The organism is Mesorhizobium sp. M0051, from assembly GCF_040323235.1.
Classification (GTDB): Bacteria; Pseudomonadota; Alphaproteobacteria; order Rhizobiales; family Rhizobiaceae; genus Mesorhizobium.
On record NZ_JAMYUT010000009.1, the window covers coordinates 1 to 54,233 of the forward strand.

Annotated in this window: 53 protein-coding genes and 6 pseudogenes (1 of these 59 running past the window's edge); 32 read left to right on the plus strand and 27 right to left on the minus strand. The window is 63.3% G+C overall.

The genetic code is table 11. The features are described 5' to 3' along the window. Positions 1-225: 225 nt before the first annotated feature. Together NKJ90_RS11280 and NKJ90_RS11285 are read right to left on the minus strand one after the other, a co-directional pair. Positions 226-1,230 carry a cytochrome d ubiquinol oxidase subunit II gene (locus tag NKJ90_RS11280; RefSeq protein ID WP_352486105.1) on the minus strand — a complete coding sequence of 335 codons (1,005 nt, stop codon included), beginning with the start codon at positions 1,228-1,230 and terminating at the stop codon, positions 226-228. 108 nt (positions 1,231-1,338) lie between these two features. After that, on the minus strand, positions 1,339-2,700 hold the full coding sequence (locus NKJ90_RS11285; RefSeq protein ID WP_023762216.1) for a cytochrome ubiquinol oxidase subunit I: 1,362 nt from the start codon (positions 2,698-2,700) through the stop codon (positions 1,339-1,341). Between the two features lie 237 nt (positions 2,701-2,937). Between NKJ90_RS11285 and NKJ90_RS11290 the strand changes: the two genes are divergently transcribed. Further along, positions 2,938-3,864 carry an ABC transporter ATP-binding protein gene (locus NKJ90_RS11290; RefSeq protein ID WP_023762217.1) on the plus strand — a complete coding sequence of 309 codons (927 nt, stop codon included), beginning with the start codon at positions 2,938-2,940 and terminating at the stop codon, positions 3,862-3,864. Positions 3,865-3,878: 14 nt separating this feature from the next. After that, the gene (locus NKJ90_RS11295; RefSeq protein WP_031261086.1) at positions 3,879-4,640 is read left to right on the plus strand and encodes an ABC transporter permease; all 762 of its coding nucleotides are present in this window, start codon (positions 3,879-3,881) and stop codon (positions 4,638-4,640) included. Positions 4,641-4,671: 31 nt separating this feature from the next. On the opposite strand, the gene NKJ90_RS11300 is transcribed toward NKJ90_RS11295, so the two are convergent. Further along, positions 4,672-5,709, minus strand: a complete 1,038-nt coding sequence (locus NKJ90_RS11300; protein WP_352486106.1) for a phosphatidylglycerol lysyltransferase domain-containing protein — start codon at positions 5,707-5,709, stop codon at positions 4,672-4,674. A gap of 359 nt (positions 5,710-6,068) precedes the next feature. Here NKJ90_RS11300 and NKJ90_RS11305 point away from each other — a divergent pair, with 359 nt between their 5' ends. Then, complete coding sequence (locus NKJ90_RS11305) at positions 6,069-7,259, plus strand: flavin-containing monooxygenase (RefSeq protein WP_023762220.1); 1,191 nt, start codon at positions 6,069-6,071, stop codon at positions 7,257-7,259. 130 nt (positions 7,260-7,389) lie between these two features. On the opposite strand, the gene NKJ90_RS11310 is transcribed toward NKJ90_RS11305, so the two are convergent. Then, a complete protein-coding gene (locus NKJ90_RS11310) occupies positions 7,390-9,393 on the minus strand; it encodes a PhoX family protein (RefSeq protein ID WP_023762221.1) in 2,004 nt (667 codons plus the stop codon). Positions 9,394-9,688: 295 nt separating this feature from the next. Between NKJ90_RS11310 and NKJ90_RS11315 the strand changes: the two genes are divergently transcribed. Further along, complete coding sequence (locus NKJ90_RS11315; RefSeq protein WP_031261088.1) at positions 9,689-10,174, plus strand: hypothetical protein; 486 nt, start codon at positions 9,689-9,691, stop codon at positions 10,172-10,174. A 317-nt stretch (positions 10,175-10,491) separates the two neighbouring features. Continuing rightward, the gene (locus NKJ90_RS11320; RefSeq protein ID WP_031261090.1) at positions 10,492-10,980 is read left to right on the plus strand and encodes a hypothetical protein; all 489 of its coding nucleotides are present in this window, start codon (positions 10,492-10,494) and stop codon (positions 10,978-10,980) included. Positions 10,981-11,055: 75 nt separating this feature from the next. On the opposite strand, the gene NKJ90_RS11325 is transcribed toward NKJ90_RS11320, so the two are convergent. Both NKJ90_RS11325 and NKJ90_RS11330 read right to left on the minus strand, forming a co-directional pair. Beyond that, positions 11,056-11,712, minus strand: coding sequence for a LuxR C-terminal-related transcriptional regulator (locus tag NKJ90_RS11325; protein ID WP_023762224.1), 657 nt, complete (start codon positions 11,710-11,712; stop codon positions 11,056-11,058). Next, a complete protein-coding gene (locus NKJ90_RS11330) occupies positions 11,709-13,100 on the minus strand; it encodes a sensor histidine kinase (RefSeq protein ID WP_023762225.1) in 1,392 nt (463 codons plus the stop codon). Before NKJ90_RS11330 ends, NKJ90_RS11325 begins: the two co-directional genes overlap by 4 nt. 172 nt (positions 13,101-13,272) lie before the next feature. Here NKJ90_RS11330 and NKJ90_RS11335 point away from each other — a divergent pair. The 3 genes and pseudogenes from NKJ90_RS11335 to NKJ90_RS11345 all read left to right on the plus strand — a co-directional run bounded on the left by NKJ90_RS11335 (position 13,273) and on the right by NKJ90_RS11345 (position 14,954). Beyond that, positions 13,273-13,595: pseudogene (locus NKJ90_RS11335) on the plus strand (hypothetical protein). Between the two features lie 14 nt (positions 13,596-13,609). Then, positions 13,610-14,329 (plus strand): phosphatase PAP2 family protein, encoded by a 720-nt coding sequence (locus NKJ90_RS11340; protein WP_023762227.1) that lies wholly within the window; start codon positions 13,610-13,612, stop codon positions 14,327-14,329. Positions 14,330-14,720: 391 nt separating this feature from the next. Beyond that, on the plus strand, positions 14,721-14,954 hold the full coding sequence (locus NKJ90_RS11345; protein ID WP_023762229.1) for a hypothetical protein: 234 nt from the start codon (positions 14,721-14,723) through the stop codon (positions 14,952-14,954). 23 nt (positions 14,955-14,977) lie between these two features. On the opposite strand, the pseudogene NKJ90_RS11350 reads toward NKJ90_RS11345, so the two are convergent. Further along, a pseudogene (locus NKJ90_RS11350) lies at positions 14,978-15,061 on the minus strand (glutathione S-transferase family protein); the annotation flags it as partial. Positions 15,062-15,343: 282 nt separating this feature from the next. Between NKJ90_RS11350 and NKJ90_RS11355 the strand changes: the two are divergent. The 4 genes from NKJ90_RS11355 to NKJ90_RS11370 all read left to right on the plus strand — a co-directional run bounded on the left by NKJ90_RS11355 (position 15,344) and on the right by NKJ90_RS11370 (position 20,043). Beyond that, the gene (locus NKJ90_RS11355; protein WP_031261093.1) at positions 15,344-16,000 is read left to right on the plus strand and encodes a response regulator; all 657 of its coding nucleotides are present in this window, start codon (positions 15,344-15,346) and stop codon (positions 15,998-16,000) included. Further along, entirely contained in the window at positions 15,997-17,373 is a 1,377-nt protein-coding gene (locus NKJ90_RS11360) for a sensor histidine kinase (RefSeq protein ID WP_023762232.1), read from the plus strand. Before NKJ90_RS11355 ends, NKJ90_RS11360 begins: the two co-directional genes overlap by 4 nt. Before the next feature lie 167 nt (positions 17,374-17,540). After that, complete coding sequence (locus NKJ90_RS11365) at positions 17,541-18,515, plus strand: glycosyltransferase family 2 protein (RefSeq protein ID WP_084025686.1); 975 nt, start codon at positions 17,541-17,543, stop codon at positions 18,513-18,515. A gap of 40 nt (positions 18,516-18,555) precedes the next feature. Beyond that, on the plus strand, positions 18,556-20,043 hold the full coding sequence (locus NKJ90_RS11370; protein ID WP_023762234.1) for a lipopolysaccharide biosynthesis protein: 1,488 nt from the start codon (positions 18,556-18,558) through the stop codon (positions 20,041-20,043). Between the two features lie 277 nt (positions 20,044-20,320). Here NKJ90_RS11370 and NKJ90_RS11375 read toward each other — a convergent pair whose 3' ends face one another. Further along, entirely contained in the window at positions 20,321-21,181 is an 861-nt protein-coding gene (locus NKJ90_RS11375; RefSeq protein ID WP_023762235.1) for an SMP-30/gluconolactonase/LRE family protein, read from the minus strand. Between the two features lie 112 nt (positions 21,182-21,293). On the opposite strand from NKJ90_RS11375, the gene NKJ90_RS11380 reads away from it, so the two are divergent. Beyond that, on the plus strand, positions 21,294-22,094 hold the full coding sequence (locus NKJ90_RS11380) for a helix-turn-helix domain-containing protein (RefSeq protein ID WP_031261099.1): 801 nt from the start codon (positions 21,294-21,296) through the stop codon (positions 22,092-22,094). 23 nt (positions 22,095-22,117) lie between these two features. On the opposite strand, the pseudogene NKJ90_RS11385 reads toward NKJ90_RS11380, so the two are convergent. Then, positions 22,118-22,288: pseudogene (locus tag NKJ90_RS11385) on the minus strand (dienelactone hydrolase family protein); the annotation flags it as partial. A gap of 159 nt (positions 22,289-22,447) precedes the next feature. Here NKJ90_RS11385 and NKJ90_RS11390 point away from each other — a divergent pair. Next, positions 22,448-23,824 carry an adenylate/guanylate cyclase domain-containing protein gene (locus tag NKJ90_RS11390; protein WP_023762237.1) on the plus strand — a complete coding sequence of 459 codons (1,377 nt, stop codon included), beginning with the start codon at positions 22,448-22,450 and terminating at the stop codon, positions 23,822-23,824. 65 nt (positions 23,825-23,889) lie between these two features. On the opposite strand, the gene NKJ90_RS11395 is transcribed toward NKJ90_RS11390, so the two are convergent. From NKJ90_RS11395 to NKJ90_RS11405, 3 genes are read right to left on the minus strand one after another with little or no spacing between them, the layout of a single operon-like run. Beyond that, positions 23,890-24,717, minus strand: a complete 828-nt coding sequence (locus NKJ90_RS11395) for a YiiX/YebB-like N1pC/P60 family cysteine hydrolase (protein ID WP_023762238.1) — start codon at positions 24,715-24,717, stop codon at positions 23,890-23,892. A gap of 51 nt (positions 24,718-24,768) precedes the next feature. Continuing rightward, entirely contained in the window at positions 24,769-25,701 is a 933-nt protein-coding gene (locus NKJ90_RS11400; RefSeq protein ID WP_023762239.1) for a CHAD domain-containing protein, read from the minus strand. After that, positions 25,698-26,171, minus strand: a complete 474-nt coding sequence (locus NKJ90_RS11405; protein ID WP_023762240.1) for a CYTH domain-containing protein — start codon at positions 26,169-26,171, stop codon at positions 25,698-25,700. Before NKJ90_RS11405 ends, NKJ90_RS11400 begins: the two co-directional genes overlap by 4 nt. Before the next feature lie 105 nt (positions 26,172-26,276). Between NKJ90_RS11405 and NKJ90_RS11410 the strand changes: the two genes are divergently transcribed. Genes NKJ90_RS11410 through NKJ90_RS11425 form a run of 4 tightly spaced genes read left to right on the plus strand, consistent with a single transcriptional unit; the run spans position 26,277 to position 29,980 of the window. Continuing rightward, entirely contained in the window at positions 26,277-26,963 is a 687-nt protein-coding gene (locus tag NKJ90_RS11410; protein WP_023762241.1) for a CerR family C-terminal domain-containing protein, read from the plus strand. Positions 26,964-26,976: 13 nt separating this feature from the next. Then, positions 26,977-27,930 carry an HlyD family secretion protein gene (locus tag NKJ90_RS11415; RefSeq protein WP_023762242.1) on the plus strand — a complete coding sequence of 318 codons (954 nt, stop codon included), beginning with the start codon at positions 26,977-26,979 and terminating at the stop codon, positions 27,928-27,930. Beyond that, positions 27,927-28,847, plus strand: coding sequence for an ABC transporter ATP-binding protein (locus NKJ90_RS11420; protein ID WP_023762243.1), 921 nt, complete (start codon positions 27,927-27,929; stop codon positions 28,845-28,847). The genes NKJ90_RS11415 and NKJ90_RS11420 overlap by 4 nt, the downstream gene beginning before the upstream one ends. Continuing rightward, positions 28,844-29,980 (plus strand): ABC transporter permease, encoded by a 1,137-nt coding sequence (locus NKJ90_RS11425; RefSeq protein ID WP_023762244.1) that lies wholly within the window; start codon positions 28,844-28,846, stop codon positions 29,978-29,980. Before NKJ90_RS11420 ends, NKJ90_RS11425 begins: the two co-directional genes overlap by 4 nt. Positions 29,981-30,252: 272 nt before the next feature. On the opposite strand, the gene NKJ90_RS11430 is transcribed toward NKJ90_RS11425, so the two are convergent. Further along, positions 30,253-31,233 (minus strand): threonine/serine dehydratase family protein, encoded by a 981-nt coding sequence (locus tag NKJ90_RS11430; protein ID WP_023762245.1) that lies wholly within the window; start codon positions 31,231-31,233, stop codon positions 30,253-30,255. 241 nt (positions 31,234-31,474) lie between these two features. Further along, positions 31,475-31,798: a hypothetical protein gene (locus NKJ90_RS11435; RefSeq protein WP_031261100.1), complete on the minus strand. Its 324-nt coding sequence runs from the start codon at positions 31,796-31,798 to the stop codon at positions 31,475-31,477. Positions 31,799-31,964: 166 nt separating this feature from the next. Between NKJ90_RS11435 and mbfA the strand changes: the two genes are divergently transcribed. Further along, the gene (mbfA, locus tag NKJ90_RS11440) at positions 31,965-32,948 is read left to right on the plus strand and encodes an iron exporter MbfA (RefSeq protein WP_023762247.1); all 984 of its coding nucleotides are present in this window, start codon (positions 31,965-31,967) and stop codon (positions 32,946-32,948) included. Positions 32,949-32,989: 41 nt separating this feature from the next. Here mbfA and NKJ90_RS11445 read toward each other — a convergent pair whose 3' ends face one another. Together NKJ90_RS11445 and NKJ90_RS11450 are read right to left on the minus strand one after the other, a co-directional pair. Continuing rightward, positions 32,990-33,334, minus strand: a complete 345-nt coding sequence (locus NKJ90_RS11445) for an antibiotic biosynthesis monooxygenase family protein (protein WP_023762248.1) — start codon at positions 33,332-33,334, stop codon at positions 32,990-32,992. Then, positions 33,331-33,663 carry an NIPSNAP family protein gene (locus NKJ90_RS11450; protein ID WP_023762249.1) on the minus strand — a complete coding sequence of 111 codons (333 nt, stop codon included), beginning with the start codon at positions 33,661-33,663 and terminating at the stop codon, positions 33,331-33,333. Before NKJ90_RS11450 ends, NKJ90_RS11445 begins: the two co-directional genes overlap by 4 nt. A 350-nt stretch (positions 33,664-34,013) precedes the next feature. Here NKJ90_RS11450 and NKJ90_RS11455 point away from each other — a divergent pair, with 350 nt between their 5' ends. After that, a complete protein-coding gene (locus tag NKJ90_RS11455) occupies positions 34,014-34,688 on the plus strand; it encodes an ArsR/SmtB family transcription factor (RefSeq protein WP_023762251.1) in 675 nt (224 codons plus the stop codon). 196 nt (positions 34,689-34,884) lie between these two features. Here the strand turns inward: NKJ90_RS11455 and ligD are convergent, their stop codons facing one another. After that, complete coding sequence (gene ligD, locus NKJ90_RS11460; protein WP_352486107.1) at positions 34,885-37,413, minus strand: DNA ligase D; 2,529 nt, start codon at positions 37,411-37,413, stop codon at positions 34,885-34,887. A 227-nt stretch (positions 37,414-37,640) separates the two neighbouring features. On the opposite strand from ligD, the gene NKJ90_RS11465 reads away from it, so the two are divergent. The 4 genes and pseudogenes from NKJ90_RS11465 to NKJ90_RS11480 all read left to right on the plus strand — a co-directional run. Continuing rightward, the gene (locus tag NKJ90_RS11465) at positions 37,641-37,904 is read left to right on the plus strand and encodes a F0F1 ATP synthase subunit epsilon (RefSeq protein ID WP_031261101.1); all 264 of its coding nucleotides are present in this window, start codon (positions 37,641-37,643) and stop codon (positions 37,902-37,904) included. Positions 37,905-37,954: 50 nt separating this feature from the next. Further along, positions 37,955-38,095, plus strand: a complete 141-nt coding sequence (locus tag NKJ90_RS11470; RefSeq protein ID WP_023762254.1) for a hypothetical protein — start codon at positions 37,955-37,957, stop codon at positions 38,093-38,095. Between the two features lie 179 nt (positions 38,096-38,274). Further along, a pseudogene (locus NKJ90_RS11475) lies at positions 38,275-38,655 on the plus strand (thiol-disulfide oxidoreductase DCC family protein); the annotation flags it as partial. After that, a pseudogene (locus NKJ90_RS11480) lies at positions 38,571-38,768 on the plus strand (hypothetical protein); the annotation flags it as partial. The pseudogenes NKJ90_RS11475 and NKJ90_RS11480, both read left to right, overlap by 85 nt. Before the next feature lie 31 nt (positions 38,769-38,799). On the opposite strand, the gene NKJ90_RS11485 reads toward NKJ90_RS11480, so the two are convergent. From NKJ90_RS11485 to NKJ90_RS11495, 3 genes are all read right to left on the minus strand, one after another. Then, on the minus strand, positions 38,800-39,201 hold the full coding sequence (locus tag NKJ90_RS11485; protein ID WP_023762256.1) for a DUF1850 domain-containing protein: 402 nt from the start codon (positions 39,199-39,201) through the stop codon (positions 38,800-38,802). Beyond that, the gene (locus NKJ90_RS11490) at positions 39,198-41,318 is read right to left on the minus strand and encodes a TRAP transporter permease (protein WP_352486108.1); all 2,121 of its coding nucleotides are present in this window, start codon (positions 41,316-41,318) and stop codon (positions 39,198-39,200) included. The genes NKJ90_RS11485 and NKJ90_RS11490 overlap by 4 nt, the downstream gene beginning before the upstream one ends. A gap of 226 nt (positions 41,319-41,544) precedes the next feature. Beyond that, positions 41,545-42,504 (minus strand): TAXI family TRAP transporter solute-binding subunit, encoded by a 960-nt coding sequence (locus NKJ90_RS11495; RefSeq protein ID WP_023762593.1) that lies wholly within the window; start codon positions 42,502-42,504, stop codon positions 41,545-41,547. 258 nt (positions 42,505-42,762) lie between these two features. Between NKJ90_RS11495 and NKJ90_RS11500 the strand changes: the two genes are divergently transcribed. Beyond that, positions 42,763-43,131, plus strand: coding sequence for a YciI family protein (locus tag NKJ90_RS11500; protein ID WP_023762594.1), 369 nt, complete (start codon positions 42,763-42,765; stop codon positions 43,129-43,131). Between the two features lie 7 nt (positions 43,132-43,138). Then, complete coding sequence (locus NKJ90_RS11505; protein ID WP_023762595.1) at positions 43,139-44,383, plus strand: RNA polymerase sigma factor; 1,245 nt, start codon at positions 43,139-43,141, stop codon at positions 44,381-44,383. A 22-nt stretch (positions 44,384-44,405) separates the two neighbouring features. Here the strand turns inward: NKJ90_RS11505 and NKJ90_RS11510 are convergent, their stop codons facing one another. The 6 genes from NKJ90_RS11510 to hrcA form a co-directional block, all read right to left on the minus strand. Further along, positions 44,406-45,032 carry a glutathione S-transferase family protein gene (locus NKJ90_RS11510; protein ID WP_023762596.1) on the minus strand — a complete coding sequence of 209 codons (627 nt, stop codon included), beginning with the start codon at positions 45,030-45,032 and terminating at the stop codon, positions 44,406-44,408. Positions 45,033-45,164: 132 nt separating this feature from the next. Continuing rightward, positions 45,165-46,145, minus strand: a complete 981-nt coding sequence (cysK, locus tag NKJ90_RS11515) for a cysteine synthase A (protein ID WP_023762597.1) — start codon at positions 46,143-46,145, stop codon at positions 45,165-45,167. A 199-nt stretch (positions 46,146-46,344) separates the two neighbouring features. After that, entirely contained in the window at positions 46,345-46,962 is a 618-nt protein-coding gene (locus NKJ90_RS11520; RefSeq protein WP_023762598.1) for a LysE family translocator, read from the minus strand. 206 nt (positions 46,963-47,168) lie between these two features. Next, positions 47,169-48,518: a PQQ-dependent sugar dehydrogenase gene (locus tag NKJ90_RS11525; protein WP_352486109.1), complete on the minus strand. Its 1,350-nt coding sequence runs from the start codon at positions 48,516-48,518 to the stop codon at positions 47,169-47,171. Positions 48,519-48,633: 115 nt separating this feature from the next. Beyond that, entirely contained in the window at positions 48,634-48,831 is a 198-nt protein-coding gene (locus NKJ90_RS11530; protein ID WP_013892036.1) for a hypothetical protein, read from the minus strand. Between the two features lie 90 nt (positions 48,832-48,921). Further along, complete coding sequence (hrcA, locus tag NKJ90_RS11535; RefSeq protein WP_023762601.1) at positions 48,922-50,004, minus strand: heat-inducible transcriptional repressor HrcA; 1,083 nt, start codon at positions 50,002-50,004, stop codon at positions 48,922-48,924. Positions 50,005-50,184: 180 nt separating this feature from the next. Here hrcA and rph point away from each other — a divergent pair, with 180 nt between their 5' ends. The 5 genes and pseudogenes from rph to NKJ90_RS11560 form a co-directional block, all read left to right on the plus strand. Continuing rightward, on the plus strand, positions 50,185-50,901 hold the full coding sequence (gene rph / locus NKJ90_RS11540) for a ribonuclease PH (RefSeq protein WP_023762602.1): 717 nt from the start codon (positions 50,185-50,187) through the stop codon (positions 50,899-50,901). A 183-nt stretch (positions 50,902-51,084) separates the two neighbouring features. Beyond that, positions 51,085-51,495, plus strand: coding sequence for a VOC family protein (locus NKJ90_RS11545; RefSeq protein WP_023762603.1), 411 nt, complete (start codon positions 51,085-51,087; stop codon positions 51,493-51,495). Further along, positions 51,495-52,142, plus strand: coding sequence for an RdgB/HAM1 family non-canonical purine NTP pyrophosphatase (gene rdgB, locus NKJ90_RS11550; protein ID WP_023762604.1), 648 nt, complete (start codon positions 51,495-51,497; stop codon positions 52,140-52,142). The genes NKJ90_RS11545 and rdgB overlap by 1 nt, the downstream gene beginning before the upstream one ends. Continuing rightward, positions 52,139-53,302, plus strand: coding sequence for a radical SAM family heme chaperone HemW (gene hemW, locus NKJ90_RS11555; RefSeq protein WP_023762605.1), 1,164 nt, complete (start codon positions 52,139-52,141; stop codon positions 53,300-53,302). Before rdgB ends, hemW begins: the two co-directional genes overlap by 4 nt. Before the next feature lie 168 nt (positions 53,303-53,470). After that, positions 53,471-53,593 (plus strand): annotated as a pseudogene (locus NKJ90_RS11560) (EamA family transporter); the annotation flags it as partial. Positions 53,594-53,666: 73 nt separating this feature from the next. On the opposite strand, the gene NKJ90_RS11565 reads toward NKJ90_RS11560, so the two are convergent. Then, entirely contained in the window at positions 53,667-53,846 is a 180-nt protein-coding gene (locus tag NKJ90_RS11565) for a hypothetical protein (protein WP_023762607.1), read from the minus strand. A 131-nt stretch (positions 53,847-53,977) separates the two neighbouring features. On the opposite strand from NKJ90_RS11565, the gene rsmI reads away from it, so the two are divergent. Then, positions 53,978-54,233 carry the 5' end (the start) of a 16S rRNA (cytidine(1402)-2'-O)-methyltransferase gene (gene rsmI, locus NKJ90_RS11570; protein WP_031261250.1) on the plus strand. 674 nt of this gene lie beyond the right edge of the window, so only the first 256 of its 930 coding nucleotides appear in the window; the start codon lies at positions 53,978-53,980; the stop codon falls past the right edge of the window.

Below are 54,233 nucleotides of genomic sequence, written 5' to 3' on the forward strand. Positions count from 1 at the left end.
GGTCCTTTCAGAATCGATTTCCGCACACCACACAAGAGTCCCTTTGTACTCATGTGCGATTCCCCTGCCCTCAAGGGGGGAGATTGGCGGCTCCGGCGCTCTGCACATTCTTGCGACGTCAGAGATCGGCGAAGGCGACTAAACGCGTAATCTCCCCCCTTGAGGGCCCTTGAGGGGGAGATGGCCGGCAGGCCAGAGGGGGGGGCGCCTCGCGCCCCCGTCATCTCAATCATACGTCAAATCCGTCGCCTTGCCGCCGAACACGCGGTAGGCATAGAAGGAATAGAAGATGATGATCGGCAGCACGACCACGGTGCCGGCCAGGATGATGGCCAGACTTTCCGGTGCCGAGGCCGCTTGCCAGATGGTCAGGCGATCGGGCACCACGAAAGGATAGAACGACCAGGCCAGCCCGGCAAAGCCGAGCGCGAAGATCGCGGCCAGCGTCAGGAACGGCGTCAGCGAATGGCGGTCGTCGGGCTTCGGCAGGTGGAATGTCTGCCGCCACAGCCACAGAAACAGCAGCGCCGACAGGATCGGCAGCGGCGACAGATAGAGCATCGAGGGCCAGACGAACCATTTGTCGAAGATGCGCGGGCTGGCGAGGGGCGTTGCCAGCGAGATGGCGACCATGCCGAGCGCGGTCAGCACCAGCGTCGTGCGCAGCCAGCGCACCGCCTTCTTCTGCAACTCGCCCTCGGTCTTGTAGATCACCCAGGCCGCGCCCATCGCCGCGTAGGCCGCGGCCAGGCAGAAAGCCACCAGCACGCCAAACGCCATGCCGCCGAAGCCGACATCGAGGCCGAGCACGTAGACGCCCAGCATATAGCCCTGCGCCAGCGAAGCGATAATGGAACCCAGGAAGAAAATACGGTTCCAGCGGTGCTTGTGCTCGGTCGGCACCTTGGCGCGGAAATCGAAGGCGACGCCGCGCAGGATCAGCCCGACCAGAAGCACGAACACAGGAATGTAGAGCGCGGTCAGGATGACGCCATGCGCCTGCGGGAACGCGACCAGCAGCAGGCCGACGGCCAGCACCAGCCAGGTTTCGTTGGCATCCCAGAACGGGCCGATCGCCGCGATCATCGTGTCCTGCTCGGCATCCTGCGCCGCGGCGAACAGAATGCCGATGCCGAGATCGAAACCGTCGAGAATGACGTAGATCAGGATGGCGAGGCCCATCAGGCCAGCGAAGATGAGGGGGAGCGCGGTTGGCCAGTCGAAGGTCATTGATCTCTCGTCCTTCTCATTACGGCTTCTGTCCTTCGCTATGGCTGCGGGCGTTCGTCATTCGAAAAGCCAAATCGTTGGCTTTTCGTCCACTGCGCGGACCATTCCTCACTCCCCCGCGGCCGGCTGCGACATCGGCGCATTGAGCACGCCCGGCAGCGGCGAATTATCGCCATCCTTCGCCGCCTTCAGCGCCAGGTGCACCAGCACGCCGAGAAAAGCGATCAGCAACAGCACATAGAGGACAAGGTAGATGGCGAGCGTCAGGGCGACATGGCTGCCGGCCACCGGGCCGACCGCATCGGCGGTTTTCAGCACGCCGGTCACCAGCCAGGGCTGGCGGCCGATCTCGGTGGTGTACCAGCCGGCCAGCGTCGCCAGCCAGCCCGACAGTGCCATCGGCACCATCAGCAAAGCGAGCGGCTTCGGCAGGCTGTGCCGACGCTTGAGGAAAAAGGCGGCCGACCACGAGACGAGGAGCATCAGGATGCCGGTTCCGACCATGATGCGAAAGCCCCAGAACACCGGAAACACCGGCGGATGGTTTCCGGGATAGTCGTTGAGGCCCGGCACCACACCGCTGGTCGAGTGCCGCAGCACCAGGCTGGCGCCGTCGGGAATGGCGATCTCGAATTTGTTTTCGCGGGCCGCCTCGTCGGGGAGCGCAAAAAGGACCAGCGGCACGTTGGGGCCGGTGTTCCAGTTGGCTTCCATGGCGGCGATCTTCTGCGGCTGGTGCTCCAGCGTGTTCAACCCATGCTGGTCGCCGGCGAAGATCTGGATCGGGATCAGGATTGCCGCGGTGAAGACACCGGTGCGCAGCGCTTTCCACATCGATTCCGAGCGGTCGCCGTTGAGATAGCGCAGTGCCGACAGGCCCGATATCAGGAATGATACCGTCAGCCCGGAGGCGAGCAGCATATGGGTCAGCCGGTAGGGCATCGATGGGTTGAAGAGGATCGCCCACCAGTCGACGGCATGCGCCACGCCATCGCGGATCTCGAAGCCGGCCGGTGTCTGCATCCAGGAATTGAGCGCGATGATCCAGAAGGCCGAGACGGTGGTGCCGCCCGCCACCAGCACCGTCGCCAGCGTGTGGATGCGGTTGGAGACGCGGCGGAAGCCGAACAGCATGATGCCGAGGAAGGCCGCTTCGAGGAAGAAAGCGGTGAGGATTTCGTACGCCAGCAGCGGTCCGGCGATGTTGCCGACCGTTTTCATATAGCCCGGCCAGTTGGTGCCGAACTGGAAGCTCATGGTGACGCCCGACACGACGCCCATGGCGAACGACAGCGCGAACACCTTCACCCACGTGAAATAGGCGCGCATCCAAGCGGAATCATTCGTCGCGTTGTAGCGCAGCTTGAAGAACAGCAGCACCCAGCCAAGCGCAATGGTGATCGTCGGAAACAGGATGTGGAACGAGATATTCGCGCCGAATTGCATGCGCGACAGGACGAGCGGGTCCATGGTGGGCTCCGGCTGCTACGAATGCCTGGAAGAATAGGGCGCGAGCCGTGCCCGGTCAAAGCGGCGTCGCGTCACGCAGGGCGGAACGCCGCAGGGCCCCCGATATGGCCTCGGCGTCCCCGGCCCCGACGCCCGCAATCGTTGTCGAGAACTGTCAGCAACGGCATTGACTTGCAGTTGCATGGGACGACATTCGGCCTATATCAGGGAACCTCTTTCAAGCAGCCGTTTTCAGCCATGTCTTCCATCCTGTCTATTTCCGGGGTCTCCAAGACCTACGCTACTGGTTTCACCGCGCTCAAGGAGGTCAATCTCGACATCCAGCGTGGCGAGATATTTGCGCTGCTTGGGCCCAACGGCGCCGGCAAGACGACCCTGATCTCGATCGTTTGCGGCATCGTCAACCGCTCGTCGGGCACCGTCACAGTCGACGGTCATGACATCAACAGGGATTATCGCGCCGCGCGCAGCCTGATAGGGTTGGTGCCGCAGGAGCTGACCATCGACGCCTTCGAGAGCGTCTGGGCGACGGTCAACTACAGCCGTGGCCTGTTCGGCAGGCCGGCCAACGCGGCCTTCGTAGAGAAGGTGCTGCGCGACCTGTCGCTGTGGGACAAGAAGGACGCTAAGGCGATCACCCTGTCGGGCGGCATGAAGCGCCGGCTGATGATCGCCAAGGCGCTGTCGCATGAGCCGCGGATCCTGTTCCTCGACGAGCCGACCGCCGGGGTCGATGTCGAGTTGCGCCAGGACATGTGGGCGATGGTGCGCCGGCTGCGCGAGGACGGCGTCACCATCATCCTAACCACGCATTACATCGAGGAAGCCGAGGCGATGGCCGACCGCGTCGGCGTCATCAACCGCGGCGAGATCATCCTCGTCGAGAACAAGGCCGAACTGATGCGCAAGCTCGGCCGCAAGCGGCTGGTGCTTGAACTGCGCAATCCGCTGCCCGCAATTCCGGAAGCGTTCTCGCACTACGCGCTGGAGCTGTCGGGCGATGGCGGGCAGCTGACCTACACCTACGACAACCAGGCCGAGCGGCCGGGCGTCGCCTCGCTCATCCGCGACCTCGAGGCGGGCGGCATCCAGTTCCGTGACATCGACACGCAAAACAGTTCGCTCGAGGAGATCTTCGTCAACCTGGTGAGAAGAGAGCCATGAACCTGCCCACGGCCATGAATCTACGTGCAGTATGGGCGATCTACCGTGTGGAAATGGCGCGTGCCTTCCGCACCGTGCTGCAAAGCATCGTCTCGCCGGTCATCTCGACATCGCTGTATTTCGTCGTCTTCGGCTCGGCCATCGGCTCGCGCATCACCGAGATCGACGGCATCAGCTACGGCGCCTTCATCGTGCCGGGCCTGATTATGCTGTCGCTGTTGACGCAGTCGATCTCCAACGCCTCCTTTGCCATCTACTTCCCGAAATTCGTCGGCTCGATCTACGAATTGCTGTCGGCGCCGGTCTCCTATCTGGAGATCGTCATCGCCTATGTCGGCGGTGCCGCGACCAAGTCGATCATCCTCGGCCTTATCATCCTGGCGACGGCGTCGCTGTTCGTGCCGCTCACCATCCTGCACCCGTTCTGGATGGTCGCCTTCCTGGTGCTGACGGCGGTGACCTTCAGCCTGTTCGGCTTCATCATCGGCATCTGGGCCAAGAGTTTCGAGCAGTTGCAGCTGGTACCGCTGCTGATCATCACGCCGCTGACCTTCCTCGGCGGCAGCTTCTATTCGATCAACATGCTGCCCGGCATATGGCGCACGGTGACGCTGTTCAACCCGGTCGTCTATTTGATCAGCGGCTTCCGCTGGAGCTTCTACGGCAAGTCCGACGTCTCGGTCGGCATCAGCCTCGGCATGACGGTCGTCTTCCTGGCCATCTGCATAACGATCGTCGCCTGGATATTCAGGACGGGTTACCGGCTGAGAAACTGAGCGGCGAAAGTATACTGAGCCGCAGGCAGGTCTAGATCGCCTTGACCAGCCGCAGCAACCCCAGCATCTCGACATGCGTCCCCTTGCGGAAGGCGATGTAGACCGGCTCCTCGACACCATGGAAACGGCGCTTGAATGCCGCCTGGCCTTGCAGGTTGAACCTGCGGCGGTTGACCCAGGCAGAGTCGTAGGCGCGCTGAAAAGTGTTGCGCCAGAAGTCGCTCTCGGCAAATCCGCTCGGCCCGATGTCGACGAGCGGCGACAAGCCAAGCGTGACCACCGATATGCCCTCTTCGCGAAAGCGGTCGACGGCGAACTTGGTCAGGCCGATCTCGGCATGCGGCGAGGCATCGATATGCTTGCGCTTGAAGGCGGTGGTGTAGCCGATGACCTTGCCGTCGCGATACAACGGGTCGAAGTCGAGCAAGGCGACCAGCTCGCCATTGGGACCATGCAGGACGAAACGGCGCATATCGGTGCCCAGATGGTCGGCGAACGGGCGGTTGAGAAAGCCCATTTCCCTACGCTTGACGATGCGGTCGCCGCGCCAGTTGTCGGAAAGCCGGGCGATCTCGTCGAGGTGGATCGTGCGCTTGTCCTCTTCGAACGAGAAGCCCTTCTTTAACAGCCAGCGCTCGGAGTAGCGCACGGTCTCGTTGCGCCTTCCGGAAAAATCATGATCAGGCAGGGTGAGGCGGGTATCGATGCCGAGCCGATTGACCTTGTAGCCGAGCCCGGCCAGCACGCGCGCGGTCTCCTCGCCGATCTGCACGAACCACGGGCTGCCGCCGGTCTCGACGAAGCGTCTGATGTAGTCGGGCCGCAGCGTTGGAGCCGCCACCGGATCGCCCAGTGCGAAATGATGCTTCATCTTGGTGCCGAAGGCGATGTAGCCGTCGGAGTCGCCGAAATAGGAAAGCTTGTTTTGAACGGCGCTTGAATAGGCGAGCGAGAAGTCGCCATGGCGGCGAACCAGCGCCAGGCGCTCGACATGCGTCAGCTCCTGCCGCGCCACCTTGGGTGCGGCGCCCTCGAGGATTTTGTCGAAATAGATCCGCAAGGAGGGCATGGCCGAGATTCCGCGTGCCGCCACAGCGCCGTGCGTTCAAGACGCGCAAAGGTGCTGTAACACTTTGATTCTGCGCATGACCTCGAAAACCGAACCCTGACTCCGGGCATGCGCGTGAAGATGACAAAGACCAGCCAGCCCCCCAAGGCCTCGAATCAATCACATTGCCGCGACCTGATTACCGCTGATATCGCGCATATGCCATATAGAGCGCAACCGCGGCCCAATGGATGGCTCGAAAATCGTATATGGCTCGAAAATCGGCAGCAGTTTGTTGTATGGATACTGCGCGGGGTCAAACGGTTACAGTGTTCTGCGAGCCATGCGGAAGGACGGGTCGAATGGGGATTCGAGGGTGAATGACTGATACGACAATCCGGTCGGTTGCGGACCTGCCGATAACGGTCGAGCCGGCAATCGTCGTCGGCGCCGGTGTTGCCGGATTGGTCGCGGCGCATGCCCTGATGAATGCTGGCGTGCCGACGGCGATCCTGGAAAAGGAAAGCCGGCTGGCCGAGCCCTGGCACCGGCGGCACCAGCAGTTGCATCTCAACACCCACCGCGATCTCTCTTCGCTGCCCGGCCTTGCCTATCCCCCCGGCACGCCTGCTTTTCCGCAAAGGACGGCCGTCATCCGCCATATGAATGATTTCAGTGGGGAGAACCAGCTGCCGGTGCAGTTTGGCGTCGCTGTCGAAGAGATCACCTTCAAGGGCGATCATTGGGCGTTGCGGACCAGCGCCGGACTGCGCCTTGCGCGCAATGTCGTCATTGCCACTGGCCGCGACAGGTTGCCATTCATTCCCGAATGGAAAGGCATGAAGGATTTCGCCGGCCGCATCATCCATTCGGCGGATTTCGGCGACGCGCAGGGCTATGCGAGCCAAAAAGTGCTGGTCGTAGGCGCCGGCAATTCGGGTTTCGACGCGCTCAATCATCTGGCCGGCATAGCCACGGCAGCCATCTGGCTGTCGGCCCGCAACGGCCCCGCTTTGCTGCCCAAGCGGATCAGCAAGATCGCCGTGCATAGGCTTTCGCCGCTCATGGCGCGCTTGCCGTTGCGGATCGCCGATGCGGTGATGGCAGCAACGCAGCGCCTGGTCTTCGGCGACCTGACCAAATTCGGCCTTCCGCCAGCGCCCTCGGGCGGCGCCAGCCGGTTGACCTCGGACTACACAGCGATCGCCGCCGACGACGGCGCCGTCAGCGCCATCAAATCGGGCAAGATCACCGTGGTGCCGGCCATACGGGAATTCACCCGCGACGGCGTGATATTGGCCAATGGCAGCCTGGTCTATCCCGACATCGTCATTGCCGCGACGGGCTATCGCACCGGGCTGGAGCCCATGGTCGGCAAGCTCGGCGTGCTCGACGGCAAGGGCGTTCCGCTCTTCAATGGCGGCCAATCCGATCCGAAATTCCCCGGCCTGTGGTTCACCGGCATGCGGCCAAGCATTCGCGGCTGTTTCGCCAATGCCGGCATCCTGGCCAAGGCGATCGCCAAACGGATTGCAGGTGCCGCTGGCGCCTCATCCGGTGCCTCACGCTGATTTCGGTTCGAGCCGCCGGGACTCGACGACCTCAATCATCAAGTCCTCCTCGACCATTCCGGCATTGTGCATGGAAACAAAGACCTAAAGCGCGTCGCATGGATCCATTTCGACGCGACGCGCTTTAATATCAGACCGCGATCTTGCCGCCGCCCTGTCTGGTGATCGCGACCACCGCCGGCCGCACTGGCATGTCGGGCTTGAAGTCGGGCCAGCGCGTCGACAGGTCCTCGTAATAGGACGGGCGGCCGAACGGCTCCCAGTCCTCGCCGCCGTCGCCCGGATGCTGGACGGCGACAAAGGCAGTCTGGTCGTCGGGCGCGAACAGCGGGCCGCACATTTCGGCGCCGATCGGCACGCGGAAGAACAGTTTCGAGGTCGCCCGCGCCAAGCCTTCGGTGTCGACCGCCCACAGGCCGTCGGTGCGGCCGGTGGCTTTCGGGCCCTGGCCGTCGGTGGCCACCCATAGGCGCCCAGCCGAATCGACCGCGCAATTGTCGGGCATGCCGAACCAGCCATTGGCCGTCGTTGCCGTCGAGAAGGTGGCGCCGACATCGGCCACCGAGGGATCGCCGCATTTCAAAAGCACTTCCCACTTGCCCTTGGTGGCAGTGAAATCGCCGCCATCCTCCGATATCTCGATGATGTGGCCGAAGGTGTTTTCGGCGCGCGGGTTGGCGGCATCGACCTGGTCGGCCTTGCGCTTCGAATTGTTGGTCAGCATGACATAGACCTTTCCGTTGACACCATTGGGCTGGATGTCTTCGGGGCGGTCCATCTTGGTGGCGCCGAGCAGGTCGGCGGCGCGCCGTGTCTCGATCAGCACGTCGGCCTGGCTGGCAAAGCCGTTTTCGGTCGTCAGCGGCGCCTGGCCGAAGACGATCGGCAGCCATTCGACCGAACCGTCCTCGGCGAACTTGGCGACATGCAGCGTGCCGTCGTCGAGCAGATCCTTGTTGGCGGCATGGTCGTTCGGATCGAACGTACCCTTGGTGACGAATTTGTAGACATAGTCGAAGCGCTCGTCGTCGCCGAGATAGAAGACGACGCGGCCATCTTTGGCGACGATCGATTCGGCGCCCTCGTGCTTGAAGCGGCCCATGGCGGTGCGCTTCCTCGGCGTCGAGGTCGGGTCGTTGACATCGACCTCGACGATCCAGCCGAAGCGATTGGCCTCGTTGGGCTCCTTGGCAAGGTCGAAACGGTCGTAATGTGCGGCCCACTCATAGGCGCCTTCGGGAATGCCCAGGCGTTTGTAGTTGGCGGCCTCCTTGTGGCCCTCCGGCAGGTCGCCGGAGAAATAGCCGTGGATGTTCTCCTCGGCCATCACATAGGTGCCCCAGGGGGTGACACCGCCGGCGCAGTTGTTGAACGTGCCGAACACCTTGGTGCCGGACGGGTCGGCATTGGTCTTGACGCGGTCGTGGCCGGCGACCGGACCGGACAGCGCCATTTCGGTGTTGGAGGTGATGCGGCGGTTGAGCTTGCCGTCGCGCACCACCTGCCATTTGCCCGAGACCTTGCGGATCTCGACGATGGTGCCGCCGTGGGCTGCCATCTCGACATCGACCTGCTCCTTAGAGAGCGGTGCGACCTCGGCCGACTTCTTGCCGTCCTTGTCGACGATCCTGACGATGCCCGGGAACATCAGATGCGGGTTGGTGTATTCGTGGTTGACGACCAGCAGGCCGTGTTCGGCCGAACCGTCGATCGGGAGATAGCCGACATAGTCGTTGTTGTAGCCGAATTGTTTCGCCTGCGCCTGCGCCGACTGTTTCGTCGGGTCGAACTCCGGTGAATCGGCAAACAGCGGATCGCCCCAGCGTAACAGCACATCGGCGTCGTAGCCGGGTGCAACATGGTGCTTGTCGTCGATGCCGGCCTCCAACTCGTCGAACGCGAAGGCGGAGCCTTCTGCGGCCCGGGCCTCGTCCGCACTGACCAGCGCCAGCGGACTAACGGTTGCGGCGATGGCCGAGACGGCCAGTGAACCTTTGAGGAAGCCACGGCGCGAGAACCGCGCGGCGATGATCTCGCCCATGGTGCGGTTGTCCGTAGGGTTGGTTGCGGGGCCGTCGTTTTCCTCGAGCAGGCTGGTGCGGAATCGGGCGTCGGGGGAGCGTTTTTCGGTCATTTGGGACTTGCCTCTGGCTTTGGGCGATGGCTGGAGCGTGTTGCCTGTTTAACCCCTTATAGCCGGTCGATCACATTTTCGTGACATCTCCAGTCGCTTTCACCGGATTTCACGACCCGCCAGCCGACCCTTTTCGCAACCGAGCGACGCGAGGGACCAAAGTCCTGCTCAGGCCGAGCAAAGGTCCCTGTCGGCGCGGCATTGGTCGTGGGCCCCCTATGCCAAGGCCACTATGCCGGCAATAGTCGGCCGCTTGCCAAAGCCGGCATCGGCCTGATGTATAGGAGGATCCGTGATGCGCGGATCGACCCCCGCCCGCTTTCGTTGGCTGGCTCTGAGAGCAACATCGGCATTGGCGCTGGCTGTCGCCCCCTATCAACTCGCCTTCAACGGCTCCGCGCCCGGCCTCATTGCCGCAGCCGCACACGCCAAGGATAGCGGACATGATGGTGGCGCTGGTGGAAGCGGCGGAAGCGGCGGCAGCGGAAACAGCGGCAATTCCGGGTCTGGTGGCGGCGACGACGGCGCCAGCAACGATCATAGCGCCACCGACAATTCCGGATCCGGAAAAAGCCAAAACGATGGCGGAGCCGGCCATCATGTCAACGCGGCCACTGGCGACAAGGTTGACGTGGATCGCAACAAGATCGAGGTACAGCATCCCGATGGCACCACCGAAGAGATCGCGAACGGCCGTTTCGAGATGAAGGATGCGCTCGGCCGAACGATCGTCGAACGTGCAGCGACGGCGCGCGATTACAGTCGTCTTCAGGCTTTGTGAGGCAGGCCACCCAGGCAACGGCCTGCTTCGCAGTCACCTCCGCCGCCCCCGGCGGAGGTGACTTGATGTTCGGCGTTTGCCGTCGTCAGGCATCATGGAAACCCAGTATCCCGCTCGACGATGGCGATCGCGGCGCCGTTCATACAAAGCTAATATAGCATGCGATTAGGACTTTAGTCCAATCTTGCGCTTGCAAAGGTCCTGGGTGACAACGGCAACGGTCGGCGGTCGCTTCCGGGCACCGCGTCTTTCGGCGATGTTGGTTGCAACTGCAACGTTGAGGGTGGGCGCGCCGGGCTCAATCGACGGAGATCAGGATGCACAGATCGCTCACAACGCCTTGTTGCCGGCTTGCGCTTAGATCCGCGGCTGCGCTGGCGTTGACCATCGCTCCCTATCAAATTGCCTTCCACGGCTCCGTACCCGCGATTTACGGCGCCAGCGCACAGGCCGGCAAGGGTGGCGGCAACGGCGGCGGCGGTGGAAACGGCGGTGGCGGAAATGGCGGCGGCGGCAATAGCGGTAGCAGTGGCGGCAACAGCAGCAGCAGCAGCGGGAATGGCAACAGTGGCAATGCCGGCAAGTCGGGTGCCAACAAGGGTAAGAACGGCAACAGCGCGAGCCATGTCAATGCAACGACCGGCGACGAGGTCGACGTGACAGGCAACAAGATCACGATCCGGCATCCCGACGGCATAACGGAAAAGCTCGAGAACGGTCGTTTCAGGATGGAGGATGCGCTCGGTCGCACGATCATCGACCGCCGGGCCACACCAGCCGACGTCGGCCGTCTCAAGGCCTTGTGAAGCCGACCAACAGGCAACGGCCGGCCTCACACGTCACCTCCGTCGCCCCCGGCGGAGGTGACCTCGTTTGGGGGTTTAAGACTGGTTGCGGTCGCGCAGCTCACGCATCATCAAAGCCGCTTCGGTGCGGTTGCGCACATTGAGTTTCGACAGCACCCCGGTCATGTGATGCTTGACGGTCTTCTCCTGCAGCTCCAGCCGCAACGCGACTTCCTTGTTGCTTAGCCCCTCCGCCACCAGCCGCAGAATTTCCGTCTGCCGTTCCGTGAGTTGCCGCAGCCGGTCCGCATTGCCGTTGGTCGGATGCTGGGACTGGAGATCCGAAAGCAGGCGAGCCGAGAGCGTCGGCGAAAGATAGCTTTCGCCGGCCGCCACGCTGCGCAGGATATCGGCAAGCGCGCGCGATCCGATGCCTTTGAGCACATAGCCGCACACCCCTGCATTCAGGGCCATGGTCACATCGGCATTGGCCTCCGAAACGGTCAGCATGACTATCTTCTGGGCGGGATGGCCGGCGAGGATCCCCGCAACCGCGGCCAGGCCGCCGCCCGGCATCGAAATATCGAGCAGCAATATGTCCGGCCGAACGGTCGAGACGATGCGTTCGGCATCCTGCGCCGTGGCACCCTCGCCAACCATATCGAAGCCTCCGATCTCCGATAGGCTGCGCGTCACACCTTCGCGGAAGAGGGGATGATCGTCGACAATGGCGATGCGAATGACACCAGTCATGCTTGCTCCTCGACCGATAGACGGATTACCAGACGCGTGCCTTGCGGCCCGGTCAAGGTTTCAAACTGGCCGCCAATGCTTTCGACCCGCTCTCTGAGGCCGGCGAGCCCGAGGCCCTCGTCCCGTGCCGGATCGAAGCCTGGCCCGGCATCCGATACTTCAACGTAAAGCCTGCCACCCTTCATTCCGGCACTCACCGCCTGATCCTTGCCTCGCGCGTGGCGATAGGCGTTGTTCAGCCCTTCCTGCACGAACCGATAGATACTGATCTTCTCCGACGCGCCGGGCTCTGGCAACTGTCCGGCCAGCGTGAGGGTCACGGACGTTCCCGTCCTCAGCTGGTGTTCGTTGACCGCCAGCCGCAGAATGTCGTTTGCGGCAGCCGTCTCGATCTGCGGCAGGACGAGGCCGGTGCAGATACCGCGTATCTCGCGCAACGCATCCTCCAGTGTCTTGCGGATCATTGCGACCTCGGTGGAGCGGCTTTCGCCCGAATGGCCATCGCCGGAAAACACCGGACTATCCATGCGCAGCGCCGCCAGGGCCACGAGTTGTGCCGGACCGTCATGCAGATCGGCGCCGATTCGGCGCAAATACCTTTCGTTGAGCGCGGTGGCGCGACGGGACGCCCGCTGCACGCGCACTCGCAAGGCGCTGTTCTGCGTCACCAGGCCCTGCAGCTCCGACACCTGGCGGCGCAGCGCCCCGCGCTGATCGTCGATGGTGCGGCTGCCGCGCAGGACGATGCCCGACAGGAGCAGGAAGGCCGCCAGCGTCGCGCCGGCGACGATCAGCCAGCTTGACCACAAAGCGGAAGCCAGCGTGGCTTTGAAGTCGTCGGCGATCTCATAGAATTCGGTGACTGCCACCACCTCGCCGGACCACGGCTCGCGCACGGGATTGTAGATCTCCAGCAATGGCAGGCCGGAAGCCTTCTCCTCACCTTCACTATCATCGAACGTATTGAATTCGGCGACGACACTGCCTTTGAAGGCGGAACGCAGATTGTCGCTCGGATCGAAGCGGCGGCCGATCAGCGCCGTCTCCTTGGCGTAGAGAACCGTGCCGTCACGGCTCCAGAGCTTGAAAGATACGAGGCGCTTGCCGAGCGCGCCCTGGCCAAGCGTCTCGTCTAGCGCCTGCTTGACGGAGTCGCTGAGCTTCTGTTGCTTGCGCAGGTCCGGGAGCAGGGGCGCAATCACGCTGTCGACATACAGCGCCGTCGTGGCGGCCGAATTGCGGATGACGCCATCCCGGATCTGACCCGTCACCCAGGCTCCCACCACCAGCATGACGGCCAGCAGGCCAAAGCCACCGGCAACGACGAATTGCAGGGCAAGGGAAAGCTCGCTCCAGCGCCGCGCCAAGTTTTGAACAATACGAATCATGAGCCCCTGACCGCCCTTCAATGATAGGCTGGGCGATTTCAATACATTGGGCTTCCGCCTTGCTGTTGCCAAGGCCTACGTTCGGTCGAGGTCGCTTGACGTCCCGGCACGCTTCGGAAACAACGTCCGCGAACTCACGCGGCGGGAGCTGCTTCGAGAGGGGGATGAAACATTGAGTCTTTCGGGATTGCTTCAGCTCGGCTTTTCGACGGTCATCTTCCTGCTGGCGGCCACCGCCGCCAAACAGTGGGGCCTTGCGCCGAGCCTTGGCAAGATCCTGCTGACGCTGGCGCTCTATTCCTTGGGCAATCTGATCATGCTGCGGCTGATCCGCGAATTCGGCATGTCGGTGTCATTCAGCTGGTTTCAGTGAATGCCGTCGCACTGGTCTTCTTCGGCGAGCGCGTCAACGCGTTGCAGGCCACCGGCATCATTCTGGCAATCGCAGCCGTGGCACTGATCACGCTCGGACCCTATCTACAAGGCCGATTGTAACGGGCGAATTGCCGATGAAGAACGCCGCGAACGCTCTGCTCAACCGTGTCGAATTCCCGGTGCTTCTGGCCGGTCTGGTCATCGCCGCCGGCCTGTGGGGGCTCGAGGAATTGATCGAGGTGGCGCGGGCCGCCACGCCGCACGCTTTCGACACCGAAATCCTGCTCGCGTTCCGCAAGGCAGGCCAGCCCGACAGTCCGATCGGTCCGCCCTGGCTGGAGGGGGCGATGCGCGACATCACCAGCCTGGGCAGCGGCAGCGTGGTGGTGCTGATCGTAGCAGCGGCAATTTTTTATCTCTTGCTTATCCGCAGGCCAGCGACCGCCCTTTTCGTCTTTGTGGCGGTGGCCGGTGGTCAGGTGCTGTCCAGCCTGCTGAAGGCTGGCATCGACCGGCCCCGCCCTGAACTCGTCTCGCATCTCGCCAACGAAACAACGCTGTCTTTTCCGAGCGGCCACGCCATGCTGTCGGCGGTGACGTATCTGACGCTCGGCGCGCTGGCAGCGCGCTTTCTGCCTGGGCGAACGACGAAGATCTATGTGTTGTCGCTGGCGGTGCTGACGACGCTGCTGGTCGGCATCAGCCGCGTCTACCTCGGTGTGCACTGGCCGTCGGATGTGCTGGCCGGCTGGTGCGCCGGCTTCGCCTGGGCGATGCTGTGCTGGCTCGCTGCCCGTACATGGCAGCGGTGGCGCGGGCAGCGCCCGAACGGCGACGAGGAGACTGGAGACTAGAGCCGGGAGACTAGATCAGCCGGTTGATCAGCCCATGCCCGCAACCCGTTAGCAGGAAAACCACCGACAGCAAGCATGCCGATGTCGTGAAGGTCTTGAAAATAGCCAACCGCGTTATCCCCCTGCCCGTTTGGAACACCCTAACGCGCAATCCTCGGGAAGTATCCTGAAAAATGGCTGCTGGTGATTGGACGCTAAGAACTCGATGACCAGCAGCGCGCCAGCGAGGCTGCAACGGTCGCCAATGGTTGGTATCTATCTTTGCACTTCGAGCGACACCGTCGTCGCTTGCAAAACCCGGGCGCTGTGCACTGACGGTCTCATCGGTATCGGCGGCGCCGCGAATCTGTGGTAAGCCGCCGCCCGCCTAACCAACCAAAGGACGACCCCTGTGAGCGAACTGACCGTGGCCGAAGCGATCGAATGCATCTATGCCTCGCTCCGGGCGGATAATGCCGACCTCGACGTACATATCGCGAGCCTTAAGGCAGCGCTGGCACGAGAGGGAACAAAACAGGCGGTGTTCGTTCCGACCAAGCTGGCGCAGAACAACCGCTCGGGCCGCAAGTTGATGCAGGCCTATTTTCGGCAGCACGGCGTGAGCGTCAGGTTCTCGGATCAGTAGAACCGCGCGGGTTGAAGGTCGGCCACTTTTTCGAGCGCCCCGCTGACACGCATGTCACGGGCCTGCCTCTTGCCGCGGTCGGGCGACCGTTCAAAGGCCGTGATGATGGCGGATTATTGGGGCCTTCGGGTGATGCATGACGCTGTCGAGGTTGGGTGCGTGATCATTCTCATGGTCAGGTACTTACCTCGTTTTCTCTAGCCATGGGGTTTCGCGGGCCGAACCTGACGGTCGCGGCCGCATCGCCGGACCTCCTCTCGCTTGCTCTCGCAACCGTGACGAGACGCCCCGCCCGCAACCTGATTTTGCCCGCAAAATGCCGCGATGGCGTCCTTGGGTCAAAATCGGTTCGGGAATTCAGGCGATTCACCGCAACGGAAAGGCATCGCATGCGGCTGCTTCTGGTTGAGGACGATTTGATCCTCGGCTCTTCGCTGAAGAAGGCTCTCGAAAAGCATGCCTATGGGGTGGACTGGATGAAGGATGGCGAGGCTGCGATCGCGGGGCTCGAGGACCTCGTCTTCGATGTGGTCGTGCTCGACGTCAACCTGCCTGGGGTGAACGGGATTGAGGTCCTGCGCTCGGCGCGGAAGAATCGCAATGCCGTGCCGATTCTTCTGCTTACCGCCCGTGATACGTCCCTGCAGAAGGTCGAAGGGCTTGACAACGGAGCCGACGACTATCTGGTGAAGCCGTTCGATCTCGACGAATTGCTGGCACGGTTGCGCGCCCTCATGCGCCGGCGGGAGGGCCGCACCGAGATCATCCTGAAAAGCGGCCCTATCGAAATGGATCCGGCGGCAATGGTAGTGCGCGGCGCCGAGGGCCAGATCGCGATGACCGCCAAGGAATTCCGGCTGCTCAAGCTCCTGATGGAGCGGGCGGGCAAATACGTCACCAAGAGCGACATCGAATACGCGCTCTACAGCGCCGACAGCGCGGTGGAAAGCAACACGACCGAGGTCATCATCTACAATCTGCGCAGAAAGCTCGGCGCCGACTTCATCCGCTCCATCCGGGGCGTCGGCTACATGATCGAGTCATGAGGCGCCTGACCCTTACCTGGAAGCTCTTTCTGCGGATAACGCCGACGATCCTCGTCGCCATCGCAGTCATCGGGGTCCTCGCCTTCCGCTCAGCCAGGCGCGAGATCGACAACATCTACGACGCCAAGCTGATCAATGACGCCAACGTTCTCTGGACGCTGCTGGAACATCAGATCGAGGAGCCGGGCAACCACCCGCCCAGGCAGGTCAAGGATATGGACTTTGCGATGGGCAACCAGCTCGCCATGAACGATCAGGCGGACGACTATGCCGACGCGCACGTATTTCGCCTGTGGAAGGACGGCAGGATCCGTATCTTTACCAACGGCGCCTTCCCCGAGAGTGTTCCAGTCCAAAGGGCCGGCTTCACCGAGCTGAATTATGCCAACGAGCGATGGCTCGTCTATTCGCTGCCGATCCCGAACACCGGCATCGTCGTGGAAGTCGGCGAAAAGCGAGCCCTTCGCGACACGCTGGTGTCGAACATCATGCTCAATCTGTTCTTTCCGCTGCTGGTGTTGGTGCCGGTCATCGGGCTGCTGGTTTGGTATGGCATCAGCAACGGCCTGGGACCCATTCACGGCCTGGTCCGCCAGATCCGCAGCCGTTCGCCCGACGACCTCTCCGTCATCGCGATCGATGCGTTGCCGCGCGACCTGCATCCGTTGGGCATGTCGGTGAACCAGTTGCTCAGCAAGCTCGACCGGTCGCTGACGGCGGAAAGGCGCTTCGCCGACCAGGCGGCGCACCAGCTGCGAACGCCTCATGCCGGGATAAAGCTTTTGCTGCAGATGCTGGCGCATGCCGACAGCGAAACGGAGCGGGAGACGATCCTCGCCGACCTGACGGCCAGCAACGACAAGGCCACCCGTCTCGTCAAGCAGATGCTGGAGGCGGCGCGCATCAGCCATCAGCCGGTCGAGCTGAGAGTGGTCCGGCTCTATGATGTCACCGCGTCGGTGATCGCCGAGTTCGGCACGATCATCACGCTCAAGCGACATGATGTCTCGCTCGACGGAGACGAGGCGGCCGAGGTCAAAACGGACGAACCCATGCTTCGCCTGTTGATAGGCAATCTGATCGACAATGCGATCAAGTACACACCGGCTGGCGGGAAAATCAAGGTCTCGATCTCGCCTGAACCCGGCGCCTGGACGCTTTCAATCACCGACAGCGGCCCAGGCATCGCCCCTCAGCATCGCGAGGCGGTATTCCGCCGGTTTTATCGCGTGAATGTGCCCGAAGTGGAAGGAAGCGGACTGGGCCTCGCCATCGTCTCGGGCATCGTCGAGCGCCTTTCCGCGAACATCGCCCTCAGCACGCCTTCGCCCGGCGGTGGCCTTCACGTCGCGGTCACGTTGCGGCAAGCCTGAAGTTACAACCCTGCTGATCGGCTCAGCGTGAGGCTTCGGCTTCAATTTCAGTTTCGCTTCATCGCGGCCTAATCCTGATCTCAGCGACGGCTGATAGGGAGGTGCGGCTTTCTCAAGAACCCGGGAATTGGCGGGATCCACCGGGTTCGTTTCCCCGGAGGTTTCCGATGAACGCTAATTTTCGTTTCCCTGCCCAGAAACCGCCCTTTGCACGCCCTACTGTTTCGGTCTTGATCGCCGCCTACAACGCGGTTCCGTTTCTCGAACGCGCCGTCAATTCCGCAAGGGCGCAGGGGGATGCAGTTATCGAGATCATAGTCGTCGATGATTGCTCGACCGACGCAACCCTGGAGGTTGCCGGCGCAATGTCGCGGCAGGACAACCGCGTCAAAGTCATTCACCTGCCCAGGAATGGCGGGCCTTCAGCCGCCCGCAATGCCGGCCTGGAGGCTGCCAGCGGCGACTGGATCGCAATCCTGGATGCCGATGATGCATACGCGCCGGGGCGGGTGGAGCGGCTTGTCGAGATTGCCGCAGCACAAGACGCCGATATGGTCACCGACAAGTTCTCATACTACGATCCGGCAAGCGACGCCTCCAGTCCCGCGACCATCGCGTTCACCAAAGATATGACGCTGATCGACATCGAGACGTTCCTGGCGCATGCGAGGCCCTTCGGCGTCGACACTGACTGGGGTTTGCTCAAACCGGTCTTCAGGCGAAAATTCCTGGCGGATCGATCGCTGCGCTATCCCTCCAATTCTCGTCATGGCGAGGACTTTCTTTTTGTGACGGATGCGCTGCTCGAAGGCGCAAAGTACGTGGCCAGCAACTTTCGCGGCTACTTGTACACCCATCGAGGCGCCGGCTGGAGCAGGACGAAGGTGAACTACGACGGCCAGGTGGATCAGTCGCAATCGCTTTTGCTCGATCGACGGCTGTCAGGCAATTCGAGACTTGTTTCCCTCCTCAAGGAGCGCATTCGCGCCATGAAGCGCCTGTCGGCCGAGTACAAGACCCAGGCACTGATCGCCGAGAGGAGGTTGTTGCCGCTTGCGACCGCCGGGATGATGGATTGGCGGATCGCCGCGTCGATCCTGCGGAAGGCCAAAAACAAAATCACGACTGTTCAAGCTGGTTGAAATGGCCCAGGTCAAGCGATTTGCATTTTCTGAAAGCCGGATGTCACGGGCCGAACTCAAGGTCGCCTCGGTGAACGGGGCGGCCATCAACTTCGGGTCGCAGGCGCTGAAGTTTCTGATGCAATTCTGCTACCAGATCCTCATTGCCCGGCTTCTTCTGCCCGAGGATTTCGGCATCGTGGCGATGGCGGCGCCATTGTTCGCATTCGCGGCGCTGTTTTCGGATTTCGGCCTGACCCAGGCCACGGTCCAAAGGGATGAAATCAACCAGGAGCAGCTCAGCTTCGTCTTCTGGGTCAATGTCGGGCTGAGCGCGGCAATCTGCCTGGCGGTGATAGCGCTTGCCCCGGCAGCAGGTGCTTTTTTCAGAGAGCCCCGGGTCGTGCCCATCGTGACGGGCCTTAGCGCGACCTTTGTGATTGGCGGTCTCTGCGCCCAGCATATGGCCTTGCTCAATCGGCAGCTTCTCTTCTCGAAAATAGCCCTGGTCGAGTTGTTCAGCTTTCTGGTCGGGTCCGTGACAGGGCTGCTCTTTGCCTGGAACGGCTCCGGCTACTGGGCCCTCGTCTACAGCCAGATAGCGGTATCGCTGACCACACTTTTGCTGGCCTGGTGCTTTGCCGGATGGGTTCCGAGCAGGCCTGCTCTGCAAACGCAGAACTTCCATCTGTTGAATTTTGGCGCCAACATAACGTCCTTCAATTTCCTGAACTTTTTCGCCAGGAATTTTGACAACATATTGATCGGCCGCTTCCTCGGCGAGATGCCTCTCGGCATCTATGACCGGGCATACAAGCTGCTCTTGCTGCCGCTCAGCCAGATCACCACGCCAATAGCGAAAGTCGCGCTACCTTCGCTTGCGAGAACCTTGAACGAGCCGGAAACATACCGCCGTTTCTATTTTCGGATGCTGGAGCTGATAATTCTCGCCACCTACCCGGCGGTGATATTCGCCATCGTCAACAGCCAGCTGCTTATCGTCACGTTGCTGGGGCCGCGGTGGTCGGAGGTTTCGCAGGTATTTTCCATTCTTGCCTTTGGCGCCATCTTCGCACCGATCAGCAGCAGCACCGGCTGGCTTTTCATCAGCCAGGACCGGACCAGGGAAATGCGAAACTGGGGCGCCCTGAGCTCCACCCTGTTTGTCGCCTCTTTCGTGTGCGGATTGCCGTGGGGAATAACCGGGGTCGCCGCCTTCTACATAGGCGTGGGCACCATCCAGGGCCCGATCCTGTGGTGGGGGGCGACAAGGCGCGGCCCACTCGATTTCAGGCAGCTGCTGGAGACCCTGTGGCCGTACTGCGTCTCAGCGATCATAACCGGCGTCCTGGAATACAGCTTGAAGGCATCGCTGCCAGGCACATTCGTGACGCTGTTGATCTCTCTCGTCGCGTCCTATGTCATCTTCCTGAGCGTCGTCATGGTGTTCAGCTCAAGCCGCAAAGGGATCATCGAGCTGGCCTTTGAGGCAAGCGTGATGGGAGGCCGCTTCTACCGGAAATTCGCCCATGGCGGATCGGTTCCGTGACGTGGGCTTTTGCCGATGTTCGCCGGGATGACTGGATGCCTGGCGGTGCGGCGGGGCCTTGGCGCGGCCGACCACGTTGCGCGGCGTCTGTTCGCTCTGGGCGGAGCCAGCGACTTGGTGCCCCGAACGACCAACTCCGGACCCCCTTTCGGATGGCGACCAGCAACGTCGTTGCGGCTAGGATGGGGCGTTGAACGAACCAAAAGGCGACATGACGGTCCATCTCACGGCTGTTGGCGAAGGTCTCGGAGATCGGCCTGAGGCGCCGATCTGGCTCTCAGTCGAGCTTTAGCGCCGCCACCTCGCCCTCGTTCATCAACGGCACATAGAGGATCGACTCGCCGTCGGTGCCGATGTCGGCGCTGCCGGGCTTGAAATGCGCCACCGCTTCCGGTGTGCCGCCGGGACGATAGCGGTAGAGCGTGCCGGTCATGTAGGCGGTGGCGTAGATGGTGTCACGAATAGCGACGACGCCATCGAGGTCGGCGAATTCTTGAGCGCCCGGCAAGGGCGAGATCACCTTGCTGGCGATGTCGACCGACAGCAGTCCGCCCGGCTCCGCCGTGCTGAAATCGGGCTTGATGCCCTTGCCCCAGGAGGCGACGATCAGCCTGCTACCGTCGGCGAAGACGCCGTTGGGCGAAGCCAGCGCCGCGTCCTTGACGAACAGTTCCGGCCGGTCGCCGTCGATGCGGTAGATTGTGTCGGCCAGCATGTCGGTGACATAGACTATGCCTGATCGGTCCGATGTCATGTCGTTCAGGAAGACGGCGTTCGGCACCGCGACGCTGGCGACGAGTTTGCCGCTCGCGAGATCGATGACGCGGACCTTGGTGATGTCGGCGACATAGAGCTTGCCGCCCGATATTGTCATGCCCTTGGGTGCGTCCATGCCGTCGGTCCAGTCTTGGGTGACGGTCTTGCCGTCCAAGGACAGCACGCTGAGATAACCGTTGCCGTCGGCCTCACCCGGATTGCCAACGATGTTGGAGACGATGATGCGGTTGTTGGCGGCATCGAACAGGGCCGATTCCGGCTGTTCGAGACCGGTGGCGCGCCAGAGTTCGCCGGCCTCGGCGGCGGGCGCCGCCGCGATACCGACGATTGCGAGAAACGCTGTGGGGATGAGGCTGTTCATGGCTGTCTCCTGTGATGACAACGGAAGCCTATGATTTTCGATACTTTCCGGAAAGGTAGATTACCGCTAGTATCGAAAGTCGATACGAAACTGCAGGCAAGAGGTGCATTCCATGAACGGCCTGATCTTCGACGCGTTGAAGCGGACACTGAAGGCGAAGGGTGTCACCTATCGCGAACTCGCCGAACGCATGGGTGTTTCCGAGCCGACGGTGAAGCGCATCTTCCACGAGCGCAACTGCAAGCTCGACCGGCTGATGGAGATCTGCGCTGCTGCAGGCGTCGAGCTCGAGAACGTGCTCGGCTCGATGAACAGGGGGCCAGGGCCCGTCAACCACATCGCGCCGGAGATCGAGCGTAGGCTCGCCGGCCGGCCGGCACTGCTGTTCATCTTCGTCATGCTGTCCGAAAAGTTCACGCCCGAGGGCATCATGCGCTCGCAAGGTCTGAGCGAAGCCTCGATGTTTCTCTACCTGCGCGACCTGGAGGAACTCGGCCTGATCGCGCTCGGCCGGGGTCTTTCGGCGAGATTGCTGGTCGAGACGCCGATCCAGTGGAATTTCGAAGGGCCGCTGCGGCCGCTGTTCGAAATGACCAACAAGAACTTCATCGGCTGGGCCATCACCCATATCGATAACGAAGCGAGCTTCGTCAGCTTTAGCAGGCGAATGCGTCCGGAGACGGCGGAGATGGTGCGGCGCGAGGCCGAGGATCTGGCCGATCGCGCCAGATTGCTGGCCCATCACGATCAGCATACGACGCCGGAGGACGGGCTGGTCGGCTACAAATGGACGTTTGCCTTTGGTGCAACGCCATTTCCCGCGATCATGCCAATCGGACCGCATCCGCGCGACGCCGGCGCGTTCGATCGGCCCGCCGCTCCCGCAAAGGGACGCCGCCCGTTACCGGCCTGACACGGCCAATCATCCCGGGCAGGATAGGGCGCGTTGGGATAGAACAGATCCGGCACCAACGCGGTATAGCCCTCTGCAGCCAGGCGTTCCGCCATGCCGCCCAGCGCCGGCCGTGGGCCGAACGCATCCATGAAGAGAATGACGCCGGGCGCTGCGCTTTTTGGTGACCTGGATAGGGAAGCCTCCGCCTGTCCTGCTTCTGGATGATCTTTTGTCCGGACATTTTTGCTCTTTGCAGCCGCTGTTCAAAAATGAAATCACATTCATGATAGAGTTCGCGCACTGATTTGCCAGACTGTAGAGGGCGGGTTTGCCGAATGCGGGACACCTCCCCGGGAAATCGAAGTGATCCTATGCCCACCGCGCCAACACTTGAACTTCGCCGCTATTCGCGCCTGAAAAATTTGCGGGCGCGCGCAGAACGCCAGGGTGCTGCATTGCAGTTCTGGGCCCGTACGGCATCGCTCGCTGTGATCTCCTGCTTCTTTTCATTGATCAGCCGCTGGGATGCTTCGCTGCTCTTCGTGCTGGCGGGCCTCGTGCTGTTCCAGCTCGTCGGCCTGATCCAGTTTCTCTTTGCGCGCCGTCGCACGGCGCGATGGTGGATCGGTTACCTCGTCGGTACGCTGGACATCATTCTGTTGACCGTTCTGCTGGTAACGCCTAACCCGTTTTCCCTGGAGGTCGCGCCGGCCGCGATGCAACTGCGCGAGGGCAGCTTCAAATTCCTGCTGATTTTCGTATGCCTTGGCGCGCTGACCCTTTCGACACGATTGGCGCTCTATCTCGGCGCGCTCGCGGCCTTGACATGGGCGATCGGGGTGGGATGGGTGATTTCTCATCCGGGAACCGTCATTCCGGCGACGAACCTCTATTCGCTGCCGATGACGGAGCGACTGAACCTCTATCTCAACCCCAATTTCGTCGATACATTTGCGCAGGCGACCAACGTGTTGGTTGTGCTGATTATCGGCGCGATCATGGCGCTGGTCGTCTATCGTTCCCGACATCTGTCGGAAGACTATGTCAAGGCAGAGCGCGCCCGCGCCAATCTCGCCCGGCATTTTTCGCCCAACGTCGTCGACCAGCTCGCCACCGATGACGAGCCCTTCGGCCCGGTCCGCCGGCAGGATATCGCGGTGCTGTTCGCCGACATCGTCGGCTTCACACACTATTCCGAGGATCATCCGGCCGAAGCAGTGTTCGAACTTCTGCGTCAGTTCCACCGTCGCATGGAACAGGTCGTTTTCGACCACCATGGCACCGTCGATAACTATATCGGCGATTGCATCATGGCGACATTCGGGGTTCCGCAAGCCAGCCATGACGACGCGACTCGGGCCATCCAGTGTGCTGAAGCGATGGTCGCCGCTCTCGAAGACTGGAATGTACAGCGGGTGTCCAGGGGATACCCGCCGCTGGACGTTCGGATCGGTGCACAATATGGCGCAGTGGTCATCGGCGCGGTCGGCAGCGAGCGCAATCTGTCCTTCGCGGTGGTGGGCGACACCGTCAACGTCGCCAGCCGTTTGCAGTCGCTCTGCCGTGAGCTTCAGGCGAATATTTGCTTTGGGTCACGACTGATTGAGGCCGCGAAGGCGGAATCGCCCACGACACAGTTGAATGCGCGCGATCATGGACCGGTGAGCATCCGCGGCCGGGACGAACCGGTCCATGTCTGGGTCGAACACGGAGCCGAAAACCAGGGTGCTATTGTGGTTTCGGCGTGATATAGGCCGCCATGTGAAACGCCTGCACCTCGGCTGGATAGCGGTAGGCCGCGCCATAGGGGCCATCACGTGTCTGAGGCGATTTCGCCAGCCTTTGCGGCTGCGGCGTCTGTGCTTGCCTTGTCGTCCCAGACCATCTGCCGGTAGTCGAAACCATATTCCAGCGTCGGCTTGACGATGCGGAAATAGGGCGACAGGTCGAAATCGCGCGGTGTGTAGAGCGAGTGGTGGCGGATGTGCAGGATTTCCTTGCGCGAATAATTCGACTGCGCCGAAGCGCGGCCGGGCGCACGGGTGATCTCGGGCAGGATCGGATAGCGGATCTGGCCATAGGCCTCGGCGATCAGCGTCGAGCAGATCGCCCGCGTCGGGTCGCCGGAGCCGAAGGCCAGCATGCGGCGGCGCCAGCGCACCGGCACCGGCGGCGTAGGCAGGAAGAACCGCAGCATGTCGAAAATGTTCTTGAGGTCGTATTTCAGGCCGAGCTTGCTGACCATGAAGGCGACGACCCTGTCGCGATCCTCCGGCGCCAGTCCGCTCGCCCGGCAGATGCGGGTGTTGTAGGTGCGGTAGCGCGACAACGGCACGGCGACGCAGCCTTCGCCGAGCGTGACCTCGATCAGCCGCCGCCGCTCCGTTCCGTCTTCCGGTTCAGCCAGCGCGTCGCCGACATAGAGGGCCGCATGCGACCAGGTCGACTGGGTCAGGTACTTGATCGCCGCCGAGATCTTCTGGTTGCCCTCGATCAGCAGGATGTCGCCGGGCTCAAGCGTGCGGCGCAGCGTGTCGGCATCGGACGGCGTATAGGGTTCGTAGCCGGAAGATTCTTCCTGCAGCCGGCCGGCAAGCCAGCGGCCAAGTCGATCCAGAAGCGTGTCGACGGGCTCGGTCATGTCCTATGGCGATTAGCATAGGCAGACAGCCGGGCGCCAGCCGCATGTCGGTCAACTGGCGGTCGCATCTTCCGGCGGCGGAGCCAGATCGTCGCGCGCCTTGCGCGCCAGTTTGCGCGTCGAACGTTTGGGGCTGTCGCCGAACAGGCCGGCCGCCTCGGCCAGACAGCTCTTCTTCAGCTGCTTCTCCGACCGCTTCAAAAGCTTGCCCAGAAGCTTCGTGTCTTCGGGCGGTCCGAGCGGACGCTCATCGGCTTCGAGCAGGGCGCGCATCACCAGCACGTCATGCAGGTCGCCCAGCCGCTCGCCCAGTTCGTAGACCGCCTTGCGCCGGGCCTTGATCGGGGCCGGCCACAGCCTGCCGAGCAGCGACAGATGCATGCCGTGGGTCTTGGCCGCCTTGCGCAGATCGTGGAAGTCATTGGCTTCGCCGCGCGATCCGGCCTTGTCCAGCGCCTTCCTGGCACGGCGCAACGTGATGCGGGCGCCTTCGGCAAGCACGTCCGCGGCCTGTTCCGGCTGATCGGGCAAGGCAAGGCTTTCGATCCGCTTGAGGCCGTCCTCGCAAGCGGCGGTCGCCGCTCCAATCGCCGCTTCGAGCCCGCTGCCTTCGTGCAATTCATGCTGACGCGCGATCAGCCTGTCGCGCACCGCACCCAGCCCATCGTCGGCGCTCTCCTTGGGAAAGCTTGCCGCCAGCCGGTCGATGGTCTCGATCAGCGCCGTCGCCTCGCGTGGACCGGCAAGCAGGCCGGCGACGTTGCGATAGCATTGGTTTTCGGTCCCGCAGAATGTTTCGTCACCGGAACGGATGAGACGCAACAAGGCACGCGCGCTCTTCAGGCGCTTGCGACATTTGTGCAGTGCCTGTTCCGGCCGACTCCGCGCGGCGTCAAGGTGATGCAGCGCCCTGCCGATTTCCTCGGCAAGGATACGCCTGACCTCGCCGGTCAGCGGCAAGCGCGGATCGATGCGAAAGCTCATGCGGCGATCTCCGGTATCTCCCCGAGGGCGAGCGACGCGTTGTAGAATTTCTGCTCACCGGTGACTTCACGGCCGAGCCAGTCAGGCAGCATTTCGTCCGGCACGTCCTCCGGTGTCTCGAGTTCGGCGATCACAAGTCCCGCAAGCGGACCGCCAAAGACATCGACTTCGTAGAGATGGCCGCGATGCCTAACATGGTGACGTGTCTTCTCGATGACACGTCCGATGGCGAAATCCAGCATCTCCATCGCCTCCGACAGCGGGATCGAATATTCGAACTCGTCGCGCTCGCGCGCCTCGCTGCCGAATTTGAGCGTCAGCTTGGCGGAAGTGCCATCGCTGATGCGCACGCGCACCGTACGCCCGGGGCCGGCAGCGAGATAGAACTGCAGGATGCGGATATCCGCCTCGGCCAGTTCTAGCCATGCGGTGCTGGAGACCAGGAATTTTCGTTCGACTTCCTTGCTCATGGCCGCGCACTAAATCGGTTGCCGCCGCCCATGGCAAGACAATGACGTCCACAACTGGCGTTCGCAGTTTGACTTTAATCAATCGATTGATTAAAGTGCGTCGCCATGATCAAGCAACCCGATGCCAAAATCCTGCGCCGCGAAGCATCTCCTGCCGAGACGACACGAGCGGCCCTCGTCAAGGCGGCGCTTAAACTGTTCGGGCGGCGGGGTTTTGACGGCACTTCGACGCGCGAGATCGCGGCCGAGGCGCAAGCCAATATCGGTTCGATCGCCTACCATTTCGGCAGCAAGGAGGGCCTTCGTACTGCTGCCGCCGACTTCATTGTCGAGACCATCCAGACGGTCGCCGGCCAGGCACTCGGCAATGCGCAGGCTCCCATGCCGGGCGGAGCGGGGGCGGCGCAGGCCCAACTATTCGCGGCGCTGGAACGGATGGTCGGCTTTGTCGTGGCCAGTCCGCAGGCCGGCGAGATCGTGCAGTTCGTTCTGCGCGAGCTTTCGCATCCGACGGCAGCCCTTGACCGCATCTATGATGGCGTCTTCGAGCCGACGCATCGCCGGATGTGCCAGCTCTGGGAACAGGCGACCGGCGAGCCGGCCGAAAGCGAGGCCACAAGGCTCATCGTGTTCACGCTGATCGGACAGGTCATCTATTTCCGCATCGGCCGCGAGGCGGTGATGCGCCGCATGGGCTGGAACGACATCGGCGCCGCCGAGGCCGCCAAGGTGGTGGCGGTCACATCGGGCAATCTCAAAGCCATACTGGCTGCCCGGAAGAGGCAAGGATGAAGGGGCAAAGACCATGAGCTTCCTGTGTGCGCTGCCGCTCGCCGCGCAGCTTTTCGGTGCCTGTGCCCCGGCTCCTCCGCTGGCCGTCGGCTATGTCGAGGGCGACTATGTGCTGCTGGCGCCGATCGAGGTGGCGCAGGTCGAGACGGTCACTGTGAAACGCGGCGACCGAGTGGTGCCCGGCACGACCGTGGTGACGCTGGAAAGTGCCGATATGAAGATCGCGGTGGCGCAGGCCAAGGCCGGGCTTGCCCAGGCGCAGGCGCAACTGGCCGACCTGCAGATCGGCAAGCGGCCGGAAGAGATCGCGGTGCTCAAGGCTCAGCTCGACATGGCCAGCGCCCAGGCCGCTGATGCCAAGCGCAAATACGACCGCGCCGCTGATCTGTTCAAGCGCGGCGCCGGCACGCAGGCCGATTTCGACACCGCGTCGGCGACGCTGGAGACGGCCAATGCACAGGTCGGCCAGGCCAGTGCCAATCTCGCTGTCGGCGGCCTGCCGGCGCGGCCGGAGACGATCAAGGCCGCCGACAATCAGGTCAAGCAGGCTCAGGCGACCTTGGAGCAGGCTGAGTGGCGGCTGTCGAAGCGGGTGCTGGCAGCCCCTTCGCCAGGCCGTGTCAACGATGTCATCCGCAATCCGGGCGACACGGCCGGTCCGACCGCTCCAGTCATTTCCATCCTGCCCGACGGCGCGGTGAAGCTCAGCGTCTATATCCCGGAGAGCGCCTTCGCCTCGATCAAGGTCGGTACCTTGCTCAGCGTCCGTTGCGACGGCTGCGGCCCGGATGTAAAGGCACGCGTCAGCTATGTCTCGCCCGATCCGGAATTCACCCCGCCGGTGATCTACTCCTTGGAGAACCGGCAGAAGCTGGTCTACCTCGTCGAGGCGCGGCCGGAGGGCGATGCCGGCCCGCTGCAGCCGGGCCAGATCGTCGATGTCGACCTGGCGGATGGCGCAAAATGAACGCAATCGACGTCCGTGGGCTGGTCAAACGTTTTGGCGGCAAGGCCGTCGTCGACCATGTCACGATGACGGTCGCCGAAGGCGAGATCGTGGGCTTTCTCGGACCCAACGGTTCGGGCAAGACCACCACTATCCGCATCATGTGCGGCCTGCTGACGCCTGACGAAGGCGAAGGCACGGTGCTGGGCTTCAACATCCGCACCGACAGCCTGCGCATCAAGCGCGAAGTCGGCTACATGACGCAGAAATTCTCGTTCTACGAGGACCTGACGATCGGCGAGAATCTCGAATTCGTGGCGCGGCTCTACAGGCTGAAGCCAGTCGAGGAACATGTCGCCAGGACGCTTGAAGACCTCGGCCTGGCGACGCGCCGCAACCAACTGGCAGGCACGTTGTCCGGCGGCTGGAAGCAGCGTCTGGCGCTCGCCGCCTGCATCATGCACCAGCCGAAATTGCTGCTGCTCGACGAGCCGACGGCTGGCGTCGATCCGAAAGCCCGGCGCGAGTTCTGGGACGAGATCCACCGGCTCGCCGCCGGCGGGCTGACCGTGCTGGTCTCCACTCACTATATGGACGAGGCCGAGCGCTGCCACCGCATCAGCTACATCTCCTACGGCAAGATGCTGGCCACCGGCACCGTCGCCGACGTGGTCAGGAATGCCGGACTGACCACATTCGTCCTGCAGGGTCCGCGGCTCGACCAGGTGGCCGAAGCGCTACAAGGCCGCCCGGGTGTCGACCAGGTGGCGCCGTTCGGCGCGACACTGCATGTCGTCGGCTCCGACAAGAAGAAGCTTGAGGCGGCACTTGCCGATGTCGAAAGAGAGCACAAGGACGTGAAAGTTTCGCCCGGCGAAACCAGCCTCGAGGATGTCTTCATCCAGTTCATGTCCGGCTCGAAGGACAACATGGCATGAACAACGTCTTTTCCGTGGCCCGGCTTGGCGCCCTGCTGATCAAGGAATTCATCCAGATGCGGCGCGACCGCATCACCTTTGCCATGATGCTCGGCGTGCCGCTGATGCAACTGGTGCTGTTCGGCTACGCCATCAACAATGATCCGAAAAGCCTGCCGGCAGCACTCGTGGCGACGAGCAGCGACCCCTACACGCGGGCCATGGTCTCGGCGCTGCAGACCACCGGCTACTACCGTTTCGACCACGTCTCGCAAAGTGCTGCCGATGCGGAATTCCTGATGTCGCGCGGCGATGTCGCCTTCGTCGTCACCATACCCGCCGACTTCGCCCGGCGGGTCGAGCGCGGCGACAGCCCGCAGATCCTGATAGAGGCCGATGCCACCGATCCGGCCGTAGCCAGTGGCGCCATCTCGACGCTCGGCACCGTCGCCAGCCAGGCGCTGCTTCGGGCGCGCGGCATGCAGGAGGCGGCCGCCGAGGCGGCGCTTGGCCAGCTCCAAGTGGTGGTGCACCGGCGCTACAATCCCGAAGGCATCTCGCAATACAACATCGTGCCCGGCCTGCTTGGCGTTATCCTGCAGATGACGATGGTGATGATGACCTCGATCGCGCTGACGCGCGAGACCGAGCGTGGCACCATGGAGAACCTTCTGGCGATGCCGTCGAGCCCGCTCGAGATCATGCTGGGCAAGGTACTGCCCTATCTGGCGGTCGGCGCCGTTCAGGTGGTGGTTGTGCTGGCGGCGGCGAAGCTTCTGTTCGCCATTCCGTTCACCGGATCGATATCGCTGCTGCTCAGCGCCGTGCTGATCTTCGTGCTGGCGCTGGTGCTGCTCGGCTATACGATCTCGACCATCGCCCGCACGCAGATGCAGGCGCTGCAGCTCACCTTCTTCTTCTTCCTGCCGTCGATCATGCTGTCCGGCTTCATGTTTCCCTATCGCGGCATGCCGGGCTGGGCGCAGGTATTCGGCGAGATACTGCCGCTGACGCATTTCCTGCGCATCATCCGCGCGGTGATGCTGAAGGAAGCCGAACTGCCGGCGGTCGCAACGGAGATCGGCTGGCTGGTGATGTTCGTGGCATTGTTTGCCGGCGTAGCACTGGTGCGGTTCAGGCGAACGCTGGATTAGACGCCGCCCTGAGCGTCAGGGCGCCTTTGCGGTGCAGAAGGTTTTGGAAGCCGGCGGGACAGCACCCCCCTCTGGCCTGCCGGCCATCTCCCCCGCAAGGAGGGAGATTACGCACTCCAACCGCTTTCGCCAACCTCCGGCATTGCAGAGATGAGCGGCACCTCGAAGCTGCGATCTCCCCCCTTGCGGGGGAGATGCCCGGCAGGGCAGAGGGGGGTGTGAAGGATCGCTGCAGCCACCATTCTGCGCCGGTGCAATCCTTCGGCAGCCAGCTATGCCGCCATGATCCCGGCATACGTTCCGAAATCGACATTGCCGCCCGACAGCACCACGGCAACGCATTTGCCCGACAGGTCGATCTCGCCTGATGACAGTGCCGCCAGCGCTACGCAGCCGCCGGGCTCGACCACCAGCTTGAGATAGGCCATGGCGTCGCGCATCGCCTGTGCCGTCGCCTTGTCGGAGACAGCGATGCCGCCGGCGAGATTCCTGCGGTTGATCTCGAAGGTGATCAGGCCGGGCTCGGCGGTCAGGATGGCGTCGCAGATCGAGGCGTGGCCGGGCTCGTTCGAAACCCTGGTGCCGGCGGCCAGCGAGCGGCGGGTGTCATCGAAATGCTCGGGCTCCACCGCCCACACCGCGGTGCCGGGCGAGGCGTCCTTGACGGCAACGGAAATGCCGCTCGACAGGCCGCCACCGCCGCAGGGTACGACAACCGCGTCGAGGCTGACGCCAAGCGCTTTTGCCTGGCGCATCAATTCAAGGCCGATCGTGCCCTGGCCGGCAATGATGGCCGGGTCGTCGAAGGGCGGCACCAGCGCCATGCCCTCTTCGAGATAAGGGCGGATCACGGTCATGCGGTCGTCGCGAAAGCGGTCGAATGGTACCACCTCCGCCCCCATCTTGCGTACATTGGCGATCTTCATCGCCGGCGCGTCGGCCGGCATGGCGATGACCGCCTTGACGCCGAACATCGCCGCCGCCGCCGCGACGCCCTGCGCATGGTTACCCGACGAGAAGGCGACGACACCCCGGCTGCGTTCCTCTTCGCTGAGCGACGACAGCTTGTTGTAGGCGCCGCGGAACTTGAACGAGCCGGTGCGCTGCAGCGTCTCCGGCTTGAACAGGATGCGCGCGCCGAAGCGCTTGTTCAGCTCCTGCGATTCGATCAAGGGAGTTTCGACGATCAGACCGGAGAGAAGCGCGGCGGCGGCATGGATGTCGGCGATGCCGGGAGGGGTCATGGTGGTCATGCGAGGTCCAGTGGAAGAGACGATGTCCTCGCATGATGCGCGCAAACAGATGTGGCGCACCAATGAAAAAATGTGACCGTTACAAAGTTTGGCGGGGCGACCGCCAACGTCACGGCGCTGTCCCGCCGACATCTGGCGGTCGAGCGCTCAGCCGGGGGCCCGCTGCCTACGGCAGCTCCCCGGTTCGAGCCCTTTGAAAGGTCCACCGGACCTTTCAATTCGCCTGCGGCGAAGCGGGCTCTCACCCCAACAGCGTCCGCTGTCGCTTGCTCCCGCCCAGCTTGCGCCAGTTGTTGAACCGGTGCGTGGCAGCGGCGAATGAAATCTTCATCTGCTGGGCGACTGAATAACGCGACTTGCCTTCGTCGAACATGCGGTAGCAGCACTCGACGCCTTCCTCGGTCAGTTTGCCGTCCGGCGCCTTGTTGTGCGGGTTGGCGGGATCGAATTTCTCGACCTGCTGCTCGACCAGGCCTCTCAGGCGCTGCAGATCGGCTTCGATGCTGGCGATGAGATCGAGAACGGGCTTGGGATCATAGGGGTGCGGACGCTGTTTTGCCGTCATCTGCGGTTTCCTCATTCTTGGCTTGGCCCGACTATATAGGTGAACATTCAGTGATAATGAAGGCCTTGCCCCGCGCGCGGATTTCAACAATTCTTGACCGCCTGCAATTGACCGACGGCGCGTCAAACCCTAGTTTAGAATTGTTCTAAACTAGGGTGAATTCCTCATGCTTTCCCGCGTCTTCGGCTTCGGCCGCCGTCCCTTCGAATCGCTCACCGAACAGGAAATCCTGGCGCTGGCCATTTCGTCCGAGGAGGATGACGGACGCATCTACCGCGCCTACGCCGACGGTCTGGCTGAAACCTTCCCGCAATCGGCCAAAGTGTTCGAGGAGATGGCCGAGGAAGAGGATGGCCATCGCGACGCGCTGATCGAGCTTTTCCGCGAGCGGTTCGGCGAGCGCATTCCGCTGATCCGGCGCGAGCATGTGAAAGGCTATTACGAGCGCAAGCCTGACTGGCTGGTGAGACCCCTTGGCATCGAGCATGTGCGCAGCCAGGCCGAAGCGATGGAGCGGCAGGCCTATCTGTTCTATGTCGAGGCGGCCAAGCGGACCACCGACGCCTCGACCCGAAAGCTGCTCGGCGATCTGGCGATTGCCGAGCAGGGGCACGAAACGCTGGCGCAGCGTCTGGAGCAAAAGCACGTGCCGGGCGAAGTGAAGGACGAAGAGGCCGCCGCCGAGCAGCGCCAGTTCATCCTCACCTATGTGCAGCCGGGGCTTGCGGGGCTGATGGACGGGTCGGTGTCGACGCTGGCGCCGATCTTCGCCGCCGCTTTCGCCACGCATGACACCTGGCAGACCTTTCTGGTCGGGCTTGCTGCTTCGATCGGCGCCGGCATCTCGATGGGCTTTACCGAAGTGGCTTCCGACGATGGCAAGCTATCAGGCCGTGGTTCGCCGATAAAACGCGGCATCACCACCGGCGTCATGACATCGGCGGGTGGCCTTGGCCACGCATTGCCCTATCTCATCCCGCATTTCTGGACGGCGACAGGTGTCGCGGCGGTCGTGGTGTTCTTCGAACTGTGGGCGATTGCCTTCGTCCAGAACCGCTACATGCAGACCCCTTTCCTGCGTGCCGCCTTTCAGGTGGTGCTGGGCGGCGCCCTGGTATTTGCGGCGGGCGTGCTGATCGGGAATGCTTGAGCGCGGTTCTCCCTTCTCCCTCAGGGGCGAAGATAGAACCCTCACCCATTCACCGCCCGACTGTCTGCCGGCGCCTCGTCCCGATCCGTCAGCCCATAGTCGCGCACCACATGAGCGATACGCAGACGGTAGCCGGCAAAGATGCCGCCGCGGCCGGCCTTCTGCGCCTGCCGGTGTTCGTCGGTGTTGCGCCAGGCCTTCACCGCCTCCTCGTCGCGCCAAAAGGACAGCGACAGGATACGGTTCGGGTCGACCAGACTCTGGAAGCGCTCGATGGAAAGAAAGCCGTCGATGCCGTCGAGCAGCGGCCGCAAGTCGGCGGCGATGCTCAGATACGCATCGCGCCTGCCCGCCGCCGGCTCGACCTCGAAGATGACGGCAATCACGGCAGCACCAGTTTCGCGTGCGGGCCTGACGCCAGTTTCAGGAACATGCGATCCTCCTTCACAATGAATCTTTCGCGCTTGGCGAACTCGTAGTTTGCCTTGCCGGCGGGATCGGCGGCAAGTCGGGCGCGATAGGCTTCGTAGGCTGCCAGGCTGTCGATGTTGTAGGCGGCGTAGGCGGTCGTCGCCGAGCCCTCATACGGCGCGAAGTAGCCGATCAAATCGGCGCCGCAGCGCGGAATGGCCTGGCCCCAGTTGCGCGCGTACTCCTCGAAGGCCGGCTTGCCGAACGGGTCGATCTCGTAGCGGATGAAGCAGGTGATGGTCATCGTGGTCTCCTTGGGTTTCTGCGTCGATAGTTCGAGCGGCGTCGAAACGTCGTCCCGCTTGATCTGCTAGGCAGTGGTAGGCGGTCATGCCAGCCAGAAGGATTTCGCGCATTCGCGGCGCGTCCTGTGGTGTCAGGCCAAGGTCGTGAGGCAAATGATCGTCGATCTCGGCAAGGTCGAGACGCTGCAGATGGCGATCAGCGGGTCAGCAGCCGCGGGCGCAACCAGGAACGATTGACGGCGGGGGAGAGTGCAGAGGGGAAGAGCGGTTCGCGCGGGCATCGTCGTCGCCTTGATCTGGTCGGAGGATAGTGGTTATCTGACAAGAATGCTTCGATGAGGAACGAACTATGCGTGAAGGACCCGACATCGCCCGCGTCGCCAGCCTGGTCGGCGACCCGGCGCGGGCGAACATGCTCAACGCACTGATGGGCGGCACGGCTTTGACGGCAAGCGAACTGGCGCTCGAGGCCGGCGTCTCGCTGCCGACCGCCAGCTCGCATCTGGGCAAACTGATGGAAGGCGGGCTGCTCACGGTGGCGAGCCAGGGCAGGCATCGCTATTACGGCCTCGCCGGACCGCAGGTCGCGGGCATGATCGAAGCAATCACCGGTGTCGCGGAGGCGGTTGGGCCGAAGCGTGTGCGGCCGGGTCCCCGCGACGGCGCCATGCGCGTGGCACGCGTCTGCTACGATCACCTCGCCGGCGAGCGGGCGGTGGCGATGCTCGACCGTCTTGTCGCCAAAAAAATTCTTCTGCGCGACGACAAGGAGATCAGGCTTGGGCCGGCGACCGCCTCGCATTTCGCCGCCATCGGCATCGATGTCTACACCAAGCCGCGCAGGCCGGTGTGCCGCGCCTGCCTCGACTGGAGCGTGCGGCGCTCGCACCTCGCCGGCACGCTCGGTGCCGCCATTCTCGACAAGATACTTTTGGAGAAATGGGCACGCCGCGAGAAGAACAGCCGCGCGGTCATTTTCTCGCCGCCGGGCAAGCAGGCTTTCGAGAGGGTGTTTTTGAGGTGAGAGTCGGTGGGACAGCGCCCCCCTCTGCCCTGCCGGGCATCTCCCCCTCAAGGGGGGAGATTGGCAGTTTCATCGTCTCGCTCGCCTTACAGCGTTGATAGTTGGCGAAAGCGCCGGAGCGCATAATCTCCCCCCTTGAGGGGGAGATGGCCGGCAGGCCAGAGGGGGGCCATGACAGAGCGCTACGTGCGCTGGATCACTCCCGTTTCAACACCTTCCCCCGCTCGAAAAAATCCGCCCACGGATCGGCCTGCGTCAGCTGCTTCAGCGTCGTCTTGTCTCCGATCGGGAAGGCATTCGGCGCCAGTCCGGCCTCGATCTCGGCCCAGGTCACCGGCATCGACACGGTGGCGTTCTTCTTGGCGCGCGACGAATAGGGCGCGACTGTCGTCGATCCCCTGCCATTCCGCAGATAGTCGACGAAGATCTTTCCCGTGCGCGCCTTTTTCGACAGCGTCGCCGTGTAACGGTCGGGGGCAGCCTGTTCGAGCGCACGGGCAAAATCATGGGCGAAGGGCTTAACCGCCTCCCAATCGGCCGAGGGTTTCAGCGGGACCAGCACATGAAAGCCCTTGCCGCCGGAGGTCTTGACGAAATTCGGCAGCGACAGCTCGTCGAGCTTGCCCCTGATATCGAGCGCCGCCTCACGCACCGCCTTCACGTCGACGCCTTCATCGGGATCGAGATCGAAGATGATCTGGTCCGGCTGTTCAAGCTTGTCGATGGTGCAGCCCCAGATGTGGATCTCGACCACGCCGTATTGCACGAGCGCCGCGACGCCGTCGAAATCCCGGATGAACAGGATCTCCTCGCCGTCGGTCGGGTCCTTCATGCGGGCGATCTTGTCGCTCATGCCGGCCGAGGCATGCTTCTGGAAGAAGCGTTGCCCGCCGACGCCGTCCGGTGCGCGCACCAGGCTGAGCGGCCGGTTGACGACGAATTGTTGCATGCGCGGCCAAACCTGCGCGTAGTGGTCGAGCAGCGCTTGCTTGGATATTTTTTCGTCGGGCCACAGCAGCTTGTCGGGATGCGAGAGTTTGATCGCGGTCGTCATCGACCCGGAGGGTTTGGCCGCGCTGCCGGCCGCAGACCTGGCCCTGGCCGCGCCCTTGCCTGTCGCTGCCTCGCCTGTCGACGCCTTCGGCTTTTCTTGCACGACTTCCTCCGCCGGCTTGTCCTCGCGCAGTCCCTGGAACGAGGCATGGCGTATTATACGGTCGGACGTCCAGCTGCGAAACTCCACTTCGCCGACGAGTTCCGGCTTGACCCAGACCAGTCCCTTGCCCTTGGGCACGGCGGCGGAGAAGGGTGAGGCAGTCGCCTTCAGCCGGTCCAGCTTTGCCTTTAGCTCATTGGCGCCCTTGCCGGAGAAGCCGGTGCCGACGCGTCCGGCATAATGCAGTTTGCCGCCCTCGTGGAAGCCGACGAGGATCGAGCGCAGTCCGCGTCCGGTCTTGTCCGACGGCAAATACCCTCCGATGACGAATTCCTGCCGCGCCGTGCATTTCGACTTCACCCAGGTGGGGCCGCGTCCACTGCGATAGGGCGCATCGGCGCGCTTGGAGACGACGCCTTCGAGCCCCATGCGGCAGACATGCTCCAGCATGATGTTGCCGGGTTCGGCGAAATGGTCGCTGAAACGGACTGCTGCATTCTCCGGCTGCTTACCGAGCAGGTCCCGCAAGGCCTGCTTGCGTTCGACCAATGGTTCGGCGCGCAGGTCTTTGCCGTCAAGGCGCATCATGTCGAAGACATAGTAGAGGAAGCGATCCGTCCGCCTGGCTGAGAGATCGGCTTGCAGCAGCGCAAAGGACGAAACGCCGCTGTCGGCCAGCACGACGATCTCGCCGTCGATGATGGCGTCGCTGCACTTCAGTCCGGCGAGTTCAGCGATGATCTCGTCGCCGAACTTTGCGGTCCAGTCGAGACCGGTGCGGGTCAGCAGCCGCGCATCGGTGCCGGCGATCTGCGCCTGCATGCGATAACCATCGAACTTGACTTCGTGCAGCCAGTCCTTGCCCGGCGGCGCATCCCGTTCCAGCGTGGCCAGCTGCGGCTCGATGAAGTCGAGTTTCTTGCCCCCGGCCTTCGCCTTGCCGACGACCGGCTTGGTTGAATGCCAGATCTTTGGCTCCTTGCCTTTGGCGGTCTTGCCTTCGCCGACTTCTTCGATCGTCAGGCCCGACTTCACCGATTCCGGTGCCTCCTTGAGAATGTCCTCACCTGGGCGGGCCGCGGCATCGTCCGATTTGATCAGCAGCCAGTTGTCGTGTTTTTCTCCCGCACGTGGCTTCAGCCGCACCAGGTGCCAAAGGCCGTGCAGCTTATGCCCCTTTAGTTCGAAGCTGATATGGCCCTTCTTCATCGCCTTGGCCGGGTCGATCTCGGGGGTCCAGGTACCCTCGTCCCAGACGATCACCGAACCGCCGCCATATTCGCCCTTGGGGATTGTGCCTTCGAACGGTGCATAGTCGATCGGATGATCCTCGACATGCACGGCCAGCCGCTTCTCATGCGGGTCGAGGCTCGGGCCGCGCGTCACCGCCCAGCTCCACAGCACGCCGGCATGTTCGAGGCGAAGGTCGTAATGCAACCTTGTCGCGGCGTGCTTGTGGATGACGAAGATACCGCCAGCCTTGGTCTTCTTGTCGCGAGAAACCTTGCCGGCCGGTTCAGCCGTCTTCTTGAAATCGCGCTTGGAATGATACTGTTCGAGGCTGGCCATCTCTTGATATCCTAAGACTGACTTACGCTTGGCGACTGACTTACGCTTGGCGCGCCGGCCTTCGACAGGCTCTTCTTCATCAAGTCGAACGAAGGCTTGGGGGCGGCCTTCGCCGTGGGCCCAGCGACAGCCTCGGATGGCCTTTCCCGGCCAGGCGCGGCGCCATGATATCTTCCCTTCCAGAACCCGAATGAAGATGAACGGGCAGAGGCCGCTCCAGTTCCGCCATGCGCGACGTCGACGGCGCGAAGGCCGCCTTCCGGGATGGTCGCGCCAGCACGGAAATTTCCCAGGCGCGGCAAAAGCTGAAACAGAATCGCGCGCAGGCGGCATTCGAACGAAACATATGTGATGCAAAAGTCACATTGGCCGGAATGCCGACCAACTGCACGGAAAGACCCCGAATCAGCCGCATTCCAGCCACGAAGCAAGGCCTTTTCGACCAGATCTTAACATCACGTTCACCGACTATTCACGCCTCGACGCTATGATGACCGCAATTCGGAAGGGACATCCGAAAATCGGGACAGGGACCAGGTAAATGAACTTCCTCGCGCACCTCATCGGCTATGCCGCCGTCATCCGCGAATTCGTCGCGCCGACCTATCGGCCCGAGCGCTATTACATGCGCGGCCCCGGCCCGGCCTGCGCCCGTCGCGGCAACTCGCTGGGCGCGCACTGATCATGACTTTCGAGAGCCGCCACGACAGCCGGATCTGCAGGCCCGCTGCCTCAACCCGCGCCACCACCTATCGCGCCGAGCGTCCCGCTCTCGCCGACAGGCGGCGTGCGACATCGCCACGGCTTTGATGCCGCCTCCGGCTGGCTTAGTGTCATAGGGCACAAGCAGTCGAGGCTCGCGTGACCGACCTTCCCCAGTCAAGCAGTCCCTCCGAAACATCCTTCGATGCACGCCATCCGCTGATCGTCTTCGATGGCGTCTGCGTGCTGTGCTCCGGCTTCGTGCGCATGGAGGTCAGGCTCGACCGCCAAAGCCGTTTCCGCTTCGCCACCGCGCAGTCGCCGTTTGGCGAAGCGCTGTTCAGGAAGCACGGGCTGCGCACGGACTCCTACGAAACCAATCTGGTCCTGATCGACGGCATCGCCTTCACGCGGCTCGACAGCTTCGTTGCCGTCATGTCGGAACTCGGCTGGCCGTGGCGGGCGATAAAGGCTTTGCTGTTGCTGCCGCGCCCGCTGCGAAACTGGCTCTACGATTGCATCGCCAGGAATCGCTACACCCTGTTCGGCAGGAAGGACAGTTGCGAGATACCCGCACCCGAGCTGCGGGGACGAATGATTGGCTAGGGGGTCAAGTCGGCAGGAGATTTCACGAGGCCGTCGAAAACGGCCGCTTCCACTTCCATGTCGAGATTTCCCATCCGCTCACCGGCCTGATCGTGCGCTATCGGGCTGACTCGTGCCGTCCGATCCGCATGGTTCCAGCACGATCGCGCCACCGGTCGCCTTGCCAAATTCTCGGCAGCCCTGAGCCGTGCACAGTGTCCAGCCGTCGCCGGTCGCGCCGGAGGCGGCAAGCACGACGCGCCGCTGCGGGACGACATCAGGCGCATAGACCCACCAGCCGTCGCGCAGCACTGCGCCTTCCGGCGGCTCCATACCGGCGCCCGAGCCCCTGATCCGCGCCTCGATCACCTGCAGGCCGGTAGGTACCACCGTCCAGTCTTCCTCCCAGAGCGTTCGTTCCACCGAATGCGTCCAGGACAGCGTGAAGGCGGCAACGGAGAGAGTCACCGTCTTGCCGGCCGCCAGGATGCACAGGCTCATGCTGAGATCGGTGCTTGCCGCGCCCGCCAGCAATGCCAGCCGATCCAGGCAAGCGACAGCGCCCAGCCGGCTTCGTCGGTGAGCGGCACCGCCGCGACCAGAAGCACGCCGGCGGCGAAGGCGACAAGTCGCTCCCACCACGCCATGCGCCTGGCAAGGAAGCCGACCGCGGCAGCGCCCCACAGCGCGATGCCCATGCACGCCTTGGCGACGATGTAGGCGACCTCGACGGGATAGCCGAACTGGGCGGCGATCGGCCCGGCGTCCTGCAGCATCAGCGCCGGCGTATAGACCGCCATGAACGGCACGACGAAGCCGGCAATGGCGAGTTTGGTCGCCTGGATGCCGATCTTGAGGCCGCTCTCCTTGGCCATGGGGGCGGCGGCAAACGCGGCCAGCGCCACCGGCGGCGTCAGGTCGGCCATGATGCCGAAATAGAAGACGAACATGTGGCTGACCAGCAGCGGCACGCCGAGCGACAGCAGCGCCGGCCCGGCCAGCGACGAGGTGATGATGTAGTTGGGAATGGTCGGAATGCCCATGCCGAGCACCAGGCAGGTGACCATGGTCAGCACCAGCGACAGGAACAGATTGTTCTCGCCGATTGAGATGATCCAGCCGATGAAGGTCGAAGCGATGCCGGTCAGCGTCAGCGTGCCGACGACGATGCCAACGATGGCACAGGCAATGCCGACCGGCAGCGCGTTCTTGGCACCTTCGGCGAGCGAGTCGACGCAGATCCGCAGCGTCTCGCGGCCGCCCCTGGAGGTGAAGCAGGCGACGACCAGCGCGGCGATGACGAGGCCGAGGAGGTTGACGCCGAACTTCATGAACAAGGCGGCGGCGAGCCCGAGCGCCAGCCAGAAGACGACACGGAAGGCGAGCGGCCCGATCGCTGCCGCCAGCGGCGTACCGAGGATAAGCACGATGGTCAGCGCTAGGCCCATCGTGCCGGCGAAGATCGGCGTATAGCCGGCGAACAAAAGATAGATGAGGGCCGCAAGCGGCAGCACCAGCGGCCAGTGTTGTTTCACCGCGTCCCACGGGTTGGGCAGGTCCGCCTTGGCCATGCCATGCAGGCTGGCCTTGCCGGCTTCCAGATGCACCTGCCAGAAGCAGGCGCCGAAATAGAGCAGCGCCGGGATGATCGCTGCCTTGACCACTTCGGCATAGGGCACGTTCAGCGTCTCGGCCATGATGAAGGCGACCGCGCCCATCACCGGCGGCATGATCTGGCCGCCCATCGAGGAGGTTGCCTCGACGGCGCCGGCGAAAGCCGCGCGGAATCCGAAGCGCTTCATCAGCGGGATGGTGAACTGGCCGCTGGCCACCACATTGGCGACGCCCGAGCCGGAAATGGTACCCATCAGCGCCGAGGACAGCACGCAGACCTGCGCCGGGCCGCCGCGCCAGGTGCCGACAAGACCGAGCGCGAAATCGTTGAACAGCGCAATCATGCCGGCGCGTTCGAGAAAGGCGGCGAAGACGACGAAGATGAAGATGTAGGCGGCTGAAACATAGATCGGCGTGCCGTATATGCCTTCGGTGCCATAGGCGAAGGTGTCGACGAGTTGGGCGAAATCATAGCCGCGATGGACGAGCGGCGGCGGCAGATGGTTGCCGACGAAGCAGTAGGCGAGGAAGATGAAGGCGATGACCGCCAGCGGCAGCCCCATCAGCCGCCTGGCGGCCTCGAAGACCAGCACCACCAGCACCGCGCCGACGATCAGGTCCGGCGTGGTCAGGAAGCCGGAGCGGCGGATGAGGTCTGTATAGAACACCCAATTGTAGAGTCCGGTGCCGAAGCCGAGCACGCCGAGCGTCCAGAACACGGCTTTTGCCGGCATACTTTTGGCGCGCAGATTGGCGATCAGGCCGAAGCCGAGCAGCAGCAGGAAGCCGACATGCATGGCTCGCACCACCTGGCTCGGAATGCTGCCATAAGCGGCGACGTAGATCTGGAACACGGAAAAGGAGACGGCGATGAGAAAGGCGGCCTTGCCGGCGAGCCCTTCGCCGAAGCCCGGCGGCAGGCCTTCGACCTGCTCTTCGGCGCCGGGGAGATGGAAGGTGGCGGATTTGCCGTCGGTTGTCGTTCCAGGCGTTGATTCGCTCATCCGACGCACTCCAAAGCGAGCGAATTGCATTGCGAGGCGCCCCCCTCTGGCCTGCCGGCCATCTCCCCCTCAAGGGGGGAGATCGGATACATTGATGTCGGCGCTCGTTTTGCAACGTCAGCGATTGGCAAAAGACATCGCGACGGCCAATCTCCCCCCTTGAGGGGGAGATGCCCGGCAGGGCAGAGGGGGGCGCCTGGCGAAGACATGTCGGATTGCCAAGCGCTTACTTCAGCAGCCCCTTCTCCTTGTAATACCGCTCAGCCCCCGGATGCAGCGGCACCGGCATGCCGTCGAGCGCCTTGGCCGGGTCGATCGCCTTGGCGGCGGCATGCGCCGCGGCCAGCTGGTCGAGATGCTCGAACAGCAGCTTGGTCATCCGATACGCGGTTTCGTCGGAGACATCGGCGCGGGTGATGAGGAAATTGCCGACGGCCGCAGTCGCGACATCCTCGCTCTGGCCTTCATAGGTTCCCTTGGGAATGATCACCGAAAGATAGGGCGCGCCGATCTTGGCGACGTCCTGCTCCGGCACTGCCACGACATTGATCGGCACGGAGGTGGCGAGGTCGCGGATCGAGGCGACGCCGAGTCCGGCGGATTGCAGCGTGGCGTCGAGCTGCCGGTTCTTGATCAGTTCGACCGATTCGGCGAAGGGTAGGTATTCGACCCGGCCGAGATCCTCGTATTTCAGCCCGGCGGCAGCGAAGATGGCGCGCGCGTTGAGCTCGGTGCCGGACGCCGGCGCACCGACCGACAGGCTCTTGCCCTTGAGATCGGCCAGCGTCTTGATGCCGGACTCGCGGCTGGCGACGATCTGGATGTAGTTGGGATAGATAGCGGCGATGCCGCGCAGTTTGTCGAGCTTGCCCGGGAAGCCGGCTTCGGTGTTGCCTTCAGCGGCCAGCTTGACGGAATCGCCGAGCGCAAAGGCGATCTCGCCCCTGCCCTGCTGCAACAGATTGAGGTTTTCGACCGAAGCCTTGGTTGCCTGCACCTGGGTACGCGCGCCTTCGATGCCCTTGCCGTAGATTTCAGACAATGCGACGCCGAGTGGATAATACACGCCGGACGTCCCGCCGGTCAGCACATTGATAAATTCTTGCGCGCTGGCTGAGACGGCACCCAGGCCAAGCGAGAGCGCCACGGCACCGGCTGCAACGAATTTCGTTCTGAAATGGAACATCGGGGCCTCCTCCCTGAAATATCGGCGACCGCACCGCCTCCCAGGTGCGACCACGGCGAGTTTAGACAGCGAGCCGCAAATGCCAACCCGCAATTGTGCTCGTTAGACGAACGGTTGAGGGATCGGAAACAGATGGCGGCTTGCGCAAAAAGCCGGCGGAGCCGAAAGTTTTTTGAGCTGTCTGTCGAAATCGCGCGCTGCCGCGCGACATACGTCCGGCTCGCAAGGAAGCGGCCTTCGAAACAACGGGAGAAGACCATGCGATACATGATTTTGATCTACGCCGACGAAGCCGCGATGGCGAATGCACCGGCCGAGGCGACCTACCAGATGAGTGCCGCCTATGGTGCCTATACCGAAGCCTTGAAGAAGTCCGGCGCCTGGCTGGCAGGGGACCGACTGCGCCCGAGTCAGGCGACCACCTCGGTGCGGGTGGCTGGGGGCAAGACCAACGTGCTCGACGGCCCCTATGCCGATACCAAGGAGCAGCTTGCCGGCTTCTACATGATCGAGGCCGAGGATGCCGACGCCGCGATCGTCTGGGCGGCGCGCTGCCCGGCGGCCAGCACCGGTACTGTCGAGTTGCGGCCGATCTGGGAAATGACCGAGTACCTGTCCGAGAGATGATGATGTGATGGACAGTCGCTCGGAGATCGCCCGGGTGGCCGCCGAAGCCGCCGCCCGGCAAAGCTACGGCAAGCTGGTTGCCTGGCTGGCGGCGCGCACGCGTGACGTGGCCGCTGCCGAAGACGCGCTGGCTGACGCCTTTGCCGCGGCACTCGAACGCTGGCCGCGAACCGGCGTGCCTGAAAGGCCGGAAGCCTGGCTGCTGGCGGTGGCAAGGCGGCGCCGCGTCGATGCGGTGCGGCGGCGGCTGACCAGCGAGGCCGGCCGCGAGCATCTCAAGCTGATTGCCGAGGAGATGGAGGCGGGCATGACCGACGAAGACCTTCCCGACGAACGGCTGCGGCTGATGTTCGCTTGCGCCCACCCGGCGATCGAGCCCGGCATTCGCTCGCCGCTGATCCTGCAGACCGTGCTGGGTTTCGACGCGGCAACGATCGCCTCAGCCTTCCTGGTGTCGCCGGCAACCATGGGCCAGCGCCTGGTTCGCGCCAAGACCCGCATCCGTGAAACCGGCATTCCGTTCCGCGTTCCGGAGCGGACCGAACTCGGCGAAAGGCTGGATGCGGTGCTGGAAGCGATCTACGCCGCCTTCGCCGAAGGCTGGTCCGATCCAGCGGGCACCGAAACGCGGCGCCGCAATCTCGCTGGCGAAGGCATCTGGCTCGGCCGCCTGGTGGCTTCGCTGATGCCGGAAGAGCCCGAGGCGCTGGGTCTGCTTTCGCTGATGCTGTTCGCCGAAGCGCGGCGCGCGGCACGGCGCGATCCGGCCGGAGACTATGTTCCGCTGGCCGAGCAGGATCATACGCTGTGGGATGGCGCTTTGGTCGACGAAGCGGAATCCCTGCTCCGCCGCGCCGCCACGATGGGCGTCATCGGCCGCTATCAGCTTGAGGCGGCGGTTCAGTCCGCACATGCGGCACGACGGCTGACCGGCCGCACCGACTGGGTGGCGGTCCGCGAACTCTACGACGCGCTGCTCTCTGTCGCGGGATCACCGGTGGTGGCGATCAACCGCGCGGTGGCGATTGCCGAGGCCGAGGGTGCAGTGACTGGATTGGCGGCCCTCTACGTGCTGGGCGACGACAAGCGGCTTGATGAGTATCAGCCTTATTGGGCAGCCCGCGCCGGTCTCCTGGCCAGGCTTGGGCAGGTACCGCAGGCGTGCCAAGCCTATGACCGGGCGATCGGCCTCGAGCGCGACCCGGCGGTGCGCCGGTTCCTGCAGGGCAAAAGGGCAGCGCTCAAAAATTGAGACTCGCCAACCGGCCGTCCGTTCAGCCCGGCCACATCCCATGCGATGTGTTGAGCGTCTTCATCAGGGGATGCTCGCGCAGCTTCGACCACAGACGCTCGATATCAGGCCAGGTCGTGCGCGCCCTCTCGGCGTCGGGATGCCAGGCCACCAGCATGACGAGGTAGATGTCCGCGACCGACATGCGGTCGTCAACCAGCCAGTCACGGCCTTCGAGAGAGGCATCGAGGACGGCAAAGCCGCGGTCCATCTCGGCGACGGCTGCCTGCTTGACCGCGTTGGTGCCTTCGGCATCTGTCGTATAGCGGTATGCGTAATAGAAACGCAGCACTGCCGGATAGAGCACCGACGACATGAAGGTCATCCAGCGCAGGAAATCGGCGCGGGCAGGCGCGTCGGCCGCCGGCGCCAGGCCGGCATTGGGATGACGCTCGGCAAGCAGGATGCAGATCGCCGCCGATTCGGTGATCGAGCTTCCGTCCGGCAAAGTCAGCACCGGAACCTGGTTCAACGGGCTGATGTCGAGGAAGGCCGGATCGGGCCGCTCCGTCTTCGGCACGTCGATCTGTTCGAACGGCACATTCGCCAGCGCCAGGGCCGCCTCGACGACGAAGCCGCCGCTGCCCCGACGAGTGTAGAGCTTGTACATGAAATCCTCCCCCGGCCCGCTTTGCACCGGCCGGTGACGATTTGCACCGGAAGCAGGGCATTTCTCAAGCTGGTGGCTGACGCCACGGGCGGTTTATTCAACGGGCCAGCTTAATCACGAAGAACCGTCGGATTACGCCCCCAACCCCTCGAACAAAATCGTCGACAGATAGCGCTCGGCGAAGGACGGGATGACCACGACCAGGTTCTTGCCCTTGTTTTCCGGCCGTGAGCCGACGACGATGGCCGCCTGCAGGGCGGCGCCCGACGAGATGCCGACCGGTACGCCTTCGAGGCGGGCGACGAGGCGGGCATTTGCGACCGAATCCTCGTTCGACACCCTGACGATCTCGTCATAGATCGTCGTGTCGAGGATTTTGGGCGCAAAGCCGGCGCCGATGCCCTGGATCTTGTGGGGGCCAGGCTGGCCACCCGACAGAACCGGTGAGGAGTCCGGCTCCACGGCGACGACATGCACCGAGGGCTTTCGCTTCTTCAGCACCTGGCCGACGCCGGTGATGGTGCCGCCAGTGCCGATGCCGGCGACGAAGATATCGACCTCGCCATGCGTATCGTTCCAGATTTCCTCGGCCGTCGTCGTGCGATGGATTTCCGGGTTGGCGGGGTTCTCGAACTGCTGCGGAATGATCGCGTTGGGGATCGTCGCGGCCAGCTCATCGGCCTTGGCGATGGCGCCTTTCATGCCTTTCGGACCCTCGGTCAGCACCAGCTCGGCGCCGAGCAGCGCCAGCATCTTCCGGCGCTCGATCGACATCGTTTCCGGCATCGTCAGGATGAGCTTGTAGCCCTTGGCGGCAGCGGCGAAGGCAAGCGCGATGCCGGTATTGCCCGACGTCGGTTCGATCAACGTGGTCTTGCCGGGAGAAATCTTGCCGGAAGCCTCCAGCGCCTCGATCATCGCCACGCCGATGCGGTCCTTGACCGAGGCGATCGGATTGAAGAATTCGAGCTTGGCGATCAGGTTGGCGACGATGCCCTTTTCCCGAGCGAACTTGTCGAGCCGCACCAGGGGCGTGTCGCCGATCGTATCGGTGATGGAATCGTAGACGCGGCCGCGACCGGGTAAACGGGCAGAGGTGACGGGCTTGTTCATTGGTTTCGCTCCCAGAATTTCAGGCAGGTAGAGAATTTCAGGCAAATGGAATTCAAGCCGGCAAGATAGGGCCTTTGGCCGTGCAAGATAGACTGTCGGCTGAAAATATCCGAGTGGGACCTGTGTCGAAAACGTCGCCCTGCCGGAAAAGCATTTCCCGCGAAGGCCTGTTTGCGAAATGGTTTGGCCGAAAAGCCCTCTATTGCCGGGCGGCAATCGCTGCGGCGGCGCCGACCATGAAGCCGGCGGCGGTGCGGTTCAGCGCCTTGAGCGCGCGCGGCGACTTCAGGAACCAGCGCGCCTTGGACGCCAGCGCCAGATACGGCACCAGCACCACCAGAAGCACGACGACCGTCAGCGCGACGAGAATGCCGTAGTCGGTAAGTGTGATGGTCTTCAGGTCGACGATGGTCGGCGTGATCGCCAGGTAGAAGATCATCGTCTTCGGATTGCCGAGCGTGACGGTCAGGCCGGCGGCAAAGCTCGACAGCAGCCCACCCTTGCCCTTTTTCGCTTCGACCGTCTCGGGCGTGATGCCGCTGTTCCAGAAGCGCCAGCCGAGGAAGGCCAGGTAGGCGACACCGAGCCATTTGATGGCCAGGAAAACCATGCCGAAGGTCTGCGCGACGAAGGCGAGACCCAGCACCACGGCAGTCAGATAGGTGAGATCGCCAGCCATCAGCCCAAAGGACATCGCCAACGACGAGCGGAAGCCGGAGCCGAGCGCACGCGCAACGAGCGCGGTGACGCCGGGACCAGGAATGGCGGCGGCGATGCCGAGCGCGGCACTGTAGGCGAGGAATCCGGTGAGCGTCATGGCTGGGACCTCAAATCAGAACGCCTTGTCGCATAGAATGGACCAGGATTGAATTCACCTGGGATCGGAATCCATTGCACCAGATGTCGCTGCAACACGTGGAGAAGGCGCCCTCATCCAGCCGCTTCGCGGTCACCGTCTCCGCCGGGGAGAAGACCCTGGCGCCGCCGTTGGCAATCCGGGTGAGGGGTTTGTGCCAAGATTGCTCAGGAGCGATCGCCGTCATGGGTGACGCGCCAGATGGTGCCATTGCCGTCCTCGGTCACGATCAGCGCGCCGTCGTTCGCCACCGCCACGCCAACCGGCCGACCCCAGACCTCGCCGTTGGAGACGACGAAGCCGGTGATGAAATCCTCGTATTCGCCGGTCGGCTTGCCATCCCTGAACAGCAATCTCACCACCTTGTAGCCGGTCCTGTTGCCACGGTTCCATGAACCGTGCAGAGCCACAAAGGCGTCGCCCTTGTATTCGGCCGGAAAAGTCTTCCCTTCGTAGAAGGCGATGTTGAGCGGCGCCGAATGCGCCTGCATCAGCACGTCGGGAATGGTCGCCTTGCCGGCAAGATCGGGGCGCTCGCCGTTGTGACGCGGATCCTCGTTGTTGCCGATATAGTACCAGGGCCAGCCATAGAAGGCTCCGTCCTTGACCGCGGTCGCATATTCCGGCGGCACATTGTCGCCGAGCCCATCGCTTTCGTTGACGACACACCACAGCGCGCCGGTCGCCGGCTGCACGGCCATGCCCGAACAGTTGCGCAGGCCAGTGGCGACGATGCGTCCGTTCTTGCCGTCGGGATCGAAGGCCAGCACAGCCGCGCGGCCATCTTCGGGACCCCAGGCAGCGCCGAGCGGCTGCGACGTCGCCCAGGCGTCGAGGCCGCCCTTCGGTTCTTTGCCCATATGCTGCGCGGCATTCAAACCCGAGCCGACCGATAGATAGAGCGTCTTGCCGTCCGGAGAGAAAGCGATGTCGCGGGTCCAGTGATGACTTGATGGGATGTTGTCGACGATGGTCTCCGGGTCGCCGGCGGCCTTCAGGTCGCCGCTGTGATAAGCGAAGCGCACAATGCCGTCGCTGTTGGCGACATAGACCCATTGCGGGTCGTTGCCTGGCGGATAGAAAGCAATGCCATAGGGCTGGTTGAGATTGCGGGCAAAGATGCCGTGCTGCGCCGGCTTCGCGCTGCCCTCGGCCAGGCGGTAGACGCGGATCTGGTTGGCTTCGCTGTCAGCGACGAACAGGTCGCCGTTCGGCGCGACGCGGACGACGCGCGGATTGTCGATGCCCGACGCGATCAGCTCGGCCGAAAAGCCCGGCGGCAGTTTCGGCTTGGCATCTGCCGGCCGTTCGGCAAGGCCGGCGCTGTTGGAGGCGGATTTGGTGACGTCGGGTTTTGGCAGATCGTTCGGCTTGATCAGGCGGCGCACACCGGGCCTGTCGGCACGCCAGTCGCCGAAGGCCGCGGCACCTTTCAATACGGGCTCCGCTTGCTGTGCGAATGCAGCGGTGGTGAGGAACACCGCTGCGGACAGGGCCAGCCCAGCCAATCGGATCATTCAATCCTCCAAACCTGGTCACACAGTGAACGGCTGCAAAGAGGCCAAACGAGCGGTTTCGTCTGTTGTTCCGCGGCACACGATCAGTTGAAGCGAAAGCGGAGGTTTTCTACCTTCAGGTCCCGGCGGCGTAGAAATCGTCATCGAGACGCTTTTCCAGCGCGACGAGATCGGCCGGCAGCGGCAGGCCCATGGCGCGCATTTCCCGCAGTTTTTCGCGCAACTGCTCCTGGATCTCGTGCTGGTCTTCCGGCTGGTTGACCATCTCCTCGAGCAGCAGGCTGATCCGGGCCTTGAATTCTTCGAGCGCCATTGTTTTTCTCCTCAGCTGCTTGTTCTTTGTTTTTTGAGTCTAAGGTGTTGAGATTCAGGTCAGGCCGGCATCACCTGAACATCAATACGCTTAGCGCAGCATGCGGGAAATCAGCTGCGCCGTATAGTCGACCATCGGCACGATGCGGGCATAATTGAGCCGGGTCGGGCCGATGACCCCAAGCGCACCGACGACGCGGGCGTCTTTGTCGCGATAGGGCGCGACCACCAGCGACGAGCCCGACAGCGAGAACAGCTTGTTTTCCGAGCCGATGAAGATGCGCACGCCCGATCCTTCCTCGGCGAGGTCGAGCAGTTGGATCAGTCCATCTTGCGTCTCCATGTCCTCGAACAGGTGCCGCAACAGTTCGATATCGGCCTGGGCGGTGACGTTTTCGAGCAGATTGGCGCGGCCGCTCACGATGAGCCGTGCCGGCAGGCCGCTGTCCGCGCCGGCCCACACCGCGAGCCCCTTCTCGACGAGGTCCTGCGACAGCGTGTCGAGGGCGGCCCTGGTCTCTTCCTTGATGCGGGCGATCTCGACCCGCGCCTCCGCCAGCGTGCGGCCGCGGATATGAGCGTTGAGGAAGTTCGAGGCCTCGTGCAGTTGCGAGACGGTGATGCCGGCGGGCAGCTCGACGACGCGGTTTTCGACGTCGCCATTCTGCGACACCAGCACCGCCAGCGCCTTGGTCGGCTCGAGCTGGATGAATTCGATGTGCTTCAGCGCCACTTCGTTCTTGGCGGCAAGCACCAGGCCGGCACCGCGCGACATGCCCGACAGCATCTGGCTGGCCTCGGTCAGCATGTGTTCCAGCGTCGCCCCCGAGCCGGATGCCCGCACCTGCGCCTCGATGGCGCGGCGCTCCTCGTCGGACAGATCGCCAAGCTCCATGAAGGCGTCGACGAAGAAACGCAGGCCGGCCTGCGTCGGCAAACGGCCGGCCGAGATGTGCGGCGCGTAGATGAGGCCGAGATGCTCGAGATCGCTCATCACGTTGCGGATGGTGGCCGGTGACAGCGAAGACGGCAGGATGCGCGACAGGCTGCGTGATCCCACGGGTTCGCCGTCCTTGAGGTAGGAATCGACGATGCGCCGGAAGATGTCGCGCGAGCGCATGTCCAATGATTGAAGCGCGGGCGCCTGCGAACTTGGATCGACTGCCTTGGTCATTGCGGCCAAAAACCTCCGGCCCAAAGATATAGACTTCGCTACGGCCCGCGCAACCCGGTGTCTGCGTCAGATCACCCCGGTGTCTGTGTCGGATCGTCAAGCCATTTTCCTTTGCGCCATTCGTCCCATGCGGCTACAAGCCGGCCAAGATTCCCGAAAAATGACAAGAAAGCAGCCTGAATGCGCCCCTCCAAACGCCAATTCGACGAAATGCGCGCCATCTCCTTCGAGCGCGGCGTCTCCAAGCACGCCGAAGGCTCATGCCTGGTGAAGTTCGGCGACACGCATGTCCTGTGCACGGCCAGCTTGGAGGAAAAAGTGCCGGGCTGGATGCGCAATTCCGGCAAGGGCTGGGTGACGGCGGAATACGGCATGCTGCCGCGCTCGACCGGCGAGCGCATGCGCCGCGAGGCTTCCGCCGGCAAGCAGGGCGGCCGCACCCTGGAGATCCAGCGGCTGATCGGCCGTTCCTTGCGCGCCGTGGTCGATTTGCAAGCGCTGGGCGAGCAACAGATCACCGTCGACTGCGACGTCATCCAGGCCGATGGCGGCACCCGCACCGCCTCGATCACCGGCGGTTGGGTGGCGCTCTACGACTGCTTGCGCTGGATGGAAGCCCGCCAGATGGCCAGTGTCGCCAAGGTGCTGAAGGACCACGTCGCCGCGATCTCCTGCGGCATCCATGACGGCCAGCCGGTTATCGACCTCGACTATATCGAGGACTCGTCGGCCGGCACCGATGCCAATTTCGTCATGACCGGCAAGGGCGGCATCGTCGAGATCCAGGGAACCGCCGAAGGCGAGCCTTTTTCGGAAGGGCAGTTCGCGGAATTAATGGGCTTGGCCAAGAAGGGCATTCAGCGCCTGGTCAGTTTGCAGCAGATGGCGGTGGCTTAGTTCTCAAATGCCGAGCTTGAGCGCCCCCCTCTGGCCTGCTGGCCATCTCCCCCTCAAGGGGGGAGATCGGCTATCCCGCTGGTTTGCGCCACCTTGCGGCGGCGTGAGTTGTGCGGAGGCGCTGAAGCTGCCAATCTCCCCCCTTGAGGGGGAGATGGCCGGCAGGTCAGAGGGGGGCGCCTCGTGACGCCCTCTGCTATCCTGGAATCCGCTCTCTACGTCACCGACCTAACCGCCGCCGAAACCTTCTACACCGGCGTCCTCGGCCTAAACCTCCTCGGCAAAGTCGATGGCCGCCACCTCTTCTTCCGCTGCGGGCCGGGCGTGTTGCTCGTCTTCAATGCCGAGGCAACCAAAATCCCGCCCGCGCCCGACGCCAGGCTGCCGGTGCCGCCGCATGGCGCTGTCGGCGAAGGCCATCTCTGCTTTGCGGCGACCGCTGACGAAATCGCCGACTGGAAAGCGCGTCTCGAGGCGAAAAACATAGCCATCGAAAGCGAATTCGAATGGCCGCAGGGCGGCCGTTCGATCTATATACGCGACCCCTCGGGCAATTCGATCGAATTCGCCGAGCCACGAATCTGGGGCCTTTGATGCATTCTCTCGATGGAAAGAAGATCGTCGTCGCCAGCCACAATGAAGGCAAGCTGCGCGAATTCGCCGATCTGATGGGGCCGTTCGGCTTCGAAGCGAAATCGGCCAAGGACTACGGCCTGCCTGAGCCCGACGAAACCGGCACCACCTTTGAGGAAAACGCCTACATCAAGGCGCTGGCCGCGGCCAAGGCGACCGGCCTGCCGGCGCTGTCGGACGATTCCGGCCTGTGCGTCGACGCGCTCGACGGCGCGCCCGGCGTCTACACCGCCAACTGGGCGGAAACCGCTGACGGCGCGCGCGATTTCGGCATGGCTATGCAACGCACCGAAGTGGCGCTGCAGGAAGTCAGCGCCGCCTCGGCCGGACAACGCAAGGGCCGCTTTGTCGCCGTCATCTGCCTGGCGTTCCCCGACGGAGAAGCCGAATATTATCGCGGCGAGGCCGAAGGCACGCTCGTCTGGCCGCCGCGCGGCGATCTCGGTTTCGGCTACGATCCGGTGTTCCTGCCCGATGGCTTCGAAAAAACCTTCGGCGAGATGAGCGCCGAGGAAAAGCATGGCTGGAAGCCCGGCCAGCGGACCGCGCTGTCGCACCGCGCCCGCGCTTTCCAGAAGTTCGCCCAAGCACGATTGGGTTCGTCATGAGCATGCTGCTCGACCGGACGCCCGGCTTCGGCGTCTATGTCCATTGGCCGTTCTGCGCGGCCAAGTGCCCCTATTGCGATTTCAACAGCCATGTCCGCCACCAGCCGGTCGATCAGGACCGCTTCGCCAGCGCCTTCGAGGCTGAACTGGCGACGATGCGCGAGCGCACCGGGCCGCGCGAGGTAACCAGCATTTTTCTTGGCGGCGGCACGCCGTCGCTGATGAAGCCGGAAACGGTGGCCAGGGTTCTGGACGCCGTGGCTAGGAACTGGACCGTTCCCGACGGCATCGAGGTGACGCTGGAGGCCAATCCGTCCTCGGTCGAGGCCGATCGCTTTCGCGCCTACCGGGCGGCCGGGGTCAACCGCGTCTCGCTCGGGGTACAGGCGCTGAACGACAAGGATTTGCGCTTCCTCGGCCGGCTTCACAATGTCGAGGAAGCGTTGCATGCTATCGGGCTCGCGCGGGAAATCTTCCCAAGATTGTCCTTTGACCTGATCTATGCCCGACCCGGCCAGACACCGGAGGCGTGGCAGGCCGAGCTCGAACAGGCGATCGGCCACGCCGCCGATCATCTGTCGCTGTACCAGCTGACCATCGAGGAGGGCACGCCGTTCCATGCCTTGCATGCCGCGAAGAAATTCATCATCCCCGACAACGACCACGCCGCTGACCTCTATGCGCTGACGCAGGAGATCACCTCGGCGCATGGCCTGCCAGCCTACGAGATTTCCAACCACGCCAGGCCGGGCGCCGAAAGCCGGCACAATCTGACCTACTGGCGCTACGGCGAATATGTCGGTGTCGGGCCAGGCGCCCATGGCCGCTTCGTCGAGAACTGCCGCCGCACAGTCACGATCGCCGAGCGGATGCCGGAAACCTGGGCCAATCTGGTCGAGGCCAAGGGCCATGGCGTCACCGGTGGCGAGATCCTGACGCGTTCGGAAGAAGCCGACGAGTTCCTGCTGATGGGCCTGCGGCTGGCCGAGGGCATCGACCTCTCCCGCTACGAGGCGTTCTCCGGGCGCGGCCTGTCGAGCGCGCGGCTCTCGATGCTACAGGGCGAAGGGCTGGTGGCACCGATCGGCAACGCGCGGCTCCGCGCCACTCCGGCCGGCATGATCGTGCTCGATGCGGTGGTGGCGGACCTAGCGCGATAACCAAGCAGGCTTTGGGTGCGCGGCGAGGATGACGCCCACGCCCCCAATCTCCGAGGCTGAGGATTGCGGAGCAATTCCAGGAAAAGTGTGACGCGGTTTTCCGTCCGGAATTGCATCAAGACAAAGAGTTTAGAGCGGCTCGCCGTTACCGCGAAACGGTGAAATGCTCTAAGCGTCGTGCTTGTGGGGTTGTTTGCCGCGGCCTTTCTCGGCGGGCGACTCGCCGGGGCGGACTGGCTTGGCGTCGCCCTTATCGCGGCGTCCGCGGTGCTGGTCGCCTATCGGATGTAGCGGCACGTCGTTGCGGGCGTTTTTTGTTTCAAGACGGGTGATGAAGATATCGAAGCGATTGGGCATCGTCCGGTCAGTGCTCCGTCATGTTGTCGGGTTTGTTGTCGGAAAGCCCGACATTCGTGGGCAAGCAGGCCTGCTTGGCCAGGCTGGCGTCGGTCTTCGCGGGGAGGCGCTTGTCCTTGCGTACGGCAACGCGGTTGCGCTCGGCCCGATAGGGCTCGAAAGCGTCCTGCATCTTCAGGCTATCCATCCTGTCCTCCTCGGGAATCAGGGGGTAAATCCGCCGTAGCCGGTTTCGTTCCCTACTGTGGCAAAGGAATGGCGAGGGAGGCGCAACGTCAGCTTTTGCAAGCCGACGCTGGCCGTGCCAAACAGGGCTGAATGGAGAAGGCATCAGTGACCGCCGAAACGGGCAAGCGCAGCTATGTGGTCGGGCAGACCGAGATCGCGGCCCGGCCGCTCGAGCCGGCGCTCTATCTGGTGGCGACGCCGATCGGCAATCTGGCCGACATCACGCTGCGCGCGCTGGAGACGCTGGCCGCCGCCGACATCGTTGCTTGCGAGGACACGCGGGTGTCGCGCGTGCTGCTCGACCGCTACGCCATTCGCCGCCGCACCACGGCCTATCACGAACACA

What these genes read in the sequence shown, in the direction of transcription:
- NKJ90_RS11280 (WP_352486105.1), bottom strand. Translation starts at nt 1,230, where the DNA reads ATGACCTTCGACTGGCCAACCGCGCTCCCCCTCATCTTCGCTGGCCTG.
- NKJ90_RS11285 (WP_023762216.1), bottom strand. Translation starts at nt 2,700, where the DNA reads ATGGACCCGCTCGTCCTGTCGCGCATGCAATTCGGCGCGAATATCTCG.
- NKJ90_RS11290 (WP_023762217.1), top strand. Translation starts at nt 2,938, where the DNA reads ATGTCTTCCATCCTGTCTATTTCCGGGGTCTCCAAGACCTACGCTACT.
- NKJ90_RS11295 (WP_031261086.1), top strand. Translation starts at nt 3,879, where the DNA reads ATGAATCTACGTGCAGTATGGGCGATCTACCGTGTGGAAATGGCGCGT.
- NKJ90_RS11300 (WP_352486106.1), bottom strand. Translation starts at nt 5,709, where the DNA reads ATGCCCTCCTTGCGGATCTATTTCGACAAAATCCTCGAGGGCGCCGCA.
- NKJ90_RS11305 (WP_023762220.1), top strand. Translation starts at nt 6,069, where the DNA reads ATGACTGATACGACAATCCGGTCGGTTGCGGACCTGCCGATAACGGTC.
- NKJ90_RS11310 (WP_023762221.1), bottom strand. Translation starts at nt 9,393, where the DNA reads ATGACCGAAAAACGCTCCCCCGACGCCCGATTCCGCACCAGCCTGCTC.
- NKJ90_RS11315 (WP_031261088.1), top strand. Translation starts at nt 9,689, where the DNA reads ATGCGCGGATCGACCCCCGCCCGCTTTCGTTGGCTGGCTCTGAGAGCA.
- NKJ90_RS11320 (WP_031261090.1), top strand. Translation starts at nt 10,492, where the DNA reads ATGCACAGATCGCTCACAACGCCTTGTTGCCGGCTTGCGCTTAGATCC.
- NKJ90_RS11325 (WP_023762224.1), bottom strand. Translation starts at nt 11,712, where the DNA reads ATGACTGGTGTCATTCGCATCGCCATTGTCGACGATCATCCCCTCTTC.
- NKJ90_RS11330 (WP_023762225.1), bottom strand. Translation starts at nt 13,100, where the DNA reads ATGATTCGTATTGTTCAAAACTTGGCGCGGCGCTGGAGCGAGCTTTCC.
- NKJ90_RS11340 (WP_023762227.1), top strand. Translation starts at nt 13,610, where the DNA reads ATGAAGAACGCCGCGAACGCTCTGCTCAACCGTGTCGAATTCCCGGTG.
- NKJ90_RS11355 (WP_031261093.1), top strand. Translation starts at nt 15,344, where the DNA reads ATGCGGCTGCTTCTGGTTGAGGACGATTTGATCCTCGGCTCTTCGCTG.
- NKJ90_RS11360 (WP_023762232.1), top strand. Translation starts at nt 15,997, where the DNA reads ATGAGGCGCCTGACCCTTACCTGGAAGCTCTTTCTGCGGATAACGCCG.
- NKJ90_RS11365 (WP_084025686.1), top strand. Translation starts at nt 17,541, where the DNA reads ATGAACGCTAATTTTCGTTTCCCTGCCCAGAAACCGCCCTTTGCACGC.
- NKJ90_RS11370 (WP_023762234.1), top strand. Translation starts at nt 18,556, where the DNA reads ATGTCACGGGCCGAACTCAAGGTCGCCTCGGTGAACGGGGCGGCCATC.
- NKJ90_RS11375 (WP_023762235.1), bottom strand. Translation starts at nt 21,181, where the DNA reads ATGAACAGCCTCATCCCCACAGCGTTTCTCGCAATCGTCGGTATCGCG.
- NKJ90_RS11380 (WP_031261099.1), top strand. Translation starts at nt 21,294, where the DNA reads ATGAACGGCCTGATCTTCGACGCGTTGAAGCGGACACTGAAGGCGAAG.
- NKJ90_RS11390 (WP_023762237.1), top strand. Translation starts at nt 22,448, where the DNA reads ATGCCCACCGCGCCAACACTTGAACTTCGCCGCTATTCGCGCCTGAAA.
- NKJ90_RS11395 (WP_023762238.1), bottom strand. Translation starts at nt 24,717, where the DNA reads ATGACCGAGCCCGTCGACACGCTTCTGGATCGACTTGGCCGCTGGCTT.
- NKJ90_RS11400 (WP_023762239.1), bottom strand. Translation starts at nt 25,701, where the DNA reads ATGAGCTTTCGCATCGATCCGCGCTTGCCGCTGACCGGCGAGGTCAGG.
- NKJ90_RS11405 (WP_023762240.1), bottom strand. Translation starts at nt 26,171, where the DNA reads ATGAGCAAGGAAGTCGAACGAAAATTCCTGGTCTCCAGCACCGCATGG.
- NKJ90_RS11410 (WP_023762241.1), top strand. Translation starts at nt 26,277, where the DNA reads ATGATCAAGCAACCCGATGCCAAAATCCTGCGCCGCGAAGCATCTCCT.
- NKJ90_RS11415 (WP_023762242.1), top strand. Translation starts at nt 26,977, where the DNA reads ATGAGCTTCCTGTGTGCGCTGCCGCTCGCCGCGCAGCTTTTCGGTGCC.
- NKJ90_RS11420 (WP_023762243.1), top strand. Translation starts at nt 27,927, where the DNA reads ATGAACGCAATCGACGTCCGTGGGCTGGTCAAACGTTTTGGCGGCAAG.
- NKJ90_RS11425 (WP_023762244.1), top strand. Translation starts at nt 28,844, where the DNA reads ATGAACAACGTCTTTTCCGTGGCCCGGCTTGGCGCCCTGCTGATCAAG.
- NKJ90_RS11430 (WP_023762245.1), bottom strand. Translation starts at nt 31,233, where the DNA reads ATGACCACCATGACCCCTCCCGGCATCGCCGACATCCATGCCGCCGCC.
- NKJ90_RS11435 (WP_031261100.1), bottom strand. Translation starts at nt 31,798, where the DNA reads ATGACGGCAAAACAGCGTCCGCACCCCTATGATCCCAAGCCCGTTCTC.
- mbfA (WP_023762247.1), top strand. Translation starts at nt 31,965, where the DNA reads ATGCTTTCCCGCGTCTTCGGCTTCGGCCGCCGTCCCTTCGAATCGCTC.
- NKJ90_RS11450 (WP_023762249.1), bottom strand. Translation starts at nt 33,663, where the DNA reads ATGACCATCACCTGCTTCATCCGCTACGAGATCGACCCGTTCGGCAAG.
- NKJ90_RS11455 (WP_023762251.1), top strand. Translation starts at nt 34,014, where the DNA reads ATGCGTGAAGGACCCGACATCGCCCGCGTCGCCAGCCTGGTCGGCGAC.
- ligD (WP_352486107.1), bottom strand. Translation starts at nt 37,413, where the DNA reads ATGGCCAGCCTCGAACAGTATCATTCCAAGCGCGATTTCAAGAAGACG.
- NKJ90_RS11465 (WP_031261101.1), top strand. Translation starts at nt 37,641, where the DNA reads ATGCGCGACGTCGACGGCGCGAAGGCCGCCTTCCGGGATGGTCGCGCC.
- NKJ90_RS11470 (WP_023762254.1), top strand. Translation starts at nt 37,955, where the DNA reads ATGAACTTCCTCGCGCACCTCATCGGCTATGCCGCCGTCATCCGCGAA.
- NKJ90_RS11485 (WP_023762256.1), bottom strand. Translation starts at nt 39,201, where the DNA reads ATGAGCCTGTGCATCCTGGCGGCCGGCAAGACGGTGACTCTCTCCGTT.
- NKJ90_RS11490 (WP_352486108.1), bottom strand. Translation starts at nt 41,318, where the DNA reads ATGAGCGAATCAACGCCTGGAACGACAACCGACGGCAAATCCGCCACC.
- NKJ90_RS11495 (WP_023762593.1), bottom strand. Translation starts at nt 42,504, where the DNA reads ATGTTCCATTTCAGAACGAAATTCGTTGCAGCCGGTGCCGTGGCGCTC.
- NKJ90_RS11500 (WP_023762594.1), top strand. Translation starts at nt 42,763, where the DNA reads ATGCGATACATGATTTTGATCTACGCCGACGAAGCCGCGATGGCGAAT.
- NKJ90_RS11505 (WP_023762595.1), top strand. Translation starts at nt 43,139, where the DNA reads ATGGACAGTCGCTCGGAGATCGCCCGGGTGGCCGCCGAAGCCGCCGCC.
- NKJ90_RS11510 (WP_023762596.1), bottom strand. Translation starts at nt 45,032, where the DNA reads ATGTACAAGCTCTACACTCGTCGGGGCAGCGGCGGCTTCGTCGTCGAG.
- cysK (WP_023762597.1), bottom strand. Translation starts at nt 46,145, where the DNA reads ATGAACAAGCCCGTCACCTCTGCCCGTTTACCCGGTCGCGGCCGCGTC.
- NKJ90_RS11520 (WP_023762598.1), bottom strand. Translation starts at nt 46,962, where the DNA reads ATGACGCTCACCGGATTCCTCGCCTACAGTGCCGCGCTCGGCATCGCC.
- NKJ90_RS11525 (WP_352486109.1), bottom strand. Translation starts at nt 48,518, where the DNA reads ATGATCCGATTGGCTGGGCTGGCCCTGTCCGCAGCGGTGTTCCTCACC.
- NKJ90_RS11530 (WP_013892036.1), bottom strand. Translation starts at nt 48,831, where the DNA reads ATGGCGCTCGAAGAATTCAAGGCCCGGATCAGCCTGCTGCTCGAGGAG.
- hrcA (WP_023762601.1), bottom strand. Translation starts at nt 50,004, where the DNA reads ATGACCAAGGCAGTCGATCCAAGTTCGCAGGCGCCCGCGCTTCAATCA.
- rph (WP_023762602.1), top strand. Translation starts at nt 50,185, where the DNA reads ATGCGCCCCTCCAAACGCCAATTCGACGAAATGCGCGCCATCTCCTTC.
- rdgB (WP_023762604.1), top strand. Translation starts at nt 51,495, where the DNA reads ATGCATTCTCTCGATGGAAAGAAGATCGTCGTCGCCAGCCACAATGAA.
- hemW (WP_023762605.1), top strand. Translation starts at nt 52,139, where the DNA reads ATGAGCATGCTGCTCGACCGGACGCCCGGCTTCGGCGTCTATGTCCAT.
- NKJ90_RS11565 (WP_023762607.1), bottom strand. Translation starts at nt 53,846, where the DNA reads ATGGATAGCCTGAAGATGCAGGACGCTTTCGAGCCCTATCGGGCCGAG.